Annotated in this window: 41 protein-coding genes (2 of these 41 cut by a window edge); 29 read left to right on the top strand and 12 right to left on the bottom strand. The window is 45.7% G+C overall.

Annotated elements, in window-relative coordinates; genetic code table 11:
- On the bottom strand, window positions 1-571 hold the 5' portion of the coding sequence (locus ABIO93_RS32370) for a GH92 family glycosyl hydrolase (RefSeq protein ID WP_348074194.1). Its footprint begins 1712 nt before the window's first position; the window shows 571 of its 2283 coding nt (coding positions 1-571); the start codon lies at window positions 569-571; its stop codon lies off the left edge, out of view.
- Between the two features lie 268 nt (window positions 572-839).
- On the opposite strand from ABIO93_RS32370, the gene hslU reads away from it, so the two are divergent.
- Window positions 840-2237 carry an ATP-dependent protease ATPase subunit HslU gene (hslU, locus tag ABIO93_RS32365; protein ID WP_348074193.1) on the top strand — a complete coding sequence of 466 codons (1398 nt, stop codon included), beginning with the start codon at window positions 840-842 and terminating at the stop codon, window positions 2235-2237.
- 44 nt (window positions 2238-2281) lie between these two features.
- Here the strand turns inward: hslU and ABIO93_RS32360 are convergent, their stop codons facing one another.
- The 3 genes from ABIO93_RS32360 to fmt all read right to left on the bottom strand — a co-directional run bounded on the left by ABIO93_RS32360 (window position 2282) and on the right by fmt (window position 5165).
- The gene (locus tag ABIO93_RS32360; RefSeq protein WP_348074192.1) at window positions 2282-3373 is read right to left on the bottom strand and encodes an alpha/beta hydrolase-fold protein; all 1092 of its coding nucleotides are present in this window, start codon (window positions 3371-3373) and stop codon (window positions 2282-2284) included.
- A 41-nt stretch (window positions 3374-3414) separates the two neighbouring features.
- Window positions 3415-3915 (bottom strand): dihydrofolate reductase, encoded by a 501-nt coding sequence (locus ABIO93_RS32355; protein ID WP_348074191.1) that lies wholly within the window; start codon window positions 3913-3915, stop codon window positions 3415-3417.
- A 329-nt stretch (window positions 3916-4244) separates the two neighbouring features.
- The gene (gene fmt, locus ABIO93_RS32350) at window positions 4245-5165 is read right to left on the bottom strand and encodes a methionyl-tRNA formyltransferase (protein WP_348074190.1); all 921 of its coding nucleotides are present in this window, start codon (window positions 5163-5165) and stop codon (window positions 4245-4247) included.
- Between the two features lie 227 nt (window positions 5166-5392).
- Here fmt and greA point away from each other — a divergent pair, with 227 nt between their 5' ends.
- The 5 genes from greA to ABIO93_RS32325 all read left to right on the top strand — a co-directional run bounded on the left by greA (window position 5393) and on the right by ABIO93_RS32325 (window position 9995).
- Entirely contained in the window at window positions 5393-5875 is a 483-nt protein-coding gene (greA, locus tag ABIO93_RS32345) for a transcription elongation factor GreA (protein ID WP_348074189.1), read from the top strand.
- 160 nt (window positions 5876-6035) lie between these two features.
- Window positions 6036-6359 carry a hypothetical protein gene (locus ABIO93_RS32340; protein ID WP_348074188.1) on the top strand — a complete coding sequence of 108 codons (324 nt, stop codon included), beginning with the start codon at window positions 6036-6038 and terminating at the stop codon, window positions 6357-6359.
- 56 nt (window positions 6360-6415) lie between these two features.
- Window positions 6416-7486, top strand: a complete 1071-nt coding sequence (locus ABIO93_RS32335) for a M20/M25/M40 family metallo-hydrolase (protein ID WP_348074187.1) — start codon at window positions 6416-6418, stop codon at window positions 7484-7486.
- A gap of 100 nt (window positions 7487-7586) precedes the next feature.
- Window positions 7587-8639 (top strand): PA0069 family radical SAM protein, encoded by a 1053-nt coding sequence (locus ABIO93_RS32330; protein WP_348074186.1) that lies wholly within the window; start codon window positions 7587-7589, stop codon window positions 8637-8639.
- A gap of 90 nt (window positions 8640-8729) precedes the next feature.
- The gene (locus ABIO93_RS32325; RefSeq protein WP_348074185.1) at window positions 8730-9995 is read left to right on the top strand and encodes a DUF1343 domain-containing protein; all 1266 of its coding nucleotides are present in this window, start codon (window positions 8730-8732) and stop codon (window positions 9993-9995) included.
- Between the two features lie 421 nt (window positions 9996-10416).
- Here ABIO93_RS32325 and ABIO93_RS32320 read toward each other — a convergent pair whose 3' ends face one another.
- Window positions 10417-11151 (bottom strand): response regulator transcription factor, encoded by a 735-nt coding sequence (locus tag ABIO93_RS32320; RefSeq protein ID WP_348074184.1) that lies wholly within the window; start codon window positions 11149-11151, stop codon window positions 10417-10419.
- A 567-nt stretch (window positions 11152-11718) separates the two neighbouring features.
- Here ABIO93_RS32320 and ABIO93_RS32315 point away from each other — a divergent pair.
- The 4 genes from ABIO93_RS32315 to ABIO93_RS32300 all read left to right on the top strand — a co-directional run bounded on the left by ABIO93_RS32315 (window position 11719) and on the right by ABIO93_RS32300 (window position 19473).
- Window positions 11719-13476 (top strand): DUF4331 domain-containing protein, encoded by a 1758-nt coding sequence (locus ABIO93_RS32315; RefSeq protein WP_348074183.1) that lies wholly within the window; start codon window positions 11719-11721, stop codon window positions 13474-13476.
- 28 nt (window positions 13477-13504) lie between these two features.
- Window positions 13505-15805: a DUF4331 family protein gene (locus ABIO93_RS32310; RefSeq protein WP_348074182.1), complete on the top strand. Its 2301-nt coding sequence runs from the start codon at window positions 13505-13507 to the stop codon at window positions 15803-15805.
- A 79-nt stretch (window positions 15806-15884) separates the two neighbouring features.
- The gene (locus tag ABIO93_RS32305; RefSeq protein ID WP_348074181.1) at window positions 15885-17174 is read left to right on the top strand and encodes a tetratricopeptide repeat protein; all 1290 of its coding nucleotides are present in this window, start codon (window positions 15885-15887) and stop codon (window positions 17172-17174) included.
- Window positions 17175-17214: 40 nt separating this feature from the next.
- Window positions 17215-19473 (top strand): TonB-dependent receptor, encoded by a 2259-nt coding sequence (locus tag ABIO93_RS32300; protein ID WP_348074180.1) that lies wholly within the window; start codon window positions 17215-17217, stop codon window positions 19471-19473.
- A 16-nt stretch (window positions 19474-19489) separates the two neighbouring features.
- Here the strand turns inward: ABIO93_RS32300 and eat are convergent, their stop codons facing one another.
- Window positions 19490-20791: an ethanolamine permease gene (eat, locus tag ABIO93_RS32295; protein WP_348074179.1), complete on the bottom strand. Its 1302-nt coding sequence runs from the start codon at window positions 20789-20791 to the stop codon at window positions 19490-19492.
- A 108-nt stretch (window positions 20792-20899) separates the two neighbouring features.
- Complete coding sequence (locus ABIO93_RS32290) at window positions 20900-21685, bottom strand: phosphatidylinositol-specific phospholipase C/glycerophosphodiester phosphodiesterase family protein (protein WP_348074178.1); 786 nt, start codon at window positions 21683-21685, stop codon at window positions 20900-20902.
- A gap of 197 nt (window positions 21686-21882) precedes the next feature.
- Here ABIO93_RS32290 and ABIO93_RS32285 point away from each other — a divergent pair, with 197 nt between their 5' ends.
- Entirely contained in the window at window positions 21883-23568 is a 1686-nt protein-coding gene (locus ABIO93_RS32285; protein WP_348074177.1) for an amino acid permease, read from the top strand.
- A 46-nt stretch (window positions 23569-23614) separates the two neighbouring features.
- Here the strand turns inward: ABIO93_RS32285 and ABIO93_RS32280 are convergent, their stop codons facing one another.
- The 3 genes from ABIO93_RS32280 to hxpB all read right to left on the bottom strand — a co-directional run bounded on the left by ABIO93_RS32280 (window position 23615) and on the right by hxpB (window position 26189).
- Window positions 23615-24046 (bottom strand): hypothetical protein, encoded by a 432-nt coding sequence (locus tag ABIO93_RS32280; protein WP_348074176.1) that lies wholly within the window; start codon window positions 24044-24046, stop codon window positions 23615-23617.
- A 101-nt stretch (window positions 24047-24147) separates the two neighbouring features.
- Complete coding sequence (locus ABIO93_RS32275) at window positions 24148-25458, bottom strand: ATP-binding protein (protein ID WP_348074175.1); 1311 nt, start codon at window positions 25456-25458, stop codon at window positions 24148-24150.
- A gap of 56 nt (window positions 25459-25514) precedes the next feature.
- Complete coding sequence (gene hxpB, locus ABIO93_RS32270) at window positions 25515-26189, bottom strand: hexitol phosphatase HxpB (protein WP_348074174.1); 675 nt, start codon at window positions 26187-26189, stop codon at window positions 25515-25517.
- Between the two features lie 101 nt (window positions 26190-26290).
- On the opposite strand from hxpB, the gene thiD reads away from it, so the two are divergent.
- From thiD to ABIO93_RS32245, 5 genes are all read left to right on the top strand, one after another.
- Complete coding sequence (thiD, locus tag ABIO93_RS32265) at window positions 26291-27145, top strand: bifunctional hydroxymethylpyrimidine kinase/phosphomethylpyrimidine kinase (protein WP_348074173.1); 855 nt, start codon at window positions 26291-26293, stop codon at window positions 27143-27145.
- Window positions 27142-27327, top strand: a complete 186-nt coding sequence (locus ABIO93_RS32260) for a hypothetical protein (RefSeq protein ID WP_348074172.1) — start codon at window positions 27142-27144, stop codon at window positions 27325-27327. The genes thiD and ABIO93_RS32260 overlap by 4 nt, the downstream gene beginning before the upstream one ends.
- Before the next feature lie 117 nt (window positions 27328-27444).
- Window positions 27445-29763: a TonB-dependent receptor gene (locus ABIO93_RS32255; RefSeq protein WP_348074171.1), complete on the top strand. Its 2319-nt coding sequence runs from the start codon at window positions 27445-27447 to the stop codon at window positions 29761-29763.
- A 106-nt stretch (window positions 29764-29869) separates the two neighbouring features.
- Complete coding sequence (locus ABIO93_RS32250; RefSeq protein ID WP_348074170.1) at window positions 29870-30373, top strand: pyridoxamine 5'-phosphate oxidase family protein; 504 nt, start codon at window positions 29870-29872, stop codon at window positions 30371-30373.
- Window positions 30374-30498: 125 nt separating this feature from the next.
- Window positions 30499-31455, top strand: a complete 957-nt coding sequence (locus ABIO93_RS32245; protein WP_348074168.1) for an LEA type 2 family protein — start codon at window positions 30499-30501, stop codon at window positions 31453-31455.
- On the opposite strand, the gene ABIO93_RS32240 is transcribed toward ABIO93_RS32245, so the two are convergent.
- Window positions 31456-33402: a beta-L-arabinofuranosidase domain-containing protein gene (locus ABIO93_RS32240; RefSeq protein WP_348074167.1), complete on the bottom strand. Its 1947-nt coding sequence runs from the start codon at window positions 33400-33402 to the stop codon at window positions 31456-31458.
- Window positions 33403-33465: 63 nt separating this feature from the next.
- The gene (locus ABIO93_RS32235; protein ID WP_348074166.1) at window positions 33466-34833 is read right to left on the bottom strand and encodes a sigma-54 dependent transcriptional regulator; all 1368 of its coding nucleotides are present in this window, start codon (window positions 34831-34833) and stop codon (window positions 33466-33468) included.
- Between the two features lie 380 nt (window positions 34834-35213).
- On the opposite strand from ABIO93_RS32235, the gene ABIO93_RS32230 reads away from it, so the two are divergent.
- The 13 genes from ABIO93_RS32230 to ABIO93_RS32170 form a co-directional block, all read left to right on the top strand.
- Window positions 35214-36461: an efflux RND transporter periplasmic adaptor subunit gene (locus ABIO93_RS32230; RefSeq protein WP_348074231.1), complete on the top strand. Its 1248-nt coding sequence runs from the start codon at window positions 35214-35216 to the stop codon at window positions 36459-36461.
- Between the two features lie 134 nt (window positions 36462-36595).
- Window positions 36596-37273: an ABC transporter ATP-binding protein gene (locus tag ABIO93_RS32225; protein ID WP_348074165.1), complete on the top strand. Its 678-nt coding sequence runs from the start codon at window positions 36596-36598 to the stop codon at window positions 37271-37273.
- Between the two features lie 29 nt (window positions 37274-37302).
- Window positions 37303-37905, top strand: coding sequence for a hypothetical protein (locus tag ABIO93_RS32220; protein ID WP_348074163.1), 603 nt, complete (start codon window positions 37303-37305; stop codon window positions 37903-37905).
- A 4-nt stretch (window positions 37906-37909) separates the two neighbouring features.
- Window positions 37910-40339, top strand: a complete 2430-nt coding sequence (locus tag ABIO93_RS32215; protein WP_348074162.1) for an ABC transporter permease — start codon at window positions 37910-37912, stop codon at window positions 40337-40339.
- Window positions 40340-40484: 145 nt separating this feature from the next.
- Window positions 40485-42845, top strand: coding sequence for an ABC transporter permease (locus ABIO93_RS32210; RefSeq protein ID WP_348074161.1), 2361 nt, complete (start codon window positions 40485-40487; stop codon window positions 42843-42845).
- A gap of 29 nt (window positions 42846-42874) precedes the next feature.
- Window positions 42875-45295 carry an ABC transporter permease gene (locus ABIO93_RS32205; protein ID WP_348074160.1) on the top strand — a complete coding sequence of 807 codons (2421 nt, stop codon included), beginning with the start codon at window positions 42875-42877 and terminating at the stop codon, window positions 45293-45295.
- Window positions 45296-45323: 28 nt separating this feature from the next.
- Window positions 45324-47708, top strand: coding sequence for an ABC transporter permease (locus ABIO93_RS32200; protein ID WP_348074159.1), 2385 nt, complete (start codon window positions 45324-45326; stop codon window positions 47706-47708).
- Window positions 47709-47834: 126 nt separating this feature from the next.
- On the top strand, window positions 47835-50225 hold the full coding sequence (locus ABIO93_RS32195; RefSeq protein ID WP_348074158.1) for an ABC transporter permease: 2391 nt from the start codon (window positions 47835-47837) through the stop codon (window positions 50223-50225).
- An 11-nt stretch (window positions 50226-50236) separates the two neighbouring features.
- Window positions 50237-52618, top strand: coding sequence for an ABC transporter permease (locus ABIO93_RS32190; protein WP_348074157.1), 2382 nt, complete (start codon window positions 50237-50239; stop codon window positions 52616-52618).
- 100 nt (window positions 52619-52718) lie between these two features.
- Window positions 52719-52946, top strand: a complete 228-nt coding sequence (locus tag ABIO93_RS32185; protein WP_348074156.1) for a DUF433 domain-containing protein — start codon at window positions 52719-52721, stop codon at window positions 52944-52946.
- Entirely contained in the window at window positions 52943-53308 is a 366-nt protein-coding gene (locus tag ABIO93_RS32180) for a DUF5615 family PIN-like protein (RefSeq protein WP_348074155.1), read from the top strand. The genes ABIO93_RS32185 and ABIO93_RS32180 overlap by 4 nt, the downstream gene beginning before the upstream one ends.
- 176 nt (window positions 53309-53484) lie before the next feature.
- On the top strand, window positions 53485-55941 hold the full coding sequence (locus tag ABIO93_RS32175; protein ID WP_348074154.1) for an ABC transporter permease: 2457 nt from the start codon (window positions 53485-53487) through the stop codon (window positions 55939-55941).
- 27 nt (window positions 55942-55968) lie between these two features.
- Window positions 55969-57671, top strand: partial view of an FtsX-like permease family protein gene (locus ABIO93_RS32170; protein ID WP_348074153.1) — the 5' portion only. Its footprint extends 718 nt past the window's final position; only the first 1703 of its 2421 coding nucleotides appear in the window; its start codon is at window positions 55969-55971; the stop codon falls past the right edge of the window.

Raw genomic sequence — 57671 nt, 5'->3', positions numbered from 1 at the left:
TGTAACCAATGATCTTACGTTCGGAAGGAATAACTTTCACGTAGGAACCTCTGTCGAAAGCATCTACGAGGACAAACGAACTATCTTCTTTCGGGAATGTAAAACGGAATTGGGCTGCACGTTCTGTCGGCGCTATTTCGGTAGTAACATCATAGTCGGCCAGGTAAACCTTATAGTAATGGGGCTTGGCAACTTCTGCTTTGTGCGAAAACCAGCTCGCACGGCTTTCTTCATCGATTTTCAGTTTTCCAGTGATCGGCAGGATGGAGAATTGACCGTAGTCATTGATCCATGGACTTGGCTGGTGGGTTTGTTTGAAGCCTCTGATTTTCTCGGAATCATACATATAGCTCCATCCATCTCCCATTTTGCCGGTTTGAGGCATCCAGAAATTCATTCCCCAGGGCAATGCAATAGCGGGGTAGGTGTTACCGGAAGAAAGACTGAACTTGGATTGGGTTCCCATCAACGGATTCACAAGATCTACCAGATCGGTGTTGGCGGCCGATTGTCCGTACAGAAGAGGGCTTGATATAAACAGTACAAAAAGGCAATAAAGGAGTTTTTTCATGTTAAGGACAATTCTTTATATTGAATCAGAAAAAGAGATAGTCAACAAAAGTAATGTAAGGTCGGGTAACATAAAGTATCCCTTCAAAAGATTTGCCGCATTAGGCCTCAACATGACATTTTGTACCGGCATAGTTCTTTAAGACGTTAAGTTAAGAAATGGATGGTGATCTGAAATTGCCTTTGGATAATTGCAGAGTATTGTGACCAGTTCCCCATTTCATCGTATATATATTTACATCTAAGTTACGTATCGATATAAAATCACAATGACTGAACACTTAAACCGCCTTACCCCCCGTCAGATCGTTTTCGAACTTGACCAATACATCATCGGACAAAATGACGCGAAACGCAATGTCGCTATTGCATTGCGCAACCGGTGGAGGCGAATGAATAGCCCTGAGGATATTCAGAAAGAAATTATTCCCAACAACATATTAATGATCGGCGCGACGGGCGTAGGTAAAACCGAGATCGCACGCCGGTTGGCCAAAATCGCCGACGCTCCATTTGTAAAAGTAGAAGCCTCTAAATTCACGGAAGTAGGGTATGTGGGCCGGGACGTGGAAAGCATGGTCCGCGACCTGGTGGAGCAGGCGGTGGGAATGGTGCGCACACAGAAGAAAGAGGAAGTTAAATTAAAGGCAGAGCAGGCAGTGGAGGACATTATCCTCGACGCACTCATTCCTCCGATCCACGGAGCAGGCGCAACGAAAGTAAAAGCCGAAAACGGTACATCCGATACCATGCCGGATGATGATGCTGAATTGAACCAGCGTACCAGAGAGCGTTTTCGCGAAAAAATAAGAAACGGAGAACTCGACAGTCGCAAAATTGACATTGAAGTACAGCAAAACCAGTCGCCGAGTGTGGGTATGATCGGTGGAGCTGTGGACGACGTTTCGATGATGAACATTCAGGAAATGATCGGTAATATGATGCCGCGTCGCGGGAAAAAACGCAAGGTTACAGTAGAGGAAGCTAGAAAAATACTGCTCGACGAAGAAGCTTCCAAGCTGATCGATATGGATGAGGTGAAGATCGAGGCGATTCAAAAAGCCGAAAACCTTGGCATTATCTTCATTGACGAAATTGACAAAGTAGCATCAAGCCGTTCGGCCGGGGGCAGCGGGCCTGATGTGAGCCGCGAAGGTGTACAGCGCGACCTGCTTCCAATCGTGGAAGGGAGTGCTGTGAATACTAAACATGGCGTAATTCATACAGATCACATTCTTTTTGTAGCTGCCGGCGCATTCCATGTTTCCAAGCCGTCAGACCTGATCCCCGAATTACAGGGACGTTTCCCAATCCGGGTGGAACTGAACAGTCTCACAGAATCTGACTTTTACCAAATACTGAAAACGCCAAAAAATGCATTGACCAAGCAGTACGAAGCCATGATGGCATCGGAAGGCGTGGAGCTGGAATTTGAAGACGGTGCGCTTCGTGAGATTGCGAAAATTGCTTTTGAAGTAAACAGCGAAGTAGAAAATATTGGTGCAAGGCGTCTGCAAACGGTCATGAGCTTGTTGCTCAATGATTTTATGTTTGACATTCCGGATGTCATCGGCTCAGACAGCCACATTGTCGTTACCGCCGGCCTGGTTTCAGAAAAGCTCGCGCATCTGGTGAAGAACCGGGATTTGAGTCAGTACATATTGTAGTAAGTACCAGCAAAAAGAGGAGAAATTATCTCCTCTTTTTGCTTCTATTCAGCATATAACCAATTGAAAGCAATAGGAAATTCTCTGCTCCATTGCTTTTCGCTATGTTCTCCTATCGGATCAATGGATGTCTGTATCTTGACACGGTCGTATCCAAAGCGCTGATTTTCAAGTGTTTCATGAAATTTTTTGAAATTAGCGATCATATTGGCACCTTCTTTCCCCCCGGCGTACAGGTAAATCCGTGACTCGAAGGGTTCAAAGAAATGTATCGCGTCGAAATATACCCGCTGCGAAATCCAAAGGGAAGGAGAAAAGATCATCAGCTTTCCGAAAACATGCGGGAACATTAAAGCTGCATAAACACTCAGCAATCCACCCACCGAACTTCCTCCGATGCCGGTATTCAACCGGTCCGTTTTTGTCCTGTACTTCGCATCGACATGCGGTTTCAATGTATCCGTAATAAATCGAAGAAACAATGCGCCTAATCCTTTTCCGAGTTTGGGATTGTCATAAGGTGAAAGTTCCTGAATGCGATCCTCGCCTCCATGCTCTATCGCCACGATAATTACATTGGCTTTACCCTCTTTGGCAAGCTTGGTTAGGCTCATATCTATTTTCCAATTGCCATACTCAGATCCTTCTCCGAACAGGTTTTGCGCATCGGTCATATAATGTACCGGGTAACGCTGATCAGGTCTGTCGTGGTAGTCGTGTGGCAAGAGCACGTGAATGCGGCGGGCCCTGTCGAGTTGTGGAATTTTGAATGTTTCCGAAAGTATTTCGACGATCGGCGTGTAGTCTACTTTTTTGAAAGGGTCTTTCTGCCAGCGTATTACATTGTCCTGTACCACACCTTCCAGCTTGGTAATGACCCTGTTTCCGTAAGGTTTGCCAAATTGGTCAAGTTCCACCTGGTCCCAGCCGCCGCGGGTATATTTGTATTCCAGGGGATTGGGTAGTTCCAGGTCGTCGGGGAATTGGTACTGATACTCTCCGGGATTGATCATTGTCATCCTGAATTCTTCGAGGTCAGGAAGCCACTTGCAAAAGTTCCCGGTGATGAACACCGGTCGTTTATCAGAAGGGATCGTGGTTAATTCTATACTAAGGGTTTCAACATCTATTTGCATTCTTAATTGAGTCACTTAGGGTTACGCGGCCACAAAAGTACTCATAAATCCGCTTTCTTAATATAATTTACGAATTCAAATGTGAATTTATGTCGATCATCAGCCTCATGAACAACGCGTTCCGTTTCGATCCAGCTTGATGGCTCCATAATTTCAAAGAAAGTATCACCCTCAATAATGGTATCGACTTCGGTAATGTACATTCGATCAGCGAGAGACTGGGCTAATTTGTACAACTCGCCGCCGCCGACGACAAATGCCTCCTGATCTTCCAGTTCCCGCGCTTTCGACAAGGCATCTTCCAACGAGCTGGCCGTCATTACACCGTCAAATTTAAAATCAGGATTCCGCGTAACGACAATGGAAGTCCGGCCAGGCAATGCTTTGCCAATAGATTCAAACGTCTTCCTACCCATGATCATGGGGTGGTTCAGGGTTAACTGCTTGAATCGTTTCAGGTCATCAGGCAACCGCCAGAGTAGCTGATTGTCTTTCCCAATGGCCCCATTTTCAGAAACCGCCACTATGATTGATATGAGCATTGAATTGGTTTGGTTGTTAGGGTTGGGCAAATTTTGTTTAACGAATGTAGGTTAGCGGCGTGATGTGTATTGTTACATCCCTGACGGGATTTCAATGATAACGTTTATTATTTTTTGCTACCTAGGTTACATCCCTGACGGGATTTTACTGATGATGTCAATGACTTTTTCGCTACCGCGCGGCGGCTACCGAGATTACATAACTAAGTGACCTGCATTGTTTTCAATGCCGTTAGGCATGCAATCTTGGTAGCAACTCGGAATCACAACCCGTTTCCAAATGCCTTTGGGCATGTAACCTTTGCGAAAATGCCACCTGGGCACCAACCCTACAACCGGTTCCCCCTCAAAAAATCCCCGATATCCATTCGCTTCTTACCTTCCAATTGCAACGTTTCAATGGAAAGCCAGCCGTCAGAGGTGCGGAAGTTCAGGTAGGATTTATGGTCTGTAGCGAATTCGCCTGGTTGGGCTTCGCCCGAGAACTCCACTGGTTTTGTCTTGAATACCTTGCAGGATAACCCATTCAATGTCGCCCAGGCGGCGGGGTAGGGCGATAACCCACGTACGAAATTATGGATATCCTCAGTCGGCCGGTTCCAATTAATCTCGCAGGTCTCACGGAAAATTTTCGGGGCTGACTTGATGTTCTCAGTTTCGTCCTGTGGTTCCTGTGGGTAGTTGCCTTCGGTGATCGCATCGACGGTTTTTACAACCAGTTGTGCGCCGAGCTGCATCAGACGTTCATACAATGTACCTGCGTCATCGTCAGGATGAATGCTTTCTTTTTCCTGAAAAATGATCTTGCCGGTGTCAATGTCCTTTTCAATGAAGAATGTCGTAACGCCCGTTTCTGTTTCACCATTGATCACGGCCCAGTTGATCGGCGCTGCACCGCGGTATTGGGGCAACAGCGAACTATGTAGATTAAATGTACCCTTCGTGGGCATACTCCACACCACCTCCGGTAACATCCGGAATGCGACTACTACCTGCAAATCAGCATTCAATGATCTCAATTCTTCTAAAAATTCGGGATTTTTTAACTTTTCGGGTTGAAGTACAGGAATACCTTGTGCTTCGGCATATATTTTTACCGGTGATTTTGTTTGTTTCTGACCACGTCCGGCTGGTTTATCCGGTACCGTGATGACTGCCACTACATTAGAATGATGCTCTACCAGACTTTGTAAACTAGGGACTGCAAATTCGGGCGTTCCCATAAAAATTATTCTCAATGGTTTTGACATACATGTGGTCGCTTTTGGATAAAAATCGTGTAACCATTTACAAATATTGTTATTTTTGTCGTTCTTAACAGAAAATTATGGTGAAGACAAAATCATATATCAACCGAAAAGATAAGGTTTTCTAACCTCCTGCTACGAGTGTATTACTCTTGTAGAGCGGTCTTAGAGCCGTTCTTTTTTTTTGCAAAATTTCAAAAATTGTAAGACTTATAAACTAAACTAGGGTCATGGCTAAGATTTCATACTATACGGAAGAAGGATTAAATAAGCTGAAGAATGAGCTGAATGATATGAAAACCAAGGGCCGCACGGAGATTGCAAAACAAATTGCAGAAGCGCGGGACAAGGGTGATTTGAGTGAAAATGCAGAATATGACGCGGCGAAAGATGCGCAGGGAATGCATGAAATGAAAATCGCTAAGCTGGAAGAAATTATGTCAAATGCAAGGGTGATCGATGAGTCGTCAATTGACACCTCTCAGGTCGCTGTTCTTTCGAAAGTGAAGATCAAAAACCGTAAAAATGGAATGGAAGTCACTTACACACTTGTGTCGGAGGAAGAGGCGGATCTGAAAACAGGCAAAATCTCGGTGGGTTCGCCGATCGGTAAAGGCCTGCTGGGCAAAAAAGTCGGAGAAACAACAGAGATCAAAGTTCCGGCCGGTATGATGGAATTTGAAGTATTGGATATAAGCAGGTTCATCGAATAGATTTTCCAGCTAACAAAAAGGACCGCAATGCCAGTGGCATCGCGGTCCTTTTTGTTAGCTGTTAGCTGTTAGCTATTTTGACCAATTTTGTGACATTTACATGTAGGCTCTAAACACAAAACCCCCTAACCGCTAATAGCTAGCAGCTAACAGCTCCAATATGAAATTCAAAGGCTTTTTATTAACCGTTTCTTTCCTTTGGGTAGAAGGTATGGCCTTTTTTCCATTCATTCTTTCGAGGCGAAAATCGCCTGATCGTTTTTTTCTGAACCATGAGCGCATCCATTTGAAGCAGCAGCTGGAACTCGGTCTGATCGTATTTTACATCTGGTATCTGACCGAATATTTAATCCGGCTGGCCCGGTACAGAAAGCATTATTTAGCCTATCTTCATATCTCTTTTGAAAAGGAAGCTTACCAGAACCAGGGGGATCTTGACTATTTAAAAACAAGGACTTTCTGGGCATTTTGGAAGTATTTGTAAAAGGGAATAAATTGCAAAACAGCAACCATTGATATTAAGTAATTTAAATAAACAGTATGTCAGATCAGAGCAGAGAGTTTCTTTATAAGTATTTGAACAATGCCTCGCCGACCGGCTTTGAATCCACAGGTCAGCAAATATGGCTCGACTACATTAAGCCCTATATTGAAGAAGAAATTATAGATGTGTACGGTACTGCCGTAGGCGTTATCGGTCCGGGACAGGATTACAAAGTGGTTATCGAGGCTCATTCGGATGAAATTTCGTGGTTTGTCAACTACATATCCGATGACGGCTACATTCACGTTCGCCGTAATGGTGGCTCGGATGCGGCGATAGCGCCTTCAATGCGGGTTAATCTTCATACAGCGAAAGGAGTTGTCAAAGGTGTTTTCGGATGGCCGGCGATCCACGTGCGTGACGTAGCCAAAGACCAGGTTCCGAAAGTGCATGAACTGTTTATCGACGTGGGCGCGGCGAAGAAGGAGGAAGTACTTGAAATGGGCATCCACGTAGGTACTGTCGCCACTTTTGCGGACGGCCTTGATGAGCTGAATGATAAGTATTACCTCGGTCGCGCGCTGGACAACCGTATGGGCGGCTTCATGATCGCCGAGGTAGCGAGAATGTTGCATGAAAACAATGTGCGCCTACCCTTTACATTGTATGTGGTCAATGCGGTACAGGAAGAGATAGGACTTCGTGGAGCAGAAATGATCTCACGCAGGTTAAAGCCAAACCTGGCCATTGTGACAGATGTGACGCATGATACGCAGTCGCCTATGTATAATAAAAAAGAGCAAGGGGACCTGAAAAGTGGTAATGGGCCGGTGATATGCTATGGTCCGGCGGTGCAAAACAATGTACGCGACCTGCTCATTCAGGTTGCTGACGAGAAAAAGATCCCTTTCCAGCGCCAGGCAGTAAGCCGCTCCACAGGCACGGATACCGATTCTTTTGCCTATTCGACGGAAGGTATTGCATCAGCACTGATTTCTTTGCCATTGAAATACATGCATACGACGGTTGAAATGGTACATAAGGAGGATGTGAAAAACGTAATCCAGCTGATGTACGACGTACTGCTTTCATTAAAAGGCGACGAAGATTTCAGGTATATTAAATAACAAGCGAGACTTGCCAGGTTTTGGAAACCTGGCAAGTCTTTTTACACACTACATTCTTCATTATCAAAAAACATCATCAACAAATGAAAATCATCAACAAATGGACAACCGGGCAAGAGGGAGGGGTGCTGCGATCAATCCCCGCAACAAGTTCTTCAAAAACGAGATCGAGTACACTTCCGAGGACTGGCAACAATGGGAAGATCCCGAGGTAAATCCCAAAACCCAATTTATTGAAGAAGAATCCAAAACCCTGCTAAGCGTATCTGACAGTCCCGATCTACCCAATTTTCATTCCATCAATCCCTACCGTGGCTGCGAGCATGGCTGCATTTATTGCTATGCGCGGAATTCCCATGAGTATTTGGGCTACTCTGCCGGACTGGATTTTGAAACCAAGATCGTCGTCAAGAAAAATGCACCGCAGCTGCTGGAAAAGCTTTTTAATTCCAAAAAGTGGGAGCCCAAAAATATTCACATTTCAGGTAATACCGATTGTTATCAACCCGGAGAAAAGAAATACAAACTGACGAGACAACTGCTTGAAATCTGTTTGAGGTACAGGAATCCGGTAAGTTTGCTCACTAAAAATGCTTTGATTTTAAGGGACATTGATATCCTGGAAAAAATGGCGAAGCTGAATCTGGTTCGCGCGGCGGTGTCGATCACATCATTGAACGAGGATTTGAGAAGTGCATTGGAACCCAGGACAGTAACCGGAAAGAGGAGATTGCAGATCGTCAAAACATTACATGAAGCCGGCATTCCGATGGGTGTTATGACTGCTCCCATTATTCCTGGACTTAATGATCATGAAATTCCTGCTCTCGTTCAGGCTGCTGCCGAAAATGGTGCGTATTGGGCACATTACACGGTTGTGAGGCTCAATGGCGCTATCGCAATGCTTTTCGAAGAATGGATAAATCATCATTTTCCCGATCGTGCGGCGAAAGTTTTGAACCAGATTAAAGAATGTCATGGCGGTGCCGTCAATGATTCCAGATTTGGTATTAGAATGGTGGGCGAAGGTAATTTTGCGGAGCATATCAAACAGCTTCATGATATGGCGTGCAGGAAATATTTCAAGGAAAAAGAGATGCCTGAACTGGATACCACACAGTTTATGAGAGGCGGGCAAATGAAGTTATTTTAATGCCACGAATGCACTAATTGACACGAATATTCGTGCCGATTAGTGCATTCGTGGCATTAAATACTATTTTAGCCAGTAAATTCCTATCCCATGAAAACCGTATTCTTTACTCTTGGCCTTTCTGCCACACTTTGCCTGAACAGTAATTGTATTAATTCCACCTCGCAGAAAAGTCCGACGGTAACGGAAGACGATTCGTTGAATACTGCCGGTGGTACGGCGAAAGCGAAAATGCCCATTACAGGTGCCGACCAGATCGGTGAGTATGTCACTTATTTGAAAGGTAAGAAAGTGGGCATCCTGGTAAACCAGACCTCTATCATTGGTAGCAAACCAATTGTGGATAGCCTGGTGGCGCTGGGTGTTAACATTGTGACGATTTTCGGGCCAGAGCATGGTTTCAGGGGGACGGCCAGTAATGGTGATAAAGTAAATGACAGCATCGATCCCAAAACGGGTATTCCTGCTATTTCGCTTTATGGTAAACAAAAAAAGCCTACGAAAGAGCAAATGGCGACTATCGATCTGATGATATTCGACATTCAGGATGTTGGGGCCAGATTTTATACCTATATCAATACATTGGGTCACGTGATGGAGGCCTGCGCGGAAACCAATAAGGAAATGCTCATTCTTGACCGGCCTAACCCAAATGGCTTTATGGTAGACGGTCCGGTTCTGGAAGACCACCTGCATTCGGGCATAGGTATGTACAAGATACCCATCACCCACGGGTTGACGATCGCTGAATTTGCTCAAATGATCAATGGAGAGGGGTGGCTGCCCAACAAAATGCAGTGTAAGCTCAAAATCATTAAAGTAGCAAATTACACGCATAATACACCTTATACGCTGCCGGTGATGCCGTCGCCTAACCTGAACACGCAGCAGTCCGTCATGTTGTATCCGCATATATGTATGTTCGAAGGTACGATCGTGAGCCAGGGGCGGGGTACCTATATGCCCTTCACGGTGCTTGGTGCGCCTTTGCTGAAAGGGAAGTATGATTTTTCATTCACCCCGAAGAGTATTAAAGGCATGAGTGAAACACCTTTACACCAAGACACCGAATGTTACGGACTGGACCTGCGCAAATATGATATGAAGCACATCGAAAAAACAGGTCAGATAAATCTGAAGTGGCTGATCGAAATGTACAATGCCTATCCGGATAAGGCCCTGTTTTTCGATAGAACGCAAAGCAAGCAAATGGGAGACTTTGACAAGCTGTCCGGAACTGAAAATTTGAAGAAACAAATCATTGCGGGAGCTTCCGAGGATGAGATCAGAAAGAGCTGGGAGCCGGGGTTGTCTGATTATAAAACAATGAGGAAGAAGTACCTAATCTACCCCTGAATCGGGATTTTCACGGGTTAGTGACACACAAAACATCCCAGGGATAATTTCCCGGGGATGTTTAATTATTCTCAACGATATTAAATTAAAAAACTGATGGTAAAATTTAGTTTAGGTTTGAAATGCAAGCAATGTGTGCATAATGCAAATATTTATGCAAAAACGTCTATTCCTTTGTTAGATACGTATTTTTGCGTAAAAAGGATGCCTGAGCTACAAATTATTTTTAATTATTTTTTAATGAAGCCCAGGCACCTAATCGGGGTAGAATATATATGAATAATAGAAGAGGGTATTACATGCTATAAAATTAGTTCGTAGTGTAATACCTCACAAATCAATGTGGTGAAGTCCAACTTTCCGGGGGTGAAGTTGGTAAAAGTGTGGGTGACGGAAAAAGGCAGTGAATGGAAGACTTTTTTCAGGAAAATGTTTTGATCCTGCTCAGCAATTCATTCCGATTATCGTTCGTGATCGGTATCTCAATGTCATTGATCATCACATGCACATAATCAATGGCTGTGATCGCATTGAGGTTAATAATAAAGGATTTATGAACGCGGAAGAAAAAGTTAACCGGCAGCTGCTGGATCATATTTTTCAGCGTTTCCCGGATCGTATACTTCTTTTTGGCGGTATGTAGTTCGAGATAGTTATCGTCGCTTCTTATATATAGGATGTCAGCCAGGAGTATTTTTGTGAACATGTGCTTTTCCTTGATGAACAACGCATCCTTGATCACCGTGGTGTCTTCCTTCTCTTCCACATCCGTTTCTCCCGCCAGGGCAGCCAGACGGTAATTTTTCAAAGCGAGCTTTACGGCAGTGTATACCGTGATTTTTTGAAATGGTTTTTGCAAAAAAGCGTGGGGCGCAGCTGCCAATGCAGCATTCACCACGGCAATGTCGTCGTGGCTTGAAAGAAACAGAAAAGGGATCTTGAAATTTTCCCGGATGTAATGTGCGAGGTCAATCCCGGTCTGGTAACCATTGAGATTGATATCCAACAGCGCAAGATGAAACACTTTGCTATTCAGGAGCTCGGTGGCGGTTGTATAATCCGAAGCAACGTCATTGGCCTCGTAGCCAAATCCGTTGAGTAAAAACTGCAGATGTTTTGCGATAATAAAGTCGTCTTCAACAATTAGAATATTCATCTTAAAATTTAAGCATTCAACCCTTACGCGACGGAATAAGTGATTAAAATGGGATTTACGTATTTGAAAACATGATGCTGTACATTCTCGCAAAATCAAAAATGCACGATAATATACGAATTAATTATATGTGACCACTTTTTATTTCATACTAGTTGCTGGCCAAAATAGAATTGATTGTAGATTAAAATCACATTAATATATTGATAGTCAGTAATTTGATTGGAATCCTTCCCGGACTAAGAGCACCTTGGCCCAGGTCGGTAATATCTTTTTAATCAAACAATAAACTTATAATTATTGTCAAAAAAGTTATATTTAACTGCATTTAACAAGATTTCATATTTCTTTTCTCAAATATGATCTGATCGCGGTGTAACCGCGTATGTCTGTCATTACCGGGTGAATAGCCTTCAATCTACCTTCACAATAATAGTTGCGGCGAGTCTTTAACAGCGTTTTTGGTATTTGCTTATGCGAATATAACGAAGCAATCGGTTACAATTTAGTTTACAGAATTCATTTCCAATCTTAATTCCTTTTTTTCATAGTTTAAACTTCTACCTCATGCAAGTTTCTAGTTTGGGTCTTTGCAGGCTCAGGAATGGTGTCCTGAGCTTGGCAACGCTGCTCTGTTCCTTAGGCAGCTACGCCTCCAGTCACAGGGAGGCACCTCTGATTTCCAATGATCCGTTGGCCGACAACACGGATCTGTATGCTTTCAAAAGCCCCGATGATCCCAATTCCATTACGATTATCGCGAATTACATCCCTTTTGAATCTCCGGAAGGCGGGCCGAACTACTTCAATTTCGGTCCTAATGTGCGTTACGAAATTCACATTAAAAACAAAACCACTACGGCTGGTGACGATATTACTTATCGGTTCACTTTTTCCAGTACCAACGAAGATCCTACCACTTTTTTCAACATTCGTTTAGGCAAACAAAACCTAAAAACGACTTACAAGTGTGAAAAGAGTATGGATGGTGGACAATCGTTCACTACCATTATTGCTAATGGGATAGTGCCTCCAAATAACATCGGGCCACGTTCCATCGAAGGCAAGACAGTGGGATTGGAAGCTCCGGATTACAATTCACTGGTTGAAAAAGCGATCGCTACTGCTTCAAGTGGTGAAAAAGTTTTCTGCGGACCAGTCGACGATCCATTCTTTGTGGACCTGGCAGGGGCTTTTGATGTAGGCAACTTCCGTCCGGAGGGCAATAAAACCAATGCCCCCAAAGATGGCCTGAGCCGTTTCAATGTGCATACCATTGCCATTAAAGTCCCGGTTGCCCTTTTGCAAAAAGACGGAAAGAGTGTAGGACAAGCTTCTACCATTCTGGACCCTGATTTTGTGATCGGTGTGTGGGCTTCGGCCAGCCGTCAGATGATCAAAACACTGTACGGTGGTGGAGACGTTGCTTATGATGGCAAATATGTACAGGTATCGCGCCTGGGTATGCCATTGACCAACGAAGCCGTGATCCCGCTGGGCATGAAAGACAAATGGAACTCAGTAACGCCTTACGCAGGAAATGACCTTCAATTTGCCAGTTATTTCAAAAATCCTGAACTGGCTTTGTATATGGACGATTCTCAGTTTGGTACTGCCGTACCATCGCTGAATGCACTGCGTATCCAATCCAATTCATTGGGCGCATTTGACTTCCGTAACGGCAAGTCAGGTTTGTATGGATTAAAAGGCGCTTCGGCATTGACCGGCACAGCGCTTGACGATGCGATATTCGGCACCATTCTTTTGCCTGATAATGCGAGTCCAAGAGCGGTGGATTTGCTGCCTATCTTCTACACAGGCGTTCCAAACCTGATTCCATATCAACTTGCGACGGGCAAAAACAACAACCCGCTGGCAAAAGGTAAACCATTCATCCACAACTTCCTGCCTACATTGGGAGATATGCTGCGGCTGAACATGGCTGTACCTGCTACACCGCGTAATGATCCTAAGTTCAGTTCATTAGGTTTGGTTCAGGCGGCAGTTCTGGGGATTACGGATCCTGCTTACAATGGCAATGCAGACCTGCAATGGATACCTAATATGGACGGTTTCCCTAATGGACGACGTTTGGAAGACGATGTAACTACCATCGAATTGCAGGCAGTTTCGGGTATCGTACTTGCTGCGGTGGGTCTGTTTTATGACGATGCAACCGCTCAGGCGCCTGTTTCCAAGCAACTGCTGAACGTTTTGACATTTACCTCGGGGCCGACTAAGAACGATGCGGCTTTAAAAGCAGCATTCCCTTATCTCGCCAATCCTTGGAGAGGGTATGACTATCCGGAAAAAGCCCGATTCTGATCCCATCACTTTATAACAATAGTGTAATATGAAAAATCTTTTATATCTGATCGGGATACTGGCCACGATTTGTATCGGGTCAGGCCAATCGGTAGCTTCTTCGCACCGTGAAGCCCCTTTAATCTCAAATGATCCACTGGCAGATAACACAGACGTTTATGCCTTCAAAAGTCCTGTAAACAAGGAAAATATCGTCCTTGTAGCCAACTACATACCATTTGAACATCCAGCGGGTGGTCCAAACTGGTACTCTTTCGGAGAAAACATCCGTTACGAGGTACACGTAGATAACAATGCTGCCACACCGGGTGCAGATATCGTTTACCGTTTCACATTCAAGAAAATGAATGAGGACCCTTCGACGTTCTTCCTGATCCGGTTAGGCAAAGAAAATCTTAAAACCAGCTATACCTGCGAACGCAGTACCGATGGCGGACAGAGCTTTACGACTATCGTTTCTAACGGTACAGTTCCTCCTCCACACATTGGTCCACGGTCTATCGATAACAAAACAGTAGGCTTAGGTTCAAGCTATGACGCGCTGGTTACGAAGTCCATCATGACAGCCAGCACCGGCGAGAAAATATTCTGCGGTCCGGTCGACGATCCGTTCTTTGTGGACCTGGGTGGAATATTTGACCTTGGTAATGTGCGTAAATCAGGTGCGAGAGATGGTGTGGCTAAATTCAACTGCCATTCAATCGTAATCGAAGTGCCGGTTGCTACTTTGCAAAAAAGCCACAAAATGGTTGCCGACGCATCTACCATTCTGGATCCTGACTACGTAATCGGTGTGTACGCTTCATCAAGCCGTAAAAAAATCACAACCCTCTATAGCGGCGGTGATGTAGGCTATGATGGTGACTGGGTACAGGTATCTCGTCTGGGTATGCCATTGACTAACGAAGCAGTTATTCCAATTGGCATGAAAGACAAGTGGAATGCAACTTCCCCAGCCAATGACCTTCAATTCGCCAAATACTTCACTAACCCTGAGTTGGCATTGTATATGGATGATTCGCAGTTTGGAACAGCAGTACCTGGACTTGCTCCATTGCGCATTCAAAGCAAATCATTGGGATCATTCGATTTCCGTAATGGAAAAGCTGGTTTGTACGGCTTAAAAGGAAATCCGGCATTGGACGGCACTGCGCTTTCCGAAGCAGCATTTGGAAGTGTGTTATTGCCGGATGCAACCAGCCCTCGTGCTGTGGATATCCTGCCCATTTTCTACACCGGTGTACCTAATTTGCCTCCTTATCAGCTTGCTACCGGCAAAGAAGGCAACCCGCTGGCGGCTGGAAAACCATTTATCCACAACTTCCTTCCTACATTGGGTGACTGGTTGCGGTTGAACATGGCCGTTCCTGCAACGCCCCGTAATGATCCTAAATTCAGTTCATTAGGACTTGTTCAGGCTGCTGCGCTAGGTTTGACAGATCCTGCTTACAATGGTAACAAAGATCTGCAATGGATCCCTAACATGGATGGTTTCCCTAACGGACGCCGCCTGGAAGATGACGTGACTACCATTGAATTGCAAGCAGTAGGTGGAGTTGTATTGGCTGCCATTGGTTTATGGTATGACGATTTTACTCCGGGTGTGACGGCTAGCCCTGTAACGCCAAACTTGTTAAGTGTGTTGACATTCAATGCAGGTGTAACCAAAAACGACACCACATTGAAAGCCAATTTCCCTTACCTGCAAAACCCATGGCCAGGCTTCCGCGGACCAAGCTACGAAGGTGCTAAACCGGCAACTGAACAGCCATTGGCAGTAGCCATCACTAATTTCAACTGTACAACCGGTAGCTTCACTTTCGAACGTTCGGGCGGAGATCCTGCTAAAACAGTGGAATACTCAGCAGCAGGCGTTGTAAATGGAGGCTGGGGTACCAGCGTGAACCGCATGGTGGAATCTGAGCTTTTCGCAGATGGCAACAGCAGCGGCGTACTTTGGGCCAAAGCACGTTACGTCAATGATCCTACTTCCGAAGTGACGATGATGTTCGACTTCCGTGCAAAATGTGGCATGACCTGGCGGCAGGGTGTAGCAGGAACTGAGACTCAGCCTGTACCATTGTCGGCGGTGATCATGGGTAACCCTACTACCAACGACGAAGTAATGATCGAGATCAGAGGCGCAGCTGGCAAAAGAGTTCAGCTTGACCTGGCTAACAGCAAAGGACAAGTGTATGGCCAGCAAGTGATATCCAAAGCAAGTGCTTCGGAACGTCGTTCTGTGAAACTGTCAGGTCCATCCGGTATCTACTACCTGAGAGTAATGACTGCTGAGAATAAGTACACGGTTAAGATTCTTCGTAAATAATTGCATTAACTATTACAGGGCCGGGGAGAGGTGGTTACACATTGATCTCCGGCCTTCTTTAAACCTCACAATTGGTATCATGAAAAATATTACTACCCTTTGCATCGCTATCATGGTACTTACCCAGCTGGGATGTACCGAAAAGAAAAAAACTGAAACACCTCAGAACAACACTGCCAGTACCGATATTCCGGCGTTGTTTGAAAGGCATGGTGAGCTGGCTACGGCTGTCGAATGGTCAAAGACCAAAGAAAAGGTTGAAGAATTAAAAACAAAAATCAAAGAAAACCCCAGGGATGTAAAAGCCCGTTTGCAGGTAGTGGTGATATATTTGGCAGAGGCGCGGATTACCGGGGAACACCCTTACTATTACCCTGCAGTGCTGAAAATGCTGGACGGGGTCCTGGCCATTGAACCGAAAAACTTTGAAGCCACTACATTCAAAGCGTCGGTGAAAATGTCGCAGCACCAGTTTGCGGAGGCCAGAGAACTGGCAGAAAAAGCAAGACAGATCAATCCAAACAATGCTTACGTGTATGGAGTACTGGTAGACGCCAATGTGGAATTGGGCAACTATGACGAAGCAGTGGCCATGTCCGACAAGATGCAGGAGCTGAAACCTTCGCTGGAAGCTTACTCGCGCGCATCCTATCTGCGTGAGATTTATGGAAACTATGCCGGTGCTATTTCCGCGATGAAACTGGCCGTGCAGGCTGGCTTACCTGGCTCCGAGCCGCAATGCTGGAGTAAAAACACATTGGGACATTTATACGAAACGACCGGCCAATTGAAAGATGCCGAGATACAATATCAGGAAATACTGAGCATGCGCCCAAGTTATGCGTTCGCATTGCGTGGTCAGTCACAGATTTTCAAAGCAAGAAAAGAATATGACAAGGCATTGGCAGAGCTTGAAAAAGCAGCCAAGATCATGCCCGAGTTTTCTTTTCATGAAGAAATGGCTGATATATATGCCTTGCAGGGCAATCAGGATAAAGCCAATGCTAAATACAAAGAGGTAGTGAAGATGCTCGACGAAGATGCAGCCTCGGGACATGCAGTGGACCTTGAACTTTGCAAACTTTACATTAAAACTGGTCAGCTGGATTCAGCAATCGTTTACGGACTGAAAGAATATGCCAGAAGGCCTAAAAATATAGACGTTAACCACGCACTTGCAAACGCTTACTTTAAACAGAAAAATAACGACAAGGCGCAGGAACACATGAAAGTGGCATTGAGTACTGGAAGCAAGGATCCGGAAGTACTACAAATTGCGAGTGCTATTGAACTGGCGATGGGCAATAAGGCGCAGGGTGAAAAATTGCTTGCACAAGCTAAGAAAACAAACCCTAAGTTTGTACTGTGATCATTTCGGTTGACGATAATGTACCCTGCCAACATTGATTATGAAAAGATATTTACTGCCTTTCTGCCTGTTTCTGATCAGTTTGAGTGCCTACGCTCACCTTGGAAGTATATCCGGGACCGTGTACGATGAGGCAACGAATCTGCCTTTGAAGGATGTCACGGTACAGCTTTCAGGACTTGGGAAATCCACTATGACCAACGAATTGGGACAGTACCGATTTGAAGGGCTAGTAGCATCGAAATACAAGATTGAGCTATCTCATGTCAGTTTTAAAGCCCAGGTGTTAGAAGTTTCGGTTCAAAACGACAAGACCGAATTTATCAAAACCCTGCTGACCCATGCTGATGTGGAATTGAGCGAGGTAGTAGTGTCTTCGCAACGCGCTCACGATCAGCAACTGATCAGTAGTATGGACATTAAGCTGAGGCCCATTACGAATTCTCAGGAAATCCTGCGAATGGTACCGGGCCTTTTCATTGGTCAACATGCAGGAGGTGGAAAAGCGGAACAAATATTTTTAAGAGGTTTCGATCTGGACCACGGAACCGACATCAGGCTAACTGTCGACGGAATGCCGGTTAATATGGTTTCGCACGCGCACGGGCAGGGTTACGCTGACCTGCATTTTGTGATTCCGGAACTTGTTCAGGGTGTAGACTTCAAGAAAGGCCCCTACAATGCTGAAAAGGGTAATTTTACAACCGCAGGCTGGGTTGATTTCAGGACGAAGGATGCATTGGAAAAGTCATTTGTAAAACTGGAAGCAGGCCAATATGACTCGTACAGGGCCGTAGCGGGGATCGATCTATTGGGACAAAAAGGGAAGGATAAAAACCAGGCGGCTTACATTGCTTCTGAATATTCATTTACCAATTCTTACTTTGACAACCCGCAGAATTTCAACCGGCTGAACCTTGTCGGCAAATTTCACGGGCACGTGGCGCCCAATACCAATCTTACGCTGACGGGTTCGACGTTTTGGAGTAAATGGAATCACTCCGGCCAGATCCCGGATCGTGCTTATGAGTCAGGTGCGATCGGATTTTATGGTTCGGTGGACCCGACAGAGGGAGGTGAAACGAGTCGTACCAATTTCAATGCACAGTTCGTAACCGTCACGCCCTCTAATTATGTGATTAAAAATCAGGTTTTTTACAGCAATTATAATTTTGAGCTGTATTCCAATTTTACTTTTTTCCTCGCAGACTCTCTGAACGGGGACCAGATCCGCCAGAAAGAGCGTCGTAACTTGTTTGGCTATAATGGCAGCATTTCCAAACAGACATATCTTGGCAAAACCAGCTGGACTACCACACTAGGCGCTCAATACCGGCACGATCTCACACATCGTACCGAATTGTCGCACACCAAAAACAGGTCGATCACATTGGATCCGTATCAGTTAGGTAATGTCAATGAACTAAATGCAGCTGTGTACGCCGACGAATTGGTTCAGCTTACAGACCGGTTTACGATCAATGCAGGACTGAGGCTGGATTATTTCAGGAGCCAATATGAAGACTTGCTGGTACAGCCGGTTGTTAAAAAACACGCCAGCGATGCCATTATTTCTCCCAAACTGAATTTTTATTACACATTCAATCCCCGGCTGCAGCTGTACCTGAATTCAGGGAAAGGATTCCACTCCAATGATACCCGGGTGGTGGTTCCGCAGGGAGGGAAACAGATTTTACCAGGAGCTTATGGCTCGGATCTGGGTGTAATTTTTAAGCCTTTTCCAAAAATGTTTATCAATGTAGCGGCCTGGTATCTTTGGTTGCAGCAGGAGTTTGTTTACGTTGGCGATGCGGGCGTGATAGAACCCAGCGGCAAGTCGAAAAGGCAGGGACTGGACCTTTCTGTAAGGTACCAATTGACCAAAACATTGTATGCCGACGTCGACATCAGTTCGGCTAAGCCGCGGGCGATCGGTGAAATGGAAGGAATGAATTATCTTCCATTAGCACCGCTATTTACCTCTACCGGTGGATTATCATTCCAAATGCCGAATGGGCTGAGTGGCTCACTTCGCTACCGGTACATGGCTAACCGCCCTGCTAATGAGGATAATTCGATTGTAGCAAAAGGCTATTTCATTGGAGATATGCAGGTTAATTATGCCAAAAAGAAATACAATGTCGGTCTTTCAGTTCAAAATCTGTTGAATACCAAATGGAAGGAAACGCAATTTAACACGGAAAGCAGGCTGCAAAATGAAAAGGAGCCAGTGGAGGAAATCCATTTCACACCAGGTACGCCTTTCTTCGCCAGACTGAGCCTTACATTGTTCTTCTGATCGATCCGAAACGAATTTACAATGATTTATGTCTTCCCGTGAGGGTAAAGAATGCAGCTATCACCGCCAGCCCTGCAAAGAACCACAGACTAAGCATTGCATTATAATAGACGATCGCGACTAAACAAATACCCGATAAAACCAGCGCTACTCCCGGAAAGAAGGGGTAGAATGGTACTGAAAACGGACGTTCAAGTTGCGGTTCCTTTCTTCTGAGAACAAATAATGCCACCATACTGATCATGTACATCACCACAGCTCCCAAAGCTGCGAGAATGATCACCTGGTCGGTAGTGCCCAGTAAAAGTGCAAGGCACCCCACGAGCCCACCGGCAATGAGTGCCCAGTGCGGAGTCTGGAAACGAGCGTTGACATTGCCCAAAAAAGAAGGTAAATAACCACTACGGGCCAATGCAAAAATCTGCCGGGAATAACCAATGATGGTACCGTGAAAAGAGGCGATTAATCCAAAAAGGCCGAGACTGGCAAAAAGCTGCGTAAGGCTGTTGTCGCGGCCCAGTACAATACCGAGTGCCGCCGGTAATGGGTAGTCGATTTCGCTGAGCTGCCGCCACGGAGCCACGCCTCCCGTAAAAATCATCACGGCCATGGCCAGTACTACCAATGTCGAAATTCCGTAAATGTAACCCAGCGAAATGGTGCGCTTTGGGTCCTCCACTTCTTCTGCTACCATCGCCACACCCTCAATAGCGAGGTAAAACCAGATCGCAAAAGGTAAGGCGGCAAAGACACCAGCCCAGCCAAAGGGCATCGGTTCAGCGACAAATGTGCTGTATGAAAAATGGGGGGCAACGATACCAATGTAGATCAGCAATTCAACCACAGCGAGCAGGGTTACTATCAATGAAAATAGCGCTGACTCCTTGATTCCCAGTAAATTGATCAGGATAAAAATCACATAGCAGGCAAATGCAACTTCGAGCACCTGCAACGACGGATACAGAAAATGGGAGTAACTCCCCAGTGCAAACGCAATAGCGGGCGGTGTCACCAGAAACTCTACCAATGTTGCGTAGCCTGCTATCAATCCTCCCCACCAGCCAAATGCCCGGTATGCGTATGAGAATGGCCCACCAGCTTGTGGAATCGACGTTGTGAGCTCCGTAAAGCTAAAAATGAACGTCACATACATGATCGTGACGACTATTGTGGCGATCAGAAAACCAATGGTTCCGGAAACGCCCCAGCCGTAATTCCACCCAAAATATTCACCGGAAATAACCAGCCCGACCGCGATGGCCCAAAGATGTATAGGTTTAAGAACTTTTTTGAGCGCAGCGGTTTGTTCAGCAGACATGAAGGATGGTTTGACTTATTCTAAAACAATACAATATAGTCTATAACTATCCTAATGCCATTTGATACTATCTAAAAATTAATTTTATCCGTATTTAATTTTGATTTACTACCTCGGGGCAGTACGCAGATAGTCGCCCATTTCCCTTACTTTGTCGGTATTCAGGTAATCGACACCCAGCGCCATCATTGTTTTCCAGGAGTTGATATTGTCCGGCGTAGCCCATATACGTACCTTTTTTCCAAGATCATGTGTTTGGGTGATCATCTTCTGAATGTTCTTTTTTTCTTTTTCGGGCAAAGGTCCCTCACCATTCCAGCTTGAATATTTTTGAAAAGCCTGGCTGATCAGCCCGATATGTGCCAGCTGTGCAGGTGTGTAGGTCACTTCCGGACGACCGTCGAAGTAAATGTAGGCGGGGTATTTTTCGAATGAAGCGGGATCGGGTACATTGCCGCTCACCACGATTTTGACCATGCCGACAGGCGCCAGTACTTTCTGATGCGGTTTCAATTCCTTGATCAGCGCAGCCAGCGTTTCTTCACCCGATGTTTTCAGGTCTATGAGCAATTGCAGCGGGATATCTTTTTGAGCATAAATGCTGCCTTCGTTTTTCTGGACCTGTTCTAAAATCGGACGCAGGTACAATGCCTGGAAAGTACGCTCAGCTTTAATGTCTTTCAGATTATGTGCTACAAAAAGGGAGTCATTGACCAAGAATATATCAGCTTCCACAGAACCAAATTGTTGCTCATAAGCGTCCACAAAAGCTCTTTTTCGCTCGTAGTCGTTATGAGAGTGAGCCTGCGCAGTGGTGTAAGCCTTGATGCTTTGTCCGTAACCGACTTGGACGGAAAGTAGAATAAAAATGAGTAAAGCAGTAAACAATTTCATAAGAAGTAGTGGAGTAGGAACGGTGGTAAGTCAGGTCGATAACACAATCTTCGGCCGTTTGATTTCGTAACCAAGAATTTTCTATGGATTTTTTGGCATTCACGGAACAAATTTTCAATGGATGCGGGGATGAGGTTAGAATATCGTTATTTTAGCCAAACTTATTACATACTGATACTTGCCAATCAGCTCCCTGCATGAAACAAAATTCTTCTCTATTTCGGAAAAAGACGGTTGAACAAATTCTTAAAGATGCCAAAGCAAATGAGCATGGAGGTCTGGCGAAGATATTGGGTGTCCGCGACCTTGTTTCTTTGGGAATAGCGGCGATAGTAGGGGCGGGGATTTTCAGTACCATTGGGGTTGCAAGTTACAATGGCGGCCCGGCGGTGTCGTTACTTTTTATTTTTACGGCGATTGCGTGCGTTTTTACAGCATTGTCCTATGCGCAGTTTGCCAGTACCGTACCAGTTTCCGGGAGTGCGTACACGTATGCTTATGTGGCGTTCGGGGAATTGTTTGCATGGATCATTGGCTGGTCGCTGATCCTGGAATATGCCGTTTCCAATATGGTAGTGGCCATTTCATGGTCAGAATATTTTACAGGAATGCTGCGGGGTTTTGGAATTATACTGCCCGGCTGGCTTACTGTTAACCTGGAAACTGCCTCGGAATCGTTTGCGAAATTGCATAGTGCGGGTGCGGCTGAGATGAGTACTTACGAAAAATTTGCCGCCGCTGCTTACGAAACCTCGCCAGCAATCGGTGATTTTCACATTATGCTCAACCTGCCTGCGGGGCTGGTGACATTGCTCATTACAGCATTGGTATATATCGGTATTCGTGAATCACGGACGGCGAGTAACATCATGGTGGTGCTGAAAATCGGGGTTGTGTTACTGGTTATTTTTGCCGGGGCATTTTATGTAAAACCTGAAAACTGGTCCCCATTTGCACCTAACGGAATCAAAGGGGTTATGGGTGGCGTAGCTTCCGTTTTCTTCGCATTCATCGGTTTCGATTCTATATCGACGACCGCTGAGGAATGTAAAAACCCACAGCGCGATATGCCCAAGGCAATGATCTACTGTCTGGTGATATGTACCGTATTATATGTACTCATCACATTGGTACTGACCGGAATGGTCAATTATACAGAGCTCAAAGTAAGCGATCCGCTCGCATTCGTTTTTGAAAAGAATGGTCTGGATTTTATGGCAGGGATTATTTCTGTGAGTTCGGTGATTGCTATTACGAGTGCATTGCTGGTGTATCAGCTGGGCCAGCCAAGGATCTGGATGACGATGAGCCGCGACGGGTTATTGTGGAAACGGTTTGCCAAAATTCACCCGAAGTATCAGACTCCTTCATTCGCGACCATTGTTACCGGTTTCGTAGTAGGGATTCCGGCCTTATTTTTCAAGATGGATTTTTTCGTGGACTTGACGAGTGTGGGGACATTTTTTGCATTCATTCTGGTGTGCGGTGGAATCCTCTACCTGGATCACAAAGGAATTTCAGCCCAATCAAAATTCCGAGTTCCTTATCTGAATGGTAAATATCTGGTGGGAGTACTATTTTTAGTGGCTATCGCTGGACTTTTGATATATGGTCAGGGAGTTCTCGCCGAATGGAAAGGGATGTCAGCCATGGAAATCATCGAGCATAAGCTGCTCACGATCGTCTTCTGGATTACCTGGGCCATACTTTCAGTGATGAGTTTCAAATACAATTTCTCCACATTGCCGGTAGCCGGAATTCTGACAAATCTTTATTTAATGACAGAACTGGGCTCGTCTAACTGGCTGATATTTGTGATTTGGCTGGCGATCGGGCTGGTGATCTATTTCAGCTATGGATATAGGAAGAGTAAACTCGCGTAGGGTTGAAACGAGACTTGGCAAGTCTGTTAGACTTACCAAGTCTTCCTTATTTCTTCTCGATTTTCAAAAGAATATAGGTATCCTCAATCTTCCGGGTTGAATCCACTTTGGGATAAGGCTTCACAGCAGTCAGGATCAGGCGGTAATCTTCTCCTGCGAACTTCCGATCCAATGTATCAGCTTCTTTAAATTTTTGATCGCATTGTCCCAAACACATTTTAACGTGTTCATTCACTCCGCCTTCGGTAGTTACGCCGGATAGTAGTAGATCAACCGTCGCATTACCTGCCCACACACACTGCACATTCTCGGGGCAGCGGCTGTCTGCCAGTCCGTAAAAAGTCAACGAAGCTTTGGGAACATCATTCAGCGTAACGGTTTCTTTGTACTTGATCCCCTCTTCCTTTTTATCCACGCCGGAGCTTTTGCATGACATCATGCCGGCTATTGTCAGTACAAGCAAAAAATACCTTTTCATAACGGTTTTTGATTACAGTTTAGACAAAGACAAAGCCAGGATTGAAAAGGTTGTAACAAGATTAGAACAAGACTTGGTAAGTCTTGCAGACTTGCCAAGTCTCAAAGAATCAAAGTGAAAACGGTGCCTTTTCCTACCTCTGAGGAAACATTGAGCTGACCGTTATGCTGCTGTAAGATCTGACGGGAAAGACTTAATCCAATACCGGAACCAGTTTTTTTGGTAGTATAAAAAGGGATAAATATATTTTCAATCGCCTCAGGTTCAATGCCATCCCCATTGTCTTGCACCTCGATTACAACATTGTCTGTCTGATAGGCAGTTAATGTGATCAGGCGGTTGGTTTGGCTGGAAAACGATTCGGACGCATTTTTGATCAGGTTGATCAGTACCTGCTGAATCTGGCTGGCATCTGCCTTTACGATTAGTGTTTCAGGCTTGACGGACAGTTTCCACAGTACGCCCGATTGGGTCAGGTCAGTTTGTAATAACTGCAAAACTTCCTGCAAAAGCTCGGCGACACTCAGATTCGCAAATACAGGTTTGGGAAGTGTAGTAAAATCGCGGTAGGCATTCACAAACTGCATCATACCCTTGCTGCGTTTTTCCAATGTGGAAAGTGCCTCTTTCAAGTCATTAACAGCCTCCTGGTCACTCGTCGATTTTTCAATGTCCTCATTCACAATCAGTCGCATGGTACCCACCAGCGAAACAATGGGAGTCATGGAATTCATGATCTCGTGGCGTAATACACGTGTCAGGTTTTGCCAGGATTCCACCTCCTGCTGCTGCAATTCCGTCTGAATGTTCTGTAAAACCACTATCCTGACCCACATACCACGCAATTGAATGGCCGCACCCTGTAATGCCAGCGGCTGGTCGGAAGGTGTCCGATACAGTTCACGTACGCCGCTGTCGAGATTCGAAAGCAGCTCAAAAAGGCGCGGGTGCTTGTCTTTCAATTCACTGAGCTGGTGTAACCTGTAAATGCCGAGCATTCGCAATGCTGCGTTGTTGATTAGGTTCACCTGGCCGGTACTGTCGAAAGTGATCAGTCCGGTACCAATATGCTGGACGATCGTATTCAGATATTGCAGGTTGGCTTCCTTTTCAGCCCTGGCCTGACGAAAAGCGTGTAAGACCTCATTAAACTGCTGGTTCAACTCTTTGAAAGTCCTGCCCATTTTGTTATCCGACCGGAAATTGATTGTAAAGTCAGAGTAGCGGACGGATTCGAGGAAATAGGTAAGCTTACGGTTTACATTCGTGACATACTGGTAGAGCAGCGAACCCTGGATAAAAATAAAGATCGTTCCCAGTACATACACCAGCATTTCGTTGGTGTGTTTGGAAGCAAGCCATGCCAAGGCAATGACACTCAGGATAATAATAATTATCCTGATCATGATCATTATACTGAAGTGCCGAAGTCCGAGCATTAAAAATTAATGAGATAGGTGGAAGGTTTTTAGTTGTCCAGGACGTTCTGCGGAACTCCCGACATTTCACTCAGAATGTATTGTTCCAATGATTTGATCTTGTAATGCGCCATGTCAAATTTGCGATCATCGAATACCTCCATGGCAGGTACTGAGATCGTAACCATCCCAGCCGCATGCGCCGAGCGAAGTCCTGCGTGAGAATCTTCAAATGCAACGCATTCTTCGGGTAACACGCCTAATTTAACTGCGGTGGTGAGATATACGGCCGGGTGCGGCTTGGTAAATTCTTCCAGCTCACCGGAATGCCAGGTATCAAAGTAGTCAATAATTTCCAATCTGCGCAGAACACCTTCGATCAGCTCCATATGGGACGCAGAAGCCACGGCCAGTTTGAGACCCTGCGATTTCAATTCTTTTACGAGTGCAATGGCGCCGGGCATGGCTTCTGCATGGGCCAGGATAGTATGGTGGGCTTTTTTCAGGATCGCGCTTTCGAGTTCTTCAAATGAGGGGGTGTTCCATGGTTGGATCTGATGGCAGAAGTCCAGGAAGAGTTTAATGGATAGGCCCGTGGTTTGAAGTTTGAGCGCTTCGGTAATTTCAAAATTGACTTTTTGCATTACTTCACGGGCGGCTTCCGTCCACATAGGTTCCGAATCGATCAGTAACCCGTCCATGTCAAATATGGCTGCTTTAATCATTATCAGGTAAGTGTCTTTTTTAATAACCACCCAAAACTACTACATTCGCGGCTTCTTTCCTTAGGTCAAATCCTTTGTAAAAATTATAAAACTGCCGGAATATGGAGTTTCATCGAGAATTGATCAACCGATATCCCACCATACTAACCATAGCTGGCTCGGATAGTGGCGGGGCTGCCGGCATTCAGGCTGATCTTAAAACCATTTCCGCGCTGGGCGCTTACGGAGCCTCCGCGATTACTGCATTGACAGCTCAGAACACCCTCGGTGTAAGGGCTACACATTCCGTTCCGCCAGCATTTTTACGGGAACAGTTGGAAGCTGTTTTTGAAGACATTACCATTGATGCGGTCAAGATCGGGATGGTCAATACTGTGGAGGCAGCACTGGTTATAGCAGACGTATTGCATCGTTTCAAACCCCGGTTTGTAGTTTTCGACCCGGTAATGGTGTCCACGAGTGGCTCCAAACTGATTCGTGAGGAAACTGTTGAAGTATTTTGGAGCGAATTATTTCCGCTCATCAACCTGATCACGCCCAATCTGGACGAAGCTCAGATCCTGATCGAAGGCAAGATTGACTCTCTTGAAAGTATGAAAATGGCAGCTTCGGAAATGATCCGCAGAGGCTGCAAGGCGGTATTGCTGAAAGGAGGCCATCTGATAGGGCCGACATTATACGATGTTTATGCGCAGCTTGGCCAGGACACCCTTACATTGGAATCAGACTTTATTGACAGCCCCAATGTACACGGTACAGGCTGCACATTGTCATCGGCGATCGCCACCTGGGTCGCCAAAGGCAATTCACTTACAGAAGCAATCATTTTTGCCAAAGAATACATTTCCGGCGCGATCGAAGCCGGGAAGGACATCAAAACCGGTCACGGCCCCGGACCACTCAATCATTCGTATGCTCCGCTGCCGATGCAAATTTTAAAAACAAGCTTGTTATGATTGATGTAAAATTATTCGGCAAATTATCCGGGTTAACCCAGCATCAAAAAGCTGAGGTTTCACAATTCATTGACTCATTAAATCCTAAATCCCGAGTGAAATCGAGTAAAAAAATTGCAGGGAAGGCAAAGGGGCTTATTGAGATATTGGACGGCTTTGATGATCCTATTCCAGGATTTTAAGATACAAGTGATGCATTTATCTATTACACAGGTTAGTTGATTTAAATGTAATAAATATTTTTTAACCCAAATTTAGGGTAAGCCATAGCTGAGTTGTCAGAATTGAAAACAACAGCTATGAAAAAATATCTCTTCACATTATTGGCCGGGGCGTGGTGCGCCCTGGCTCATGCTCAGCAACCTACGCAAACTGTCAAAGGCCGGGTGATCGACACCGAATCCCAGCAGCCCGTTATCGGTGCCAATGTAATTATCACTTCCCTCAACCCGATCGTTGGCGCTGCTACCGACACTGAGGGGAACTTCCGTATCGAAAATGTGCCGGTTGGCCGCCATTCATTCAAAATTACCAGCGTTGGTTACGACGACGCTTCTCTTCAGGAAATCAATGTGGGCTCGGGAAAAGAAGTGGAGCTGAATATCAAGCTCACGGAGTCATTCCGGGCGTTGAATGAAGTGGTTATCAAAGCGCAAAAGGAAAATGGTGCCCCGCTCAATGATATGGTCAGCGTGAGTGGCCGCTCTTTTACCGTCGACCAGACCAAACGTTTTGCAGCTGCTGTCAATGACCCTGCCCGTATGGCTTTGTCATTTGCCGGTGTCGCTACCAATGACGACGGTAGTAATCAGATCGTTATCCGTGGAAACAGCCCCAAGGGAATGCTGTGGAGAATGGAGGGAGTCGAAATTCCCAATCCGAACCATTTTGCCCAGGAGGGTTCCAGCGGAGGCGGAATAAGTGCGCTTAGTGCCAATGTACTGGGTAATTCGGATTTCCTCACAGGTGCTTTTCCGGCGGAATATGGTAATGCGACTTCGGGTGTATTTGATTTAAAACTAAGGAAAGGAAACAATGAAAAGCGGGAATATGCATTGCAAGCCGGAATCCTTGGACTCGATTTCGCCGCGGAGGGCCCGATTGGTCCGAAAGGCGGAGCTTCTTATCTGGCTAATTACCGCTATTCTACCCTTTCTGTTCTTAATAAGATTGGGGTTAATCTCAACGGCGATGCTTCGATCGATTTTCAGGATGCTGCTTTTAAGGTATATATTCCTTACGACGAAAAAGTGGTGGTCACCGTTTGGGGAATGGGGGGATTAAGTACGTCGACTGTGGATGATGATGAGTTTAAAGAAAAATTCAAATCCAATCGTGGCATGATCGGGGTCAATTACCTGAGGTACATTAACAACCGTTCTTACATGGAAAACATCGTTTCTTACTCTGCTACGAGCCAGACCGGGGATTTTTATGACAAAGATCTGAAAGCTACTTATCAGCAAAATTTCGTCAATCAGGCGCTCAGGATTTCTTCACTTTATAACTACAAGGTGAATGCAAGAAATACGGTGAGGTTGGGTATCATTGTGAATCATCTCGATTTTAACCTTTTTGACCGGGATGATGAGGACGGTCCATTTCGGGTCAATGTTGACGGGAAAGGAAATACGCAGCTGTTCCAGGGTTATGCGCAATGGAAGTCGCGTGTATCGCCTACCGTAACCATCAACGCAGGCTTGCATGGAATGCTTTTGGGACTGAATAACCAACATTCAATCGAGCCTAGACTTGGTATGAAATGGTCGGTGGCGCCGAAATCCACGATCAGTTTTGGCGCAGGTTTGCATAGCAAAACCGAGTCTATCTCAACCTATTTTGCGCAGGTGAAAATACCCGATGGCAAGACGGACCTGCTCAATAAGAACCTTAAACTGACCAAATCTGCACATTTGGTACTGGGTTATGAATTCCGGCCAACGTCCAGCTGGCGGATTTTGGGAGAAACTTACTACCAGCATCATTATAATGTACCAATCGGCCCTGCTAACACGACAACGCCTTTACTTCTACACAATTCGCAGATTAATGAGATCAGCGGTGTCGTGAGTGACTCGCTAACCAGCGATGGAAAAGGACGCAGTTATGGCGTGGAACTGACCGTGGAAAAAGCGTTGACAGGTGGTTTTTACCTGATGAGTACCACGTCGCTTTACCAGTCAAAATACACAGGACGTGACGGAATTGAGCGTGATAGCAGGTTTAATGGTCAGTATGTGCAGAATGTGTTGGCTGGGAAAGAATGGAAAGTGGGGAAAAACAAGACCAATATTTTCGCAGCAAATATCAAACTGCTTGCTGCCGGCGGCAATCGTACGACGCCTATTGATCTTGCAAAATCAAGGGAAACAGGTAAGACTGAGAGAGACTGGACGAGGAGTTATTCAGAACAATTGCCCCATTATTTCCGGTCGGATCTTCGGGTAAGTTATACCAAAAACAAAAGGCGCACTACCTCGACCATTTCGCTGGATATCCAGAATGTGACCAATCGTTTGAATGCCTATGACCAGCATTATGACAGGAAAAAAGACCGTGTGGAACTCATTACTCAAACCGGTTTGCTTCCAATCCTGAACTATCGCCTTGAATTTTAAGATCCTAATGTTGAATTAATGCGCAGCTGATGCTTCCAACTTTGGAACGGTTGTTTTAAGGATCTTTTCAGAATGGTTATTTCAGAAGATTAAAAATACAACAGTTATGGAAAAGGATTTTGAAAATAAAGAAGCAATAAAAAAACTTAAATCACTGGCAGAAGACATCCGCTTTTGTATGTATACCACTTACAATGATGGGAAAATAGCGTCAAGACCGATGACTACATTGGAAATTGACGACGACGGAAATGCATGGTTTTTCACCAGTCGCAATACAGAAATTGGTGAGGAAACAGACCGCAGAGAGCCAGTAACACTGATTTATTCTGACCCCAAAAACAACACGTACATTAGCGTTTCAGGGAATGCGGCCATCATAGAAAGCGAAACGAGAAAAGAGGAACTGTGGAACCCCATGTCGAAAGCGTGGTTTCCGGAAGGTAAGGACGATCCTAACCTGGTGGTATTGAAAGTAACCACCGATGAAGCGGCATATTGGGACAGTACTTCGTCCAAAATGATTGTATTTTTCTCCATGATTAAAGCTGTGCTGACAGGAACCACTCCTGAGGGAGGTGACCACGGAAAGTTGAATCTGGTTGGATGAGTTGGATATATTGAAATGGAAAATGGCTGGTTGACAAATGTCGATCAGCCATTTTTGCGATTAGGCTGTTTACGAAAGGGACGGAGCAAACCGATCATCCGAATAAGGAATGATTTTTTTAACAAATGCTTCAACTTGATCACATTAAATCAATTCCCATGCACCAAAACAGGCTCCCGAAAATTGCATTGATACTTTTTGTTGTACTTGTGATAGCAGGTCTGGGGTGGTATTTTTTCAAAAAATATAAGAGTGAAAATGCCAATCCGGTTTCGGGACTAAAACCCAGGGTGGAAATGGGATTGGGGCAGATCAGTAACATTACCGATAGTACCATTGACCTTACATTGAAATTGCTGGTCGACAACCCATTACCTGTTGGTTTGGACATTAAAGACTTCAATTATTTTGTCAAAATGAATGGTGTGACGATTGTTGATAACAGGTATGCAAAGCCACTGCGGCTGGAAGCACGAGATAGCACAGTTGTGGAATTACCGTCACAGTTGAAAATTAAGGATCTAAAAGCAGAAGGGGATGCGGAGGCTGCAAAAGGGCAAGATAGCGCCGACTACCATTTCGAAGGCCGTTTTCATCTGGCCAAACCATTTCTGGGTAAAGACACCATTGTGCTGGACATGGATAAAAGACTGCCGCTATACCGACTTCCGAAAGTGGAAATTGTGGATTACGATATGACGAAGTTCCGGTTATCGAAGTCAGAGGTAGTGCTGAAACTCAAATTTTCAAATCAAAACCCATTTCCGGTTCAATTTGAAGATCCTTCGTATGTGGTGGATCTGGGCAAGCAAAAGCGGTTGGCTGAGGGAAGTGTAAAGGGGACTACTAAAATTAAAGGGAAAAGCAGTGAAATCTACGAGATTCCGCTGGCCATTGATATGGGTAAAATTTTGAAAGCGACCGGCCAGTTGATTGCGCAAGGCAAGTCGCTTCCATTTACGCTTTATTTCAAAAGTAAGTTGGTTTCTGAAAATGAGATATTCAAAAACAGCAATGTGAATGTCATCGTCAATGGTGAGTTGAAGGACGTTGAAACCGTTCAAAAGAATTTGAAAAAATGATTATTTGGCATCAAACCAGATCGTCATTTCGTTCGCGCCGCGGTTTGCCCAGGCATAGTAGGGGATCAATGTAATGTTGCCTTCATTGGCTTTCAGCACATTGATACCGCCGAGCAGGTCTTTCTGGAACTGCGGAACAAATGACTGAGTGCCTGATACTCGGATGGCAAGTGCCTTACCATCGTTATCGTGACCTTCCGCGCAATATAACACCGGCCCGCGCTCGATAGCGACTTTGCCCTGATTGGTTTTAACATTTTCGTTCGACACTACTGTGCGTACAGGCATATCCAACGTCAGTTCTATTACGTCTCCCTTTTTCCAGGGGCGGGTCAGTTTGAGATAGCCTTTTTCAATGGTCGCATCACTTTTTTTTCCATTGATCAACACGGTAACCGGTTTAGAAAGTTTATCCTGATAGGTGTACAAATTACCAGGAATTGCCTCGCCCGCAGCCCAGCCCGGAATGCGGATGGATAGTGGAAAATTGGTGGGTTTTTCTGGTGAAACTATGATTTTGATATTTCCCTCCCAGGGATAATTGGTCTGTTGAGCCAGTTTAACCGGCACATTACCGACCGTAAGACTGGCCTCATTAGCGGCGAATAGATTCACAATAAGCTCATTACCATGTGTAGCGTAAATGTAACCTGGCATCGACGGCAGGAAGCGCGATACATTGGTAGGGCAGCAAGCTGTCCCAAACCACGACTGCCTCTCAGCCCCGTGCCCGCTTTTGAAATCATTCACCCCATTGGAAGCCATTGGATTGACATAAAAATATTTATCGCCATTGACGGACATTCCACCCAGAAAACCATTGTAAAGCACACGTTCGAAAACGTCCATATACTTGGCCTCGCCGGTAGATAGGTACATTTTATGATTCCAAAGCATGTTAGCTATGGCAGCGCAGGTTTCTGCGTAAGCATTATCATTAGGCAGAACGTACTCTTTATCAAATGCCTCTCCGTCTTCCCGCGCGCCCACGCCGCCAGTAATGTATTGTTTTTTGTAAGTAGCGTCATCCCAGATCGCGTGAATGGCGGTGTTGTACTGCGGATTATTTTCCAGCGTCAGCATGTCAGCCACAGCAGTGTACAGGTACTGCGCACGTACCGCATGCCCCACCGCCTCACGCTGGCGAACAAACGGTACCTGATCCTGAAAGTAGGAAGGCCCAAGCTTGTGCTCGTCCAGAAACAATGTACGCTTGTCGGAGCGACCGCGCATGTCGATAAAAAAACGGGAGAGATCGAGGTATTCTTTTTTGCCGGTAGTACGGTAGAGCCTGATCAATGCTATTTCGATTTCTTCATGACCCGGCACTACTACCAGTTGCCCGGGTTTAGGGCCGATGGTTTTGACCAAATGATCTGCATTTTTAATCGCAACATTGAGCAGGTTCTTTTTGCCGGTGGCTTCGTAGTGTGCAACGGCTGCTTCATAAAGGTGCCCCACATTGTAGAGCTCATGGCTGCCGTTTTCGAAAGAATATCGGTATGGGCCCGCGATCCAGTCGTAGGAGCCGGTCGTGTCTTTGTTGATTGTACGGAGTGTGTACAGGTAGCCGTCGGGTTCCTGGGCGGCTGCAAATAGAGTGATCAGGCTATCCAGATAGTGATCCAGCTTAGGATCGTAGTGATTTTGAAGTACATAGGCGGCCCCTTCCACTACTTTGAAAACGTCCGAGTCATTGAAACGGACGCCTTCAAATTTGCCTTTTGCGAGTCCACCAGCGACTGCAAAATTGTTGATCCGGCCCGATTCTTCACATTGTTGCAAAGCATGCGGAATGGTTACATTCTGAGCGGATTGCACACGGTCATGCCAAAAACCCTGACTGGTTTTGACGTTTTTTAAATGGACGGGGGCAATTTTAGTTTCCTGGGCGAATAAAAGATTACAGCAAAAAATCAGGCAGAAGAATGGAATATATTTGGTCATTACCGGAACAAATTGATTTAAAATCGAGTACTATCGCTCCTGTTAGCCCAAAAAACATGCCAGTTACAGCCCGTACTTCTCCATTCTGCGGTAAAGTGCGGCCCTGCTGAGTCCGAGTTCGCGCGCTGCATCGGTAATGTTCCCGTTGAAACGTTTCATCGCTTTCACGATCATCGTTTTTTCCATGTCTTCCAGGTCAAAGCCTGTCGCCGTGGTGGGCTGGCCACCTGAGCTTTTTAGGAAAAGGTCATCGGGTTGCAATGTTTTTTCCTGCGAAAGGATCACGGCGCGTTCAATAGCGTGCTGCAATTCACGGATATTTCCCGGCCAGTTGTACTGCTGCATCTTCTTGATCAATGCATTACTGATATCATTAACCGGGCGGTTGTATTTTTTAGCGTATTGTTTCAGATAAAAATCGGCCAGGGCACCAATGTCTTCGGGACGATCGCGGAGCGGTGGCAAATCCAGCTCAATGGTGTTGATCCTGTACAAAAGATCCTGGCGGAATACTTTTTCCGTCACCATTTTTTCGATGTTCATATTGGTCGCGCAGATCAGGCGCACGTCCAGCGCAATGGGCTTGTTGGAGCCTACCCGCGTTACGCGACGTTCCTGAATAACGGTCAATAGTTTGGCTTGTAATCCCAATGTAAGGTTTCCGATCTCGTCGAGAAATATCGTTCCGCCTTTTGCTTCTTCAAATCTGCCCGCGCGGTCTTCTTTTGCATCGGTAAATGCACCTTTGACGTGGCCAAAAAGCTCGCTTTCAAACAATGACTCACTCAGTGCACCTAGATCCACTACTACAAACGGCTTGTCGGAGCGCTTGGAATGCTGGTGTATGTGCTTGGCAAGCTGGGTTTTACCGGTACCGTTCTCGCCGAGTACCAGTACATTGGCATCGGTAGCCGCCACACGTTCTGCAGTCCCGAGCACCTGGCGCATACTTTCACTGGTAGCGACAATGGTATCGGAGGTTGATTTGCCTTTTTTACCATCGTCTTTTGATTTTTCTTCGGCTACGGCAACGACTTTATCCTTGCCGCCTTCGAGTGCTACTGCAATGGTTGCCAGCAATTTATCATTTTCCCAGGGTTTCAACACAAAATCAATGGCGCCAGCCTTTATAGCCCTGATCGCCATTTCAATGTCGCCGTAAGCCGTGATCATGATCACTTTGGCGGCTGGGTTAATGTCAAGAATACGGTCGAGCCAATGAAAACCTTCGCGTCCGCTATTCACGTCGCGGGTAAAATTCATGTCCAGCAGGACCAGGTTATAATCACCGTTGGTGACCAGGAAAGGTAATTTTTGTGGGTTCTTTTCTATATCGACGGCTTTTGCATGGCGTTTGAGCAGCAATTTGGCTGCGCTGAGCACATCGACGTCATCGTCAATAATCAGGATTTTGGCTTCGGAGAGTTGCATGGCTGTTCTTTCTTGTGGTGCGCAAAAGGGTAAATTTCTGCGATAATCGGCTCTATTCTGAATTGTTTGGTAAGATAGCGGATGCAATTCGAATTTTATTTCATAACCAATCAAAAAGTAACTATTTTACCCGAAAAAGGGCATCAATATGCTTGTCCGCCGCCGAACAAAAATGTCCGATAACGGACATTGAAAACTGGTAGAAATTATTAGATTGTATTGATTTTCAAGATATTATAACGGTTTGGTTTCTTTGGCATAGTGATTGGATAATGTATAGGAAAGTGCAACTATCGAATCTCAATCACTATCATATAATGGAAGTTAAAACACCTAACTCAGCAAGCACCAATAACGGATTTACCGGAGGATCGTCGTCTATGGACAAACTGAAACCCAAGAAGTTCTGGACTACCCAGCGGATCGGTATCATCGCCGGTAGTACCCTTTTGGTTGCTTTTCTGGTTTACCAATTCTTTTTTGCTGATAAACGCAGCAAACTGAACGTTGAACAGGATAAACTGACAATCTCCACTGTAAAGCAAGGCAAGTTCGATGAGTTCATCGTGGTAACCGGGGTGGTTCAGCCATTGAAAACCATCCAGCTCGATGCGATTGTAGGCGGATATGTTACCGAAAAACTGATCGAAGGTGGTAACATGGTAAAACAAGGAGATGTACTCTTGAAACTGGAAAACCAAAACCTGAAACTGAGCTTCCTGCAATCAGAAACAGAAGCCAGCCGATTGGTTAATGATCTTCAAAATACACGCCAGAGTCTTAGAATCGCACGATTTAATCTTCAAAAGACATTAAGCGAACTGGATTTCCAGATTGATCAAGCCAAAGATGCGCATGACCGTAATACCAAACTCTATAAAGATAAGGTCATTCCTGACGCAGATTATCTGAAGACAAAAAGAGAATTTGAGCGCCTTACCAAGCAACGCGACATTGAAGTTGAATCTCAGAAATACCAGGAAGAAAACTCCAAAATGCAGATCACGCAATTGGAAGGAACATTGGCCAGTACTCAGAAAAACGTAAATCTGTGGAGACAAACACTTGAAAACCTGTCTGTTAAAGCTCCCGTGTCTGGTTTATTATCATCCATGAATGTGGAAGTAGGTTCTAACATCAACCAGGGGCAGAACATTGGCCAGATCGATGACTTGAATGGTTTCAAAATGCGGGTTAGCGTCGATGAGCATTACATTTCAAGGATTTTTGCAGGATTACAGGGTTCCATGGAATTCAATGCAAAAGATTACGCATTGAAAATCACCAAGATCTATCCTGAGGTACTGAGCGGCCGTTTTGAAGTGGATATGCAGTTCGATAAAGGCGCTCCTGAATTAATCAAAAGAGGCCAGTCGGCACCGATCCGTCTGCAACTGGGACAACCTTCGCAAGCGACATTGCTGCCTGTGGGCGGGTTCTTCTCCGAAACTGGTGGAAACTGGGTATATGTAGTTGGTGACGGCGGAAAACGCGCAGCGAAACGCAAAATCACATTAGGCCGCAAAAACCCTGAATATTTCGAAGTACTGGAAGGGTTGCAGCCCGGTGAGAAAGTGATCACCAGCTCATACGAGAACTTCGGGGATAATGAGGTGTTGGAATTCTAAAAAGGCAGTCGGCACTCGGCAGTCAAGATCGATAGCCGACAGCCGACCGCCGAAGTATAAACTCTATTAGTAATCAATCAATCACAACCTGGCCGACAGCCGATCGCTGAGAGCCGATAGCCAAAGAAAACCCAATGATTAAGATTAACAACCTGCATAAGATTTTTTCTACGGAGGAAGTAGAAACCACTGCCCTGAACGGCATTGACATGGATATTAAAGACGGAGAGTTCGTGGCGATAATGGGGCCTTCCGGTTGCGGAAAATCCACATTGCTCAACATCCTCGGCCTGCTGGATAATCCAAGCGAAGGTTCTTATGAATTTTATGGCACGGAAGTAGCGAAAATGTCGGAGCGTCAGCGTGCTCAGATCCGTAAGGGTAACATTGGTTTTGTGTTCCAGAGCTTCAACCTCATCGACGAACTTACCGTTTATGAAAACGTGGAGCTTCCATTGCTGTACCTGAAAACACCTCCCGCAGAACGCAAGGAAAAAGTAGAAGCAGCGCTTACCCGCATGAACATGATGCACCGCCGCAACCACTTTCCACAGCAGTTATCAGGGGGGCAGCAGCAACGTACGGCTATTGCACGTGCGGTTGTAGCCACTCCTAAAACCATTCTTGCGGATGAGCCTACAGGTAACCTCGACTCCAAAAACGGGGAAGAAGTAATGAACCTGTTAAGCCAGCTTAACGGAGCAGGAACCACGATTCTGATGGTAACTCACTCACCATACGATGCAGGTTTCGCCCATAGGATCGTCAACCTGTTTGACGGAAAGATCGTGACCGAAAAGGTGCATGTTTAAAGGCATTAAGCCAAATACCAAATCTGACCATGAAAAAACTCCTTACCATTTTACTCGCTGGTGTCAGTACGCTGGCGATTGCTCAGAAAAGAAATAATCTGAGCAGAAGCATTGATGACGATGGTAAAACATTGTCCATTCGCGTGACTGGCACTATCGACGGAAAGGAAGTTAATTATAACAAGTCTTTCAATGTGGAGGAACTGTCCAAGGAAGAGCGGATGGCATTGAGGGACAAAGTGCTGGATTCCATTGAGGCGGGTAATATGAACTTGCCGGAACCTCCGAAGCCACGTTCCGCCCCGAAGCCAGCGCCTGGAATGGGTACCATGAAAGCATCCCCCGAACCGATTATGTATTCGTCCAACGGAGCAGACTCCGACGTGATGGCCCAGCCCGATGCCGACAATGTGGTAACAGAAAGTACAGATCTCAAAGGATTTACAAAACATGTCAGATATAGTCCGGATTCAGGGGAGATGTTCCTGAAATACCGGTTCATGAAAAACAATGAGGAATACATCTACGAGAAAACAGTAGACGCATCGGACAAATCTGAAAAAGAACGTCAGCGTATCATTGAAAAATTCGAGAACGAAATAGAGCTTCCTGGAAAAGGGATAGAAATGTGAAATTATGCTGGAAAACTATTTGAAAATTGCGTGGCGCAATCTTCGCAATCACAAGTTTTACTCGTTCCTGAACATCTTTGGCCTTGCACTGGGGCTGGCAAGCTGTTTGCTGATCACGCTGTATGTCGTGGATGAGCTCAGCTATGACCGGTCTTTTGATCATGCGGAACGTATTTACAGGATCAATGCGGATATTCGGTTCGGAGGAGCAGATATGTCGCTCGCGGTCGCGCCGGATCCGCTTGCGTTTACAATGAAGAAGGATTATCCGCAGATTGAACAAGTTGTAAGGCTTCGCGAAAACGGCAGTCAGCTTGTGCGCAGGGCGGAAGCAGCAGAAAACCTCAAAGAAGAACATGTTGTTTATGCCGATTCCACTTTTTTTAAAGTGTTCTCCATTCCGTTGTTAATGGGGGATCCCGAAAAAGCATTGAAAGATCCTCATACGGTTGTCATTTCAGCAACCGATGCAAGGAAATATTTCGGGACAAAAAACCCGATCGGCAAACCGCTGATCGTCGATAATTCTGAAACTTTCACGGTTACGGGTGTCATGCAGGACATTCCCGCCCGGTCACATTTGCGTGACATGAATATGTTGCTTTCTATGAGTTCCAATGAAGAAAGCAGACAAGATGCCTGGGGAAGCCACAATTTTAACACCTACCTTTTATTTAAAGAAGGCGTTGATCCCAAGCAATTCGAAAGCAACTTTGAAACGGTACTTCAAAAATATACGGCAAAATGGCTGGTCAGTTTTTTGGGCGCTTCGCTGGATGAGGTCCGCAAGTCGGGAAGTTATCTGCGCTACACGCTCATGCCGCTCGCGGACATCCATTTGCATTCGGACCGGACGTCGGAGATCAATGTCAACGGAAATATTCAATACGTATATATTTTTGCGGTCGTAGCATTATTCCTGCTGACCATTGCCTGCGTAAACTTTATGAACCTCGCAACGGCGCGTTCGGCGAACCGTGCCAAGGAGGTTGGCGTGCGCAAAGCTCTGGGCTCCGAGCGTTCTTCGCTCGTCAGCCAGTTTCTCACTGAATCAGTGATGCTGAGCTTCTTCTCACTCGCATTGGCCATTATTCTGGCTTACGGGGCACTTCCTTATTTTAATAATCTGGCAGGTAAGCAGGTCACGTTCCCTATCAGCGAGGTCTGGTTCTGGGTTGCATTGTTGGTAACGGGCGGGGTCGTAGGTATGCTGGCAGGGAGTTATCCTGCATTTTTCCTTTCTGGATTTATGCCATTAAAAGTGTTGAAAAACAGCGTAGAGCTCCAAGGAAAGGGAGGTTATCTGCGTAATGCACTCGTTGTTTTTCAATTTGTGATTTCCGTTATGCTCATCGTAGGTACTGGCGTGATTTATCGTCAGCTGAACTTTATCCAAACCAAAAAGCTGGGCTTTAACAAAGATCAGATGCTGATCGTGAATGATGCCTATGCGCTTGATAATCAGGTTAAGGCATTCAAAGAGCAGATTTTGCGCATTCCGAATGTGGAAGGTGCCACGGTAACAAGCTTTTTGCCCACGCCGTCTTCCCGCACTGATCATACGTTTTTCCCGGTTGGACAAATGCAGCAGGACAAAGGCATTAACATGCAGAAATGGGCTGTGGATTTTGATTTTGTGAAAACAATGGGGTTACAAATGGCAAACGGCCGTCCTTTCCAGGAAGAATTTCCATCCGATTCTACCGGTATTGTCATCAATGAAGCTGCTGCAAAAGTGCTGGGATATACCGATCCGGTCGGTAAAAGGATATTCGGATATGAGGATGCAGCTTTGAAACAAAAAGTAACCTACACGATCATAGGCGTGGTAAAAAACTTTCACTTTGAATCTTTAAAGAAAAATATCGGAGCGCTGAGTCTGGTGCTATACAAAAGCAGTGGAAATGTGGTTTTCAAACTGAATGGTGGGGATATGGCCAAAACGGTCGGCCAGGTCGAGCAGCTTTGGAAAAAAATGGCGCCGGGCCAACCATTCAGCTACCGTTTCATGGACGAAGATTTCAACGAGGTTTATCGCAGTGAAGAGCGGGTAGGAAGGATTTTTATCACTTTTGCGGCTATTTCCATTATCATCGGATGCCTCGGATTATTCGGGCTGTCGGCTTATACCGCCGAGCGCCGGACCAAGGAAATTGGTGTCAGAAAAGTGCTTGGAGCTAGCGTGGCGAACATTGTCACGTTGCTTTCGAAGGAATTTTTGAGATTGATCATCATCGCCATTTTTATAGGTATCCCCATTTCCTGGTTTGGCATGAATCAATGGCTCAACGATTTTGCCTACCATGTAGATCTGGCCTGGTGGATGTTCGTCGCAGCAGGAATGCTTGCGATCGTCATTGCGCTGTTAACTGTCAGTTTCCAGAGTGTCAAGGCTGCTTTGATGAACCCGATGAAGAGTTTGAAGAGCGAATAATTACTTCGGCTGTCGGCCGTTGACTTGTTACCTAGGTGCTTTGGTACTGAAATTGACCAATAGGATTTTGATACACTAAAAGCCGACAGCTTTTAACTCCAAAACCGCCGACAGCCGATTGCTGAAAGCCGACAGCCCAATTAATATGTTCAAAAACTACCTGAAAATTGCGTGGCGGAATTTGGTGAAGAACAAGACGTTCAGCCTGATTAACATTCTTGGCCTCGCGCTGGGAATGGCTTGCAGCCTGCTCATTATGTTGTGGGTGCAGGACGAGGTCAGGATGGACCGTTTTCACAAGAATGATGCGCGGCTTTTTTCGGTCATGGAGAACCAGTACTATTCCGGGAGTATCAACACATTTGCTTCTACACCGGGAATTCTCGCCGAAAATATCGTAAAAGACATTCCCGAGATTCAAATGGCCAGTCAGTTACTTTGGGAAGAGTCTCCCGTGTTGATGGCAGGCGATGTTTTTGACAACGAAAAGGGACGTTACGCACAGGGCGATTTCCTGACAATGTTTTCTTTTGAACTGAGCCAGGGCGATCCGAAGACTGCATTGAAACGGCCGGACGGAATAGTGATCTCGCAAAAACTGGCAGATAAGTATTTCAAGGGCCATGATCCTATGGGCAAAACGATCCGCGTTGACAACAAGGATAATGTCATCGTCACAGGTATTCTCAAAGAAATTTCAGCCTACTCATCGATGCAATTCGATTTTCTGATGAGCTATGACCGTTGGCAAAAAAATAACAAATGGTCGCAGGAGTGGGGTAATAATGGTCCCCGCTGTGTCGTGATGCTATCCGGTAACACATCGGTTGAAAAGGTCAATGCCAAGATTAAGGGTTATATCAAGACCAAAAACAAGGATAGCAATGTAGAGCTGTTTCTGATCAATTACGGGGAGTCTTATCTGTATTCCAATTGGGAAGCAGCCAAGCAGAACGGAGGACGTATAGAATATGTCCGTATGTTCACCATTATCGCCATTTTCATTCTGATCATTGCCTGTATCAACTTCATGAATCTGGCTACGGCACGTTCGGTGAAGCGCGCGAAAGAAGTAGGCTTGCGTAAAGTGGTAGGGGCGTACCGAAGCAGTCTGATCGCACAGTTTATGGGAGAATCCATTTTGATTACGATCCTGGCACTTTTCTTGGCGATCGTACTGGTGGTGGTTTTGCTGCCTTCATTTAATACGCTGACTGAGAAAAAGCTACATCTCGATTTTCTCGATCCATCATTGCTTTTACTGCTGCTGGGGTTGGCGGCAATGACCGGCCTGATCGCAGGGAGCTACCCTGCATTGTTTATGTCGTCGCTGAACCCGGTAGTCGTGTTGAAAGGCGCATTGAAATTCAAGCCCAGTGCGGCCTACTTTCGCCAGGGATTGGTCGTGTTTCAGTTCGGACTGTCCATTTTGCTCATCCTCTCCATGATTGTGGTTTACAATCAGATCCAGTATATCCAAAATAAGAACCTTGGCTTTGCACGTGAAAACCTGTTGTATATCAGTGACATAGAGAGGGGGATGGCGAAGAATTTTTCCTCTTTCAAGCAGGCATTGGAGAATGAGCCAGGTATCAAGTCTGTGACCAGTTCTCAGGCTAACCCGTTGAGCTACGGCAGCTCCACGCAGGGTGTTCGCTGGCCTGGAAAAGACACAACACAGCAGCTGCTATTTAATGTGAATCCGTCGGGTTATGGTTTTGTAAAAACAATGGGTATCAAGCTTTTGGATGGGCGCGATTTCAGTCCGGAATTTGGTACTGATACTTCCAACTACCTGATCAATGAAGCGGCGGCCAAGAAAATCGGCTATAAAGATCCGGTCGGTAAGGAGCTCACGATGTGGGGCAAGAAGGGCAAGATCATTGGTTTAATGAAAGATTTTCACATCGGTTCCCTGCACGTGGCTATCGAGCCGTTGATCGTGAGCCTGCAACCAAAACAGGATACCTGGGGTGCGGCGCTGATCCGAACGGAAGCAGGCCGGACGACGCAAGCCATTGCCAATATTGAGAAACTTTTCAAGCAGTACAGTCCTGGAATTCCGTTCAAATACCATTTCGCGGACGAGGAATTTGGCAATTTGTATAAGGCGGAAAACGTCGTCAGCAAGCTTTCCAGTTACTTCGCTTTTCTTGCGATTTTCATTTCCTGCCTTGGTTTGTTTGGCCTTGCCGCATTCACTGCCGAGCAGCGCACCAAAGAGATCGGAGTCCGTAAAGTGTTGGGTGCCAGCATTGCCAATGTCGTAGGAATGCTTTCAATGGATTTCGTGAAACTCGTGGCGCTCGCTGCTTTAATCGCCTTTCCTATTGCCTGGTACTTTCTAAGAGGCTGGCTCGATAAATATGCCTACCGCATTGATATTGAATGGTGGTACTTCGTCGTCGCAGGCATTGCAGCATTGCTGATTGCGCTGTTTACCGTCAGTTTTCAAGCCATCAAAGCCGCACTGATGAATCCCGTGAAGAGTTTGAAGAGCGAGTAGGAAATTATTAGCTAATATCCAGAAAACCAATGTTCCAAAACTACCTCAAAATCGCTTGGCGGAGCCTTGTTAAGTCGAAGGTTTTTTCCTTTGTGAATATCCTCGGGCTTGGTATAGGAATGGCTGTCGCTATGCTGGTTTCATTATGGGTGTGGGATGAAATTTCTTTTGATCGCGGTAACCCAAATTCTGCCCGGGTGGCGAGGGTTATGTTGCAGTCAGTGCAAAATGGCGAGGTAGTAACATCACCTAATATGCCCTTTCCACTTTCAGAAGAGCTTAGGAAAAGCTATCCTGGTGATTTTGAGCACGTGGCCCTGTCCTGGGATACATCAGATTATGACCTGGTCGTGGGAAAGAACAGATTCAGGAAACGAGGCAGATTTATGGAACCGGAAGGAGCTGAAATACTGGCGCCAGAAATGCTGTCGGGTAAGCGTTCCTTTTTGAAAGATCAATCTTCAGTGCTCATTTCTGAGTCAACTGCGAGAGCGATGTTTGGCGGGAGTTCCCCGACTGGGAAAATCCTGACCATTGATGGAGAAATGCAAGCGCAGGTTGCTGGTGTCTTTAAAGATTTTCCCAATAATTCCCAGTTTAGCGATCTTTCCTTTATTGGCCCATGGGACCTTTTTGTTTCGGTAAAAAAGAGGAAATGGATGCAGGAGGCGAGGAGCAACTGGTCTTTAAAAACTTTTGAAATACTGGTTCAGGTTTCCCCTAAAACAACAATAGAGACCGTTTCGGGAAAAATAAAGAATGCAATGCTCAACCGGGTGACCGACATCAAGACGGAGGCTATGTTGAAGCCGGGCGTTATTTTACATCCTATGCACAAATGGCATTTGTTTTCGGAATGGGAGAATGGCCTGAATACGGGAGGTTTTATCGCTTATGTAAGGTTGTTTAGCATCATCGGCGTGTTGGTGCTGATCCTTGCCTGCATTAATTTCATGAATCTGAGTACCGCTCGTTCACAGAAACGGGGAAGAGAAGTAGGCGTGCGAAAGGCAGTGGGTTCTATGCGCAGTCAGTTGATTTTTCAATTTTTGTGCGAGTCGATGATGATGGTCGTTTTCTCGTTTCTGCTCGCATTGGTCTTTGTTGAACTGATATTACCGTTTTTCAATGCTTTTTCAGGCAAAAAAATAGTCTTTCTGTCTGGAAATGATCTGGCAGCTCAGCCATTATTCTGGATCGGTAGCTTAACCGTTTGCACGATCACTGCGGTTTTAGCAGGTCTCTATCCTGCATTTTACCTATCTGCTTTCAAACCTGTGAAAGTGCTCCAATCGGGTTCGGCTTTCTCTAAACATTCAAATGGTTTTCCACGCAGGGCGCTGGTAGTCATTCAATTTTCATTATCTATTATTCTGATCACCGGTACCTGGATAGTGCTGAGGCAAATTCAGTTTGGCAGGGACCGCCATGTTGGTTATGACCGGGAACGACTGGTCAATATCCGCATGTCCAATTTTCATGGATCACTGGAAGCGCTCACGAACGAATTGTTAGGTTCTCCTGACATTGTGCACATAGCACAATCTTCCGGAATGGTTACGGATGTTCGTTCCAATGCTGGTGGTTTCTCATGGTCTGGCAAAGATCCCGGCCTCCACGAAAGTTTCGCAGTCATCGCAGCATCACATGACTACGGAAAGACAGTCGGCTGGCAGGTTCGCGAAGGCAGAGACTTTGAAAGATCTTTTTCATCTGATTCCAATGCCGTTATCCTGAATGAGGCTGCTGTCAAATACATGGGCATCAAGGACCCGGTAGGCAAAACGATCAGATGGAAGGACGATACTTTTAATGATGATGCCTATCACATTGTCGGAGTAGTGAAAGACATGGTGATGGAATCGCCCTTCGCACCCGTGAAGCAGACGATCTATTTCATGACCTATGCCCCGAATTTTTTGTTTTTAAAAATGAATCCGAAGGCAGATTTTACCCAGACGATTACCGAGGTGGAGGCTGCTTTTAGAAAATATGCGCCAGACGCCACATTAGACTACAAACTGGCGGATCAAGAATTTCAGGCAAAATTTCAGAGCGAAGAACGCATCGCAAGTTTGGCCCGACTGTCTGCCTTTTTGGCGATTTTTATCAGCTGTCTCGGTCTTTTCGGGATGGTATCCTTCCTGATTGAACAACGAACCAGGGAAATCGGCATTCGCAAAGTGCTCGGTGCATCTGCCCTCAGACTCTGGGGCTTATTGACCAGCGATTTTGCTGGTTCCGTACTGATATCCAGTCTGATTGCCACGCCGGTAACCTGGTACCTGATGGATACGTGGCTAGATCAATACGAGTACCGGTCATCGATGCCCTGGTGGGTATTTATGGTTTCCTGTGCGGGTTCATTGCTGATCGCATTAGCAACCGTCAGTTTCCAGGCCATCAAAGCTGCATTAATGAACCCCGTGAAGAGTTTGAAGAGTGAGTAGGAAGTCATAGCTAATAGCCAGAAAATCCATGTTCAAAAACTATCTCAAAATCGCTGTTCGTAATCTGACGAGAAACAAGGTTTTCTCGCTGATCAACATTGCAGGCCTGTCGCTGGGCCTCACTTGCTGCATGCTTATCGTGCTTTATACCAAGGATGAGGCCAGTTTTGACCGTTTTCAGGAAAATAAGGATCAGTTGTACAGGATGAAAGTAACCATGTCCGATCCACGGGAAACGCGTACCATCGGCAGTACCAATGCAATTCACGGGCCGACATTCAAAGAAGAAATACCGGAGATCAAGGAAATTGTCAGGGCGCAGACCAATGCATTTGTGACCAAAAAAGGCAATGAGCTTTTGTACGAAGATGTTCTTTTTGCGGATGATAATTTCTTCACCGTTTTCTCCATGCCCCTGCTTTCGGGTGACCCAAAAACGGTTCTGTCGGATCTTCGCTCCATTGTTTTGTCAGAAAAACTGGCTCAAAAGTATTTTAATACGACCAATGCCGTCGGCAGGAGCATTGAGTTGAAAATCGATACTACTTTCGAGTCGTTCATTGTTTCGGGCGTGGCCAAGCAATGTCCCGAAAATTCGTCGGTTCAGTTTGACGCTGTGCTGCCATTTAAATTTCAGGAAGCACGGGGCTGGACGGATAAGGAATGGTTGGGATTTTATATGAACACATTTGTTCTGTTGAATGATAAGGCGGATTACCGTGCCGTTGTCCCCAAGATCAATGCGGTTTTTGCCAACAAATCGGCGGATGAAATCGGGCGGATCAAGGACTTTAACCAAAAAATCAAGTTTGATCTTCAACCATTCCTGAATGTACACCTCGACAGTGAGCTGAATGACATGCGCAATGGCCTCGGCAAAGGCAGCAGCCCCATTTATTCCTATATTCTCTCAGGTATCGCCATTTTTATACTGCTCATCGCCTGCATTAATTTTGTAAACCTGACAGTAGCGAGGTCGCTGAAAAGGGCGAAAGAAATCGGTGTGCGGAAGGTGATCGGCAGCCAGCGGAAACAGCTGGTAGCCCAGTTTTTGGGAGAGTCTTTCTTGCTATCTTTTATTGCGTTTTCGCTGGCTGTTTTACTCACTCAGCTGGTGTTGCCGACATTCAATGAGCTGGCCAATAAGCAGCTGGCACTTCCGTACTTACTCGATAGCGGGCTCATTTCGGGATACATTGCCTTGTTTTTTGTGACGGGTTTCGTGGCTGGTTTTTATCCTGCATTGGTATTGTCGGGTTTCAGTCCGGTAGAAACTTTATATAATCGCACGCGCCTTGCGGGCAAAAACTATCTGACCAAAGGTCTGGTGGTGTTTCAGTTTGCATTGTCCGTTTGCCTTGTGATCGGTACCATTGTGATCTACTCGCAGTTCAAGTATCTGACTGATAAGGATTTAGGGTACAATGACAAAAACCTGTTCAGTTTCGGCCTGGGTCGCGGCCGGGCGGGTGAACAAAAGCTTGACGTGATTAAAAATGAATTGAGTACTGTGCCTGGAATTGCTTCCGTGGCTGCCTGGAATGGTAACTACAATGGCACGGTTGCCAAAGTGGATGGTAACGAGATCGGTTTCGGATACATCGGCGTGGACGATAATTTTCTTTCAACACTTCAAATTCCGATCGCGAAAGGGCGCAATTTCTCGAAGGACTTTCCTTCCGATCCTACGCAGTCCGTGGTCGTGAATGAAGCATTTGTCAGGGAAGCAGGCTGGAAAGATCCGGTTGGAAAAGTCATTGATTTTGAATGGAAAAAGACGAAAATGAATGTGGTAGGCGTCATCAAAGACTATCATTACGCCTCTCTGAAGGATACCATCAAGCCATTGATCATGACGCAGGACCCGAATTACAGCCGGGGGACAATTTATGCCAAGCTGGATACGAAGGACATTCCTGCGACGATCAAAGCGATAGAAACGATTTTTAGGAGACACATTAAATTCCTTCCTTTTGAATACAAATTTGAAGAGGCTACCAACCTGAAAAGATATGAAAGGGAAGCTAAGTGGAAGGAAATGATCACATTAGCCGCCATTCTTTCCATTTTTGTTTCCTGTATCGGCTTGTTCGGATTGGCCACTTTCAATGCGGAAACGCGGGTGAAGGAAATCGGCATACGGAAGGTACTCGGTGCGTCGGTAGCCAGCATTACCGCGCTACTATCCACAGATTTTATCAAACTGGTTTTGATAGCCATCGTCATAGCGATGCCGCTGGCTTATTATGCCGTTCACATCTGGCTGGAAAACTTCCCTTACCGGATCGAAATTTCGTGGTGGTACTTTGCATTCGCCGGATTCTTAGCCATTTGCGTTGCCATGCTGACGGTCGGTTATCAGAGCATCAAAACTGCAATGCTGAATCCGGTTCGGTCGCTAAAAACGGACTAGTATAGGCCGTCGGCTGTCAGACTTCGGCTGTCGGCTTTTGTTATTTGGGTATTTGTATAAATTATTAAAAAAGGCCAAAAGCTAACTGCTAAAAGCCAATCGCCGAAAGCCGAAGTCTCCAAAACTATGCTCAAAAACCACATTAAGATCGCATTCCGAAACCTTTTGTCTTCCCGGCTTTTTACAACGATCAATGTGATCGGATTGACCGGAGGAATGGTTACGGCAGTTTTTATTTTATTATGGGTTAAAAATGAACTGAGCTTCGACGCCTATCATGAGAAAACAGACCGGATCAGCCGGGTAGTGACGCATTTGAAGGTGAGTAAGGAAGAAACCTGGCATTGGTCGGTTACTCCGATGCTACTCGCACCGTACACTAAATCGATCCCTGAAATTGAAACCGTTACCCGGAAAAATGATGCCGGTGGTTTGTCCATCAGGATCGGTGACCGGAAGATCATTGGCGACAATGCCATTTACGTTGATTCCAATTGGTTTGCTGTGTTTGACTATCAGTTTATTGACGGTTCGGCAGCCCAATTTGCGTCGGGCATAAGAAATATCGCGATGACGGAAGGCAGGGCGGAACAGCTTTTCGGGACGCCAAATGCAGTCGGCAAAATTTTAAAAATCGACACGCTGGATTACACAGTTGCAGGAGTGTTCAAAAACAATCCGGCCAATTCAAGTTTCCAAGATGACCTGATACTGCCGCTGGCAGCCTATTGGACCAATCCCAAGAACCTTGAAAATGACAAGAGCTGGAACCAGTTTAACTATGAGACGTTCATTGTAACGAACAAAGACGCGGATCGTCGTAAGGTTTCCGAAAAGCTTTCAGCGATGATTGCCAATTTCAAAAGGGACGAAAAAGGCAAGCCCGACACGGATACCAAGTTGGAAGCCGAGGCGATTACTGATATGCATTTTAATGCTGAGATCCAGAATGCCGGGCAGAATAAGGGCGACAAACGTACCATTTATATTTTCTTCGGACTGGCGCTGGTTATCCTGTTGGTGGCCTGCATTAATTATATCAACCTCACAACCGCGCGGGCAAGTATCCGGCTGAAAGAGGTAGGCGTCAAAAAGCTTTTGGGAGCTAAGCATTCGCATCTTTTCAGCCAGTTTATGGTTGAGTCCATGATGACCTGTCTCAGCGCGTTCACATTGGCTCTGATGCTCGTTTACCTGCTGTTACCGGCATTCAATGAGCTGACTGGCAAAATGTTCACGTTTTCGCTCACCAGTGCATCGCTATGGTACGTGCTGATTGGTACTACCGCGTCGGCCATCGTGCTGACGGGCGTTTACCCGTCGTTGTTACTGTCTTCATTCAAGCCTTTTGAGGCATTGAGGGGGAATAATGTGCTGGGTTCTACCAATGCAGCGTTCAGGAAAGGGCTGGTCGTTTTGCAGTTTACTGTGACCGTTGTGTTCCTGATAGCTACGCTGGTTGTTTTTCAGCAAATGAAATTCATTCGGGAGAAAGAACTGGGTTTCGATAAGGGGCATACATTTACTTTCCGTCTTCCGTGGGGTATGGTACCCAAGGTCGAGGCTTCGGTTTTCAAAGAAAGACTGTTAAGTGAGTCCAATATTGCGGATGTTACTGTCGCGAGCCAGAGCATTGTCCAGATCAACAGTAGTACCACAGGTTCCTATGACTGGAATGGTCGCCCAAAGGATTTCAATCCGACTGTGTCACAAATAGCGGTTGAGGACAATTTTCAAAAGATGTTCGACCTCAAAATGGCGTCAGGCCATTGGTTCAGGTCGCACAGCATTGCGGACAATAGCAATGTGATATTAAATGAAACTGCTGTTAAAAAGCTCAATCTGCCCAAACCGATATTAGGGCAACGGTTTGATTTTCAGGGTAAAAAAGGTGTGGTGATTGGTGTTGTGAAGGACTTTCATTTCAACAGTCTTCGCGAGAAAATTGCACCGCTCGTATTGTTTACGGATAGTAAATGGAGTTCCGGCATTTATGTAAAAACGTTACCAGGGAAAGAGGCGCAGGCTATCAGGGCGGTTGAAAAAGTTTGGAATGAAATGATCCCCAACTACGCGCTGGATTATAAATTTCTCGACGAAACTTACGACCGGCTTTACAGCAGCGAAGAGCGAACGGCTTCTTTGTTCAATACATTTACATTGGTTGCGATATTGATTTCTTGCCTGGGGTTGTTCGGGCTGGCCACATTCACAGCAGAGCGACGCATTAAAGAGATCGGTATCCGCAAAGTGCTGGGAGCCTCGGTGTCCACCATTGTTTCATTGCTGACAAAGGACTTTATCGTCCTGGTCGTAATCTCGATCATTGTGGCGTCGCCGGTTGGGTATTATTTTATGGATAAATGGCTGCAAGGTTTCCAATATCGGATCGACCTGAGCTGGTACCTTTTCGCATGGGCAGGCATTGTGGCCATCGTTATCGCCGTTTTCACGATCAGCTATCAGAGTATCAGGGCAGCATTAGCGAATCCGGTCAACTCATTGAAAACCGACTAACCTATCCCATCATGTTCAGAAATTACTTCAAAATCGCGTTTCGTACTTTGTGGAAAAATCGCCTGTTTACGGCAATCAATGTGATAGGGCTTTCGCTCGGGTTGGGCAGTGCTGGTGTGCTGATCCTGTTCATTCAGCGCGGGATCACGTTTGATACTTTTCATCAGGACAACGACCAGATCTATTACTTGCAGACAGAAGCCAAGGACGGGCGTTACAATAAAACCGTTTACCCGATCCTGGACCAGCTTTTAAAAACTTATCCTGAAATAGAGGCCGGTACCCACGTTCAGGGCTGGAATAATGCCTGGATGAATTACAAAGGAAAGGATCTGCAAAAGGACACGAAATATGTCGAAAGCAGCTTTTTCGATATTTTTTCTTTCAAACTCAAATACGGCGACAGGAAAACCGCATTTAAAAGGAAAGAGTCTATCGTACTCACCCAGGAGGTTTCGGAAGCACTTTTCGGTGCCAGAAATCCGGTCGGCGAAACGATCACTATTAATGATACCACTGCTGTGACTGTCACAGGTGTTTTGGAACCCATACCTGCCAATTCTTCCATTCAGTTTGATGTTTTGATGCCCATTGCCAATCTGGAAGCGAACAAGGGTTTTATGGAGAATGCAGATTGGTTCAACACATTTGCATCGGTTTATGTGAAAGTAAGGAAAGGCGCGGACATGCAAAAGCTGGAAAAGCAGTTCCCGGCATTTGTGAAAACCCATTTTGCAGCGGAGGTTAAAGACCGTAAAATACATCTCATTCCTTTCAAAGATTTTATCCATTACGAAAATCCGGGTTTCAAAGGAATGATCTATGGCGCCGGGACCATTGTCGTGTTTATTTTATTGATTATCAGCATTAACCTGCTCAATCTCAACACTGCGATATCATTCACACGTGCCAAGGAAGTGGCGGTTCGTAAAGTGACGGGTTCTACGCTGCGGCAGCTTCTGATCCAGTTCTGGACCGAATCGGGTATTGTGCTGGTAGCATCGCTGGCTCTTTCGGTGGTGCTGGCGATATGGTACCTGGTACCGCAGTTCAATGAGTTCAGGAAAGGCAGAATGCAGCTGGTAGTCGATTGGGCGCAGGATTATCCGACGGTATTGACGCTGTTATCGATCATTTTAGTGATTGCATTTATAGCTGGAACATACCCGGCCATGTACCTGAACAAACTGGATTTGCGGGACACGATCAATGGGAAGCTGTCCAGTAAACCTAAATCCAGCACCTGGACCAGGAGCGGACTGATCGTTGTCCAATTTGCAGTTTCATTCATACTCATGATCGGCGCGATCAGCGTCCACAAGCAGATCGCTTTCATGCGATATTCCAATCCTGGTTTTGAGAAGGAGAATGTGGTAGTCGTGCAGTCGGACTTGCAATATAAGGACGAGGAAGGTGCTGTGAGCCAGTTCAAAGGGATATTGAATGACCTGCAACAAAATTCCAATGTAAAAAGTATGGCAACTTCCGGTGTGGTACCAACGAAGTATTGGATCAATTACAACATCTATCAGCCCGAGGGCCAGAGTGATCAGGAAGTGCGGTTCCGGCATGTAGGTGCGGGTTCAAGGTACGCCGAAACTTTTGGAATAAAATTGGTGGAAGGGAGAGATTTTTCAGACGAGCTGGACAAGGATGGCGAAAACAAGCCGGTCATTATCAATGAGGCGGCGATGAAAGCGATGGGATGGAAATCGGCTGTGGGCAAACGATTGAGACAGAAGAACAATCCTGAAATGTACACGGTGATCGGCGTGATGAAGGATTTTCACTATCAGGAAATGCGGGAAAAAATAGAGCCACTGCTGCATTGGTACGAAGGAAAAACGTCACTGAACTCCTATTTGAGCATTAAATTCAATGATATGGAGCAGGCAAAGGTGATCCTGGCTGATCTCGAAGCGAAGACCAAGACGATCCCTGCTAAAAAACCTTTCAGCTACTTCTATTTGTCGGAAGAGGTGAGCCGGCAGTATAACCACCTTGACGGCCTTCTGAAAATGGCTGATTTTGTGACAGTCCTATCCATTATCATCGCTTTTGCAGGGATTTTCGGACTGATCAGTCTGGCCGCTAACCAACGTACCAAAGAAGTAGGTATCCGCAAAGTGCTGGGTGCGAGCGTTTATGCTATCACGGTTTTATTGTCCAGAGAATTCGTAGTGCTCGTGCTGATCTCCATTGTGATCGGTACGCCCATTGCTTACATGCTGGTCAGCAAGTATCTGAACGCTTTTCAGTATCACATTGCAATATCATGGTACATCTACGCGATCGTAGGTCTCTCGGGATTGATCCTCACTGCATTGACAGTCGGCGTACAAAGCATTAAAGCTGCGCTGATGGATCCGGTGAAGAGTTTGAGGAATGAGTAGGGGCGGCTGTCGGCTTTCGGCTGTCGGCTTTTTGTAAATGAGTTTATTAGCATGATTTTGGAATTATCGCTAATTTTGGATAGAACAAAAATGCTTTGCTATGAATTTAGACCGTATTACGTTTGATCCGCAGGTGATGGGAGGAAAGCCATGTATCAGAGGGATGAGGGTTACCGTGGGAACGATTGTAGGTCTTGTTGCATCTGGCAGAGACTTTGATGAGATTTTACAAGTATATCCCTATCTTGAAACAGAGGACATAAAGCAGGCTCTGGCCTACGCGGCCTGGCGATCGGAGGAAATTGAAGTTCCGTTCCAAGCCGCATGAAGATATTGATTGATATGAATCTGTCACCTACATGGGCAGTATTTTTAAAAGAAAATCATATTGAAGCCATACATTGGTCAGTGGTAGGTCGGGCGACCGATCAAGATTTTGTAATTTTTGAATATGCCAGACTGAATAGTTATATAGTTTTTACAAATGATCTGGATTTCGGCTCAATTCTCGCTGCGACGAACGCCAATGCTCCCAGTGTTTTTCAGATTAGAGGCCAGAATCTATTACCGGATGTCATTGGCGACAAGGTTGTGGAATGCTTAAAACAGTACGAACACTACCTTAAAGAGGGCAGTCTTGTAACACTATTTGATCAAAAATCAAAAGTGAGAATACTTCCTTTACATTAATCCTAACGCAAGTCCAATACCGAACAAAAGTGTCCGAAACCGGACACTTTTTTGATTGTATAGTGATTGTAAATACTTGATTATCAGATTGTTATTAGTGATTGTGTTGGGTTGGTATAATTATTCCTCTGTGGCCTTTTGGAGCCTTTGCACAGAATGTTGCCAATCTGTTAGCCATGATCAAAAATTACCTAAAAATCGCCTGGCGGAATATGCTGAAAAGCAAGCTGTTTTCCGCTATTAATGTGTTTGGACTGTCGGTAGGAATGACCTGCTGCATGCTGCTGCTGCTTTATATTTTAAGCGAAATGTCGTTTGACAAACACCAGGAGCATGTGAATGAACTGTATCTGGTGAGGAGTGAAAATGTTCGGTTCAGTGGCGAGAAAATGGACAATCCCAGGGCCCCGTCGCCGTACGCTCAGGCCCTGAAACAGGAGTTCCCGGAAGTGGTCCAGGTTACCCGGGCATGGATTAACTTCCTTGAAAACAAGACATTACTCAAAGTTGAAAAATCCGGTAAGACAGTAAAGTCGATTTTTGAGACCAAGGGTTGTCATGTCGATTCCACGTTTTTCGATATGTTTTCCTACCATTTCGTGGAAGGTGACCCGAAAACCGCCCTCGATGATCCGCATTCGGTGGTATTGTCGGAAGATGTTGCCAGCAAATTGTTTGGCAATGTTTCGCCCATCAATAAGGTCATCAATATTGGCGGCACTGAGGGGAATGCTGAAAATTTCAAGGTGACAGGTGTTTATCGCGACGAAAGTGCCCGTTCACATTTTGATGCACGCTACTTTCTGCCAATGAAGTCGGGATGGGTTGGGAATTATTTACGCCAACCCAATCAGGACTTTACGAACAACAACATGTTTTACACCTACATCAGGGTAAAGCCAGGGACTGATCCCGAAAAGTTTAATAAAAAACTCCCTGCATTTGTCGACAAGTACGCAGGAAAAGATATAAAAGCAGCCGGTTACGCCAAACACATGACGTTGCTGCCTGTCAAAGATATCCACTTGTTTAACAAGATTACGGACATTATCACACCCACCACGAGTACCACTTATTTGTACGTGTTGGCCTCCATTGCCCTGTTTACTTTGCTGATCGCTTGTATCAACTTCATGAACCTGGCCACAGCTAGGTCCGCGAAACGGGCGGCAGAGGTCGGGATCAGGAAGGTGATGGGAGCCGGAAAAGGTGGGTTAATAGGCCAGTTTTTGGGGGAATCGATGGTTCTTACCTTTTTGGCTTTGATTTTTGCATTGGTGATCGTGGTAGTGTCCCTGCCGTTATTTAATCAGATTTCGGATAAAAAGTTGCTAATCTCTGATTTATTCGAACCTGAAATAGTGGCCTCTTTTGTTGTTCTGGCATTAATAACTGGTTTGCTTTCTGGTAGCTATCCTGCATTTTATTTATCGGTTTTCAACCCGCTGGACGTCATCAAAGGCAAGTTTGTGAATTCCGTTTCAGCAACCGCGTTGAGAAGGGGGCTCGTGGTATTTCAGTTTGTGATTTCCATTGGACTGGTGGTGGCAACGATGGTCATCCAGGGACAAATCAGTTTCATGCGGGATCAGCCGCTTGGTTTTACAAAGAATCAGCAGATTGTAATCCCTTTGCGCAGCGATCAGGCGCGCAAATCTTATGCTTCGCTGCGAAATGAGATTTTACAAAATAATCAGATAACCGCCGCTTCCGGAACTTCCTATTATCCCGGAATCAAAAATCCAAGTGACATGTCGGTGTACAGACCGGATCAGACGATGGATGAAGGGGCTAATGTGAAGACAAACTGGGTTGCACCGGATTTTATGAAAACGATGGGATTCGAAATGGCAGCAGGCCGAATGCTGTCGGCGGAATTTCCGGGAGATACCAATTCTAAAATGGTCGTTAACGAGGCTACGTTACGGAAATTTGGCATACCACTTGACAAAGCTGTCGGTTCTAAACTCAATGTCAACAGGGAAGAGGGCAAAGCACATGGTTTAGAAATCGTAGGTGTGGTAAAAGATTTTCACTTTGAAGGCTTGCACAAGGTCATTGAGCCGTACGCACTTTTTCCATATTTTGGAGACGATTTCAACTACATCATCGCCCACGTCAATACTTCCGACGTAAGCAAAGCCCTACCGTTTTTGGAAGAAAAATGGAAATCCATGGTGCCGGACGAACCGTTCTCGTATAGCTTTCTGGACGAGGATTTTCAACGAAACTACACGGCAGAAGCCCGTACTTCCCGCATTGTCAATTCATTTACAGTGATTTCTATCCTGATTTCCTGCCTCGGTTTGTTTGGGCTGGCGGCCTTCGCTGCGCAACAACGGATTAAAGAGATTGGTGTAAGAAAGGTTCTTGGCGCATCTGTAGGCAGCATTGTCAGGTTGCTATCCGGTGATTTTATCAAACTGGTGATCGTGTCCATTGTGCTCGCGACCCCGCTGACCTGGTACCTGGTGGACAAGTGGCTGGCCGACTTTGCGTATAAGATCAGCATTCAATGGTGGATGTTTGTACTGGCCGGTGGATTGGCTGTGGTCATTGCCATGATTACCGTCAGTTCCCAGGCAATCAAAGCAGCGATTACCAATCCGGTCAAATCTTTAAAAAGCGAATAAAATTAGCCATATACCAAATTTGAAGCCATGTTCAGAAACTACATTAAAATAGCGCTCCGAAACATCTGGAAGAGCAAGGGGTACGCTCTTATTAACATTGTCGGCTTGTCAGTCGCATTCAGTATCAGCGTTTTTTTGTTCCTGACAGCCTATTTTGCGCTGTCATTCGATAATTTTCACGCAGATAAGAAGCGTATTTACCAGGTTTATTTTGCTTCCAATGATCCTGAAAAAGCAAACAAAGCAGGATCTATGCCTTTCCCGATCACGCCCGCACTGAAAGCCGAATTCCCGGAGATTGAAGAAATCGCCAGGGTCGTGAATGGTAGCAATGTGCTGGAATACAAAGGCAAATATTTTGACAAGAATATCAAGTTCACCGATCCGGGATTTTTGAAAATATTCTCTTTTCCACTTGTAAAAGGCAGCAGGGAAGCGGCCTTGCAGGATTTGAGCAGTATTGTCATTACTGAAAATATGGCCAAAGCCGTTTTTGGCAGTGAGGATCCGATGGGGAAGCAGGTGCAAATAGGGCTGGATGCTGACAAGATGCAATATGTAGTGACGGGCGTAATGGCAGATTTTCCTGATAATTCATCGCTCAGATTTGATGCCGTTGTGAGGAGCGAGAATGCGGGAGGTTATCAGAGTCAGAAAGATCAGTGGGATGCGCATTCACACAACGTTTTTGTAAAATTAAAACCGTCCACAGACCAGCTTGCATTTGAAAAGCGTCTTAAACCATTTACAAAAAAATATTTCAGTGAAAGCATTGCCTCCCTCAAGAGGCAGGGTGCAGTGCCTGACGAGCGAGGGGATATTTTCGCTATCCGACTGCAAAATCTAGAAAAATTGCATTTTGACACGGCACTCGCTGGCGGAGGCGGTGCACCCATTGCGTTGGTTTATGCATTAATGGGTATCGGTTTTTTCATATTGCTGATCGCCTGTATCAATTTTATCAATCTCAATGTCGCTCGATCATTCATCCGTGCACGGGAAGTGGGTGTCCGTAAATCGCTGGGCGCATTAAAAAACCAACTGTTTTTGCAGATTTGGGGAGAGGCGGGAGTCATTTGTTTTCTGGGCTTTTTGAGTGGAATTGTACTGGCTATCCTGCTGCTTCCGACGTTCAATGCCACGTTCCAGGGGAAATTGAGTTTGGATTACATGCTTGAACCGGACAAACTGGCGCTTCTGGTGGGTCTTTTCTTATTGGTAACAACGATCGCCGGCGGCTATCCGGCCTGGCAAATGTCGAAGTTCAATGCCGTTGAAGTGCTGAAAGGGAAAGTATCGTTGAAGAAACCCGGCTTGCTTCGTAATTCGCTCATCATTGCGCAGTTTACATTGTCCAGTCTGCTGATTTGCTGTACGGTCATTGCTGTCCAGCAGGTAGACCATTTACGGAAAGAGCCACTTGGTTTTCAAAAAGAGCAGGTGATCAGTATTCCGGTGGGAAGCAAGGTCAATAGCCAGCAGGTGTTACAAAGGTTGCGCGGTAAACTGGAAGGTGATCCTCAGATTCTGGGTATTACGGGCAGCGGCGTAAACCTGGGCATGGGGCTGGACAGAAGTTCGTCAAGAAGTGTGATCGGGTTTACTTATAAAGAAAAAGAAATATCCTCCGACTGGCTTCATATTGATTATGATTATTTAAAAACGCTCAATATCAAATTATTAGCGGGCCGTGAATTCAATCCGGCGTACCAGAGCGATACTTTGGACAG

The organism is Dyadobacter sp. (assembly GCF_039919315.1).
Classification (GTDB): domain Bacteria; phylum Bacteroidota; class Bacteroidia; order Cytophagales; family Spirosomataceae; genus Dyadobacter.
Note: the sequence above shows the minus strand (reverse complement) of the source record. Positions and strands in the feature narration are given on the sequence as shown.

Excerpts from the sequence above, each read along its gene's own strand:
- hslU (WP_348074193.1), top strand. The coding sequence starts at position 840 with ATGACTGAACACTTAAACCGCCTTACCCCCCGTCAGATCGTTTTCGAA.
- ABIO93_RS32360 (WP_348074192.1), bottom strand. The coding sequence starts at position 3,373 with ATGCAAATAGATGTTGAAACCCTTAGTATAGAATTAACCACGATCCCT.
- ABIO93_RS32355 (WP_348074191.1), bottom strand. The coding sequence starts at position 3,915 with ATGCTCATATCAATCATAGTGGCGGTTTCTGAAAATGGGGCCATTGGG.
- fmt (WP_348074190.1), bottom strand. The coding sequence starts at position 5,165 with ATGTCAAAACCATTGAGAATAATTTTTATGGGAACGCCCGAATTTGCA.
- greA (WP_348074189.1), top strand. The coding sequence starts at position 5,393 with ATGGCTAAGATTTCATACTATACGGAAGAAGGATTAAATAAGCTGAAG.
- ABIO93_RS32340 (WP_348074188.1), top strand. The coding sequence starts at position 6,036 with ATGAAATTCAAAGGCTTTTTATTAACCGTTTCTTTCCTTTGGGTAGAA.
- ABIO93_RS32335 (WP_348074187.1), top strand. The coding sequence starts at position 6,416 with ATGTCAGATCAGAGCAGAGAGTTTCTTTATAAGTATTTGAACAATGCC.
- ABIO93_RS32330 (WP_348074186.1), top strand. The coding sequence starts at position 7,587 with ATGGACAACCGGGCAAGAGGGAGGGGTGCTGCGATCAATCCCCGCAAC.
- ABIO93_RS32325 (WP_348074185.1), top strand. The coding sequence starts at position 8,730 with ATGAAAACCGTATTCTTTACTCTTGGCCTTTCTGCCACACTTTGCCTG.
- ABIO93_RS32320 (WP_348074184.1), bottom strand. The coding sequence starts at position 11,151 with ATGAATATTCTAATTGTTGAAGACGACTTTATTATCGCAAAACATCTG.
- ABIO93_RS32315 (WP_348074183.1), top strand. The coding sequence starts at position 11,719 with ATGCAAGTTTCTAGTTTGGGTCTTTGCAGGCTCAGGAATGGTGTCCTG.
- ABIO93_RS32310 (WP_348074182.1), top strand. The coding sequence starts at position 13,505 with ATGAAAAATCTTTTATATCTGATCGGGATACTGGCCACGATTTGTATC.
- ABIO93_RS32305 (WP_348074181.1), top strand. The coding sequence starts at position 15,885 with ATGAAAAATATTACTACCCTTTGCATCGCTATCATGGTACTTACCCAG.
- ABIO93_RS32300 (WP_348074180.1), top strand. The coding sequence starts at position 17,215 with ATGAAAAGATATTTACTGCCTTTCTGCCTGTTTCTGATCAGTTTGAGT.
- eat (WP_348074179.1), bottom strand. The coding sequence starts at position 20,791 with ATGTCTGCTGAACAAACCGCTGCGCTCAAAAAAGTTCTTAAACCTATA.
- ABIO93_RS32290 (WP_348074178.1), bottom strand. The coding sequence starts at position 21,685 with ATGAAATTGTTTACTGCTTTACTCATTTTTATTCTACTTTCCGTCCAA.
- ABIO93_RS32285 (WP_348074177.1), top strand. The coding sequence starts at position 21,883 with ATGAAACAAAATTCTTCTCTATTTCGGAAAAAGACGGTTGAACAAATT.
- ABIO93_RS32280 (WP_348074176.1), bottom strand. The coding sequence starts at position 24,046 with ATGAAAAGGTATTTTTTGCTTGTACTGACAATAGCCGGCATGATGTCA.
- ABIO93_RS32275 (WP_348074175.1), bottom strand. The coding sequence starts at position 25,458 with ATGATCATGATCAGGATAATTATTATTATCCTGAGTGTCATTGCCTTG.
- hxpB (WP_348074174.1), bottom strand. The coding sequence starts at position 26,189 with ATGATTAAAGCAGCCATATTTGACATGGACGGGTTACTGATCGATTCG.
- thiD (WP_348074173.1), top strand. The coding sequence starts at position 26,291 with ATGGAGTTTCATCGAGAATTGATCAACCGATATCCCACCATACTAACC.
- ABIO93_RS32260 (WP_348074172.1), top strand. The coding sequence starts at position 27,142 with ATGATTGATGTAAAATTATTCGGCAAATTATCCGGGTTAACCCAGCAT.
- ABIO93_RS32255 (WP_348074171.1), top strand. The coding sequence starts at position 27,445 with ATGAAAAAATATCTCTTCACATTATTGGCCGGGGCGTGGTGCGCCCTG.
- ABIO93_RS32250 (WP_348074170.1), top strand. The coding sequence starts at position 29,870 with ATGGAAAAGGATTTTGAAAATAAAGAAGCAATAAAAAAACTTAAATCA.
- ABIO93_RS32245 (WP_348074168.1), top strand. The coding sequence starts at position 30,499 with ATGCTTCAACTTGATCACATTAAATCAATTCCCATGCACCAAAACAGG.
- ABIO93_RS32240 (WP_348074167.1), bottom strand. The coding sequence starts at position 33,402 with ATGACCAAATATATTCCATTCTTCTGCCTGATTTTTTGCTGTAATCTT.
- ABIO93_RS32235 (WP_348074166.1), bottom strand. The coding sequence starts at position 34,833 with ATGCAACTCTCCGAAGCCAAAATCCTGATTATTGACGATGACGTCGAT.
- ABIO93_RS32230 (WP_348074231.1), top strand. The coding sequence starts at position 35,214 with ATGGACAAACTGAAACCCAAGAAGTTCTGGACTACCCAGCGGATCGGT.
- ABIO93_RS32225 (WP_348074165.1), top strand. The coding sequence starts at position 36,596 with ATGATTAAGATTAACAACCTGCATAAGATTTTTTCTACGGAGGAAGTA.
- ABIO93_RS32220 (WP_348074163.1), top strand. The coding sequence starts at position 37,303 with ATGAAAAAACTCCTTACCATTTTACTCGCTGGTGTCAGTACGCTGGCG.
- ABIO93_RS32215 (WP_348074162.1), top strand. The coding sequence starts at position 37,910 with ATGCTGGAAAACTATTTGAAAATTGCGTGGCGCAATCTTCGCAATCAC.
- ABIO93_RS32210 (WP_348074161.1), top strand. The coding sequence starts at position 40,485 with ATGTTCAAAAACTACCTGAAAATTGCGTGGCGGAATTTGGTGAAGAAC.
- ABIO93_RS32205 (WP_348074160.1), top strand. The coding sequence starts at position 42,875 with ATGTTCCAAAACTACCTCAAAATCGCTTGGCGGAGCCTTGTTAAGTCG.
- ABIO93_RS32200 (WP_348074159.1), top strand. The coding sequence starts at position 45,324 with ATGTTCAAAAACTATCTCAAAATCGCTGTTCGTAATCTGACGAGAAAC.
- ABIO93_RS32195 (WP_348074158.1), top strand. The coding sequence starts at position 47,835 with ATGCTCAAAAACCACATTAAGATCGCATTCCGAAACCTTTTGTCTTCC.
- ABIO93_RS32190 (WP_348074157.1), top strand. The coding sequence starts at position 50,237 with ATGTTCAGAAATTACTTCAAAATCGCGTTTCGTACTTTGTGGAAAAAT.
- ABIO93_RS32185 (WP_348074156.1), top strand. The coding sequence starts at position 52,719 with ATGAATTTAGACCGTATTACGTTTGATCCGCAGGTGATGGGAGGAAAG.
- ABIO93_RS32180 (WP_348074155.1), top strand. The coding sequence starts at position 52,943 with ATGAAGATATTGATTGATATGAATCTGTCACCTACATGGGCAGTATTT.
- ABIO93_RS32175 (WP_348074154.1), top strand. The coding sequence starts at position 53,485 with ATGATCAAAAATTACCTAAAAATCGCCTGGCGGAATATGCTGAAAAGC.